This window comes from Micromonospora antibiotica, from assembly GCF_017599305.1.
In the GTDB taxonomy this organism is placed as follows: domain Bacteria; phylum Actinomycetota; class Actinomycetes; order Mycobacteriales; family Micromonosporaceae; genus Micromonospora; species Micromonospora antibiotica.
The window spans coordinates 1-56,649 of record NZ_JAGFWR010000026.1; the positions used below are offsets into that span (position 1 = coordinate 1).

Here is a 56,649-nt window from a genome sequence, read left to right on the forward strand (position 1 = left end):
GTCCGACCCGAAGCCCACAGATGCTCCAACACCTGCCGATGCCCGAACGTCAACACACCCGGCTTCGCCACCAGGACCTCCAACCCAACCCAAGATCAGTTGCACTGAAGCCTAGAAACCGCCCGATCAACTTTGACGTAAACCTCTTGATCAACTGACGCAAAGCTCTTGATCACCGGATCGAGGGGGCGGGGGGCGGAGGGCGGGAGCGGCGGGGGGGGAGGGGGTTTCAGGTGAGGTGGGTGTGCCAGGTCAGGGCGGCGGGGTCGGTGAGGGAGGCGACCTGGTCGATGATGACGCGTAGGCGGGCCGGGTCGTCTCCGGCCTGCCGCCAGAGGGGGGCGAAGACCGGGTCGAGGGCGTCCGGGGCGCGGTCGACGAGCACGGTGACCAGTTCGGTGAGGACGTCCCGCTGACGGTCGTAACGGGTGCGGGCGTCCGGACGGCACATCACGTACCGCCAGGCGATGCCCTTGAGCAGGGCACACTGCGCCCTGATCCGGCGCGGCACGACCAGGTCGGCGGCGTAGCGGTGGTGCGGGCCGGGGCCGAAGCGGTCCCGGGTCGCCCCGACCACGGTCGCCACGAACCGGCCGGTGAGCACGCTGGTGGTGGCCTTGAGGGCGACCTGCGCCCGGTGGCTGCCGTCGTACCCGGCCAACGGGGTGAGCACCGGGTCGGCGAGCAACTCGACAAGCACCCCGCCGAGGTCGTCCGGGGACTCCCCGGAGTAGACGGCGGCCACGTCGACGCAGAGCGCGGCGCGTTCGTCCGGGTCGTTCAGGAGGGGACGCAACGAGACGTACCCGCCGTGGATGCCGTCCTCGACGTCGTGCACCGAGTACGCCACGTCGTCGGCCCAGTCCATCACCTGCGCCTCCAGGCAGCGGCGGGCCCCGCCGGACGGGTCGGGATCAGCGGAGGTGGCGGTGGGGGCGGGGCTGCCGGCGCGTAGCCAGTCGAAGACCGGGCGATCGTCGCCGTACACGCCGAACTTGCGCAGCCCGGGGCGGCGGGGCCACGGGTACTTGCTGACCGCGTCGAGCGCGGCCCGGGTGAGGTTGAGCCCCGCAGGGCTGCCGTCCGGGGCGAGCACCTTCGCCTCCAGCCGGGTGAGCACCCGCAGCGTCTGCGCGTTGCCCTCGAAGCCGCCACAGGACGCGGCGAGCCCGTCCAGGGTGTCCTCGCCGTTGTGCCCGAAGGGCGGGTGCCCGAGGTCGTGGGCCAGCCCGGCGGTGTCCACCAGGTCGGGGTCGCAGCCGAGCCGGGCACCCATCTCCCGGGCGATCTGGGCCACCTCCAGCGAGTGGGTCAGCCGGGTACGCAGGAAGTCGTCGGTCCCGGCGACGTGCACCTGGGTCTTCGCGGCGAGCCGACGGAACGCCGCCGAGTGCAGCACCCGGGCCCGGTCCCGCTCGTACGGGGACCGGCCGTGGCCGGTGTCCTTGGGCGTCTCCTCGACCCACCGTTGCGCGTCGGCCGGGTGCCCGTCGACTGTGGGCATCTCAGCCCCGCCGGGGCTCGTCGTCGCCGGACAGGGCCAGCCCGAACACGCCGGACACGACCGGCCCGGACACGCCGGACAGGGCCGGCCCGAACGCAACCGGCCCGAACGCGCCGGGCGCGACCGGCCCGAACACGCAGGTCCCGGGTCGGCCGGCGTCGACGGTGGCGCTCACCCAGCCGCTGCTCATCCGGTCACCCCTTCACGGTCGTACCCCATGGTCGCGGGAGCCCAGGTTACGCCGCACCGCGCCGGGGGCGCGCGCACCGGGAACCCCGCGACCCGGCCGGGCACCGACGCCGCGCGACGCCCACCGGCGGCGGGCCGGTGGGCGTCGCGGGCGGTCAGCGGCTGTCGGAGCCGGTCGTCTCGATGGCGGCCCGGCCGGCCTCCAGCCGGGCGACCGGCACCCGGAACGGCGAGCAGGAGACGTAGTCCAGCCCCACCTCGTGGAAGAAGTGCACCGAGTCGGGGTCGCCGCCGTGTTCGCCGCAGACGCCGAGTTTCAGCCCGGGGCGGGCGGCCCGGCCCTCCTCGGCGGCGATCCGGATGAGCCGGCCGACCCCGTCGCGGTCGATCGACTCGAACGGGGAGATGCCGAAGATGCCCAGTTCCAGGTAGCGCCAGAAGAATGCGCCTTCGACGTCGTCGCGGGAGAAACCCCAGCCCATCTGGGTGAGGTCGTTGGTGCCGAAGGAGAAGAACTGCGCCGCCTCGGCGATCTGGCCGGCGGTCAACGCCGCCCGGGGCACCTCGATCATGGTGCCGATCAGCACCTCGACCCCGCTGTCCCCGACCACCTCGGCGATGATCTTCTCGGCTTCGGCGCGTACCGTCTCGAGCTCCTGGACCGCGCCGACCAGCGGGACCATGATCTCCGGGCAGGCCGCGCCGCCGTCGCGGGTGACCGCGACGGCCGCCTCGGCGATCGCGCGGACCTGCATCGCGAACAGGCCGGGGATGACCAGCCCGAGGCGCACGCCGCGCAGGCCGAGCATCGGGTTCTCCTCGTGCATCCGCCGGACGGCGGCGAGCAGCGCCTCCTCCTTGGCGACGTCCTCGCCGCGTTCCTGGGCGACGGCGACGTTGACCGCGAGCTGTTCCAGCGGGGGCAGGAACTCGTGCAGCGGCGGGTCGATCAGCCGGACGGTGACGGGGAGCCCGGCCATCTCGCGGAAGATCTCCACGAAGTCCTGGCGCTGCAGGGGCAGCAGAGCGGCGAGGGCGTCGGTGCGGTCGGTGTCGGTGGCGGCGAGGATCAGGCGTTCGACCAGTTCCCGCCGGTCGCCGAGGAACATGTGCTCGGTGCGGCACAGGCCGATGCCCTCGGCGCCGAAGCGCCGGGCGCGGGCCGCGTCCGCCCCGGTGTCGGCGTTCGTCCGCACCGCCAGCCGCCGCCGTGCGTCGGCGTGCGTCATGATCCGGTGTACGGCCCGGACCAGCGCGTTGTCGACGTGCGCCGGGTCGAGGCTGCCCTCGAAGTACTGGACCACCTCGGACGGCACGACCGGCACCTCGCCCAGGTAGACCTTGCCGGTGGTGCCGTCGATGGAGACGACGTCGCCCTCGGAAACGGTGCGCCCGCCGACGGTGAACCGCTTCGCCGGCACGTTGACCTCGATCTCGTCGGCCCCGGAGACGCAGGTCTTGCCCATCCCCCGGGCCACCACGGCGGCGTGGCTGGTCTTGCCGCCGCGCGAGGTGAGGATGCCCTGGGCGGCGATCATGCCGTTGAGGTCGTCGGGGTTGGTCTCCCGGCGGACCAGGATCACCGCCTTGCCCTCGGCGGCCAGCTCGACGGCGCGGGCGGAGGTGAAGACCACCGCGCCGGATGCGGCACCCGGGGAGGCCCCGATGCCCCGGGCGACCGGCGGGACGTCGTGGTCGAGCTGGAAGCGGGGGAACATGAGCTGGGCGAGCTGCGCGCCGTTGACCCGGTGCAGCGCCTCGTCGAGGTCGATCAGGCCCTCGTCGACGAGTTGCCCGGCGATGACGAACGCGGCGGCGGCGGTGCGCTTGCCCACCCGGGTCTGGAGCATCCAGAGCTTGCCCCGCTCGATGGTGAACTCGATGTCGCAGAGATCCTGGTAGTGCCCTTCCAGCCGGGCCATGATGTCGAGCAGCTGGTCGTAGGAGGTCTTGTCGAGCCGTTCCAGCTCCTGCAACGGCACGGTGTTGCGGATGCCCGCGACGACGTCCTCACCCTGGGCGTTGGCCAGGTAGTCGCCGTAGATGCCCTGCGCGCCGCTGCCCGGGTCGCGGGTGAAGGCGACCCCGGTGCCGGAGTCGGGGCCGAGGTTGCCGAAGACCATCGCCACCACGTTGACGGCGGTGCCCAGGTCGGCCGGGATGCGTTCCTGGCGACGGTAGAGGATCGCCCGCTCGGCGTTCCATGACTCGAAGACCGCCCGGATGGCCAGGTCGAGCTGCTCGCGCGGCTCCTGCGGGAACTCCCGCCCGGTGTGCTCGGCAAAGATCTTCTTGTACGTCTCGACCAGCCCGCGCAGGTCGTCGGCGTCCAGGTCGAGGTCGTCGTGGGTGCCCTTGGCCCGCTTGGCCTCGTCGAGGGCGTGTTCGAACTCCTCGCCCGGCACCTCGCAGACCGTCTTGCCGAACATCTGGATCAGCCGGCGGTAGGAGTCCCAGGCGAACCGGTCGTTGCCGCCGGAGGCGGTCGGGTCCGCGCTGCCGCCGGAGGCGGTCGGGCCTGCGCTGCCGCCGGCCTGGCGGGCGAGTCCTACGACGCTGCGGTCGTTGAGGCCGACGTTGAGGACGGTCTCCATCATGCCGGGCATCGAGAACCGGGCACCGGAGCGTACCGAGACCAGCAGTGGGTCGTCCGGGTCACCGAGACGACGCCCCATCTCCCGTTCCAGGGCTTGCAGATGGGCCTCGATCTGGCCGGCCAGCCCGTCCGGCTCCCGCCCGGTCGCCAGGTACGCCTGGCACGCCCCGGTGGTGATGGTGAAACCGGGCGGCACCGGCAGGCCGAGATTGGTCATCTCGGCGAGATTGGCGCCCTTTCCACCGAGCAGGTCCTTGAGATCCTTGTTGCCCTCGGCGAAGTCGTAGACGTACTTGTCCGTCTCGTGCGCTGTCACCAGAAGCCTCCCACGCGCGCCGGAATTGACACTTAACGAAGGTTCAGTTCTGACCTACCCCGGGGCCGACCTCCGGCAATCCGGCCTGGTCAGCGATCGGTGGGCGAAGGTTAAGCGAACATCGGGCAGCCTGGGACCGTTCGGTGACAATAGGCACAGCCATCACGACTATCCGCGTTCGCGCCGGTTTCTGGGAACGCTTCCATGCGCACGATCACGCAATTCCGCTTCCTCCTCGTACTCTTGACGTCACCGGTTCCGCAAACCTGACCTTTGCCATATCCCTCGCGAATACACCCCGGAGCTGCCCCGTGTCGCTCACCCCGCCCCCCGGCCTCGTCCCCGCCCCAGCCCCCGAGCAGCCAGCCCCCGCCGACCTCCCGTCCGCGCCCGACCAGGCCCCCACCATGCCGGCCGCGCCGACGACGGACGGGCCCGCGACGGACGGGCCCACGACGGGTGGGCCCACGACGGGTGGGCCCACGACGGGCTTCGTGGTCACCGGGGTCGAGCCGGCGGCGGCCGAACTGGCGGGCAGCGCCGCCGGGGCCGCCGAACGGCTGCTCACCCGGCCGCCGGTCGGGTTGGGCGACGTGGTGCCGGCGCCCGCGTCAGTGAGGCCGCAGCCGGCCGCGAACTTCGCCCTCCCGGCCGATGCGGCGGTACGGGTGAGCGCCGACCCGGCCGCCCGGGACGTCGCCGAACATCTCGCGGAGTTGCTGCGTCCCGCCACCGGCCTGCCGCTGCCGGTCGCCGACCTGCCCACGATCCCGGGCACGCTGATGCTCACCCTGGCCGCCACCGCGCCGCGCTCGGCGGCGGCGGCGGTGCGGGAGTGGGCAGCGGAGGAGTACCGACTCGACGTCGACGTCGACGGGGTACGCATCACCGCCGGCACCGCGGCCGGCCTCTTCCACGGTGTGCAGACGCTGCGGCAACTGCTGCCGGCGGCCGTCGAGAGCCGGACCACGGTGGCCGAGCGGTGGGTGGTGCCCGGCGGCACGATCGTCGACCGCCCCCACTTCCCCTACCGGGGCGCGATGCTCGACGTGGCGCGGCACTTCTTCACCGTCGACGACGTGTGTCGGGTGATCGACCACCTGGCCCGGTACAAGCTCAACCACCTGCACCTGCACCTCACCGACGACCAGGGCTGGCGGATCGCCGTCGACTCCTGGCCCCGGCTGGCCACCGTCGGCGGGCGCACCGAGGTGGGCGGCGGCCCCGGTGGCTGGTACACCGCCGCCGACTACCGACGCATCGTCGGATACGCCGCCCGGCGGCACGTCACCGTCGTCCCCGAGGTGGACCTGCCCGGCCATACCAACGCGGCGCTGGTCGCCTACCCGGAGCTGGCGCCGGGCAAGGTCGCGCCACCGCCGTACACCGGCACCGAGGTCGGCTTCAGCTACGTCGACCCCACCGACGAGCGGACGTACGACTTCGTCGCCGACGTGCTCGGCGAGGTGGCCGCGCTGACCCCCGGGCCGTGGCTGCACATCGGCGGCGACGAGGCGTACAAGGTGAAGGGGGCGGCGTACACCGGTTTCGTGGAGCGGGTGCAGCAGATCGTCGCCGGGCTCGGCCGGACCGTGGTCGGCTGGCACCAGATCGCCCCCGCCGACCAGGTCGACGGCCGGGTCCTCCAGTGGTGGGGCACCGACGGCGACGACCCGACCGTCGCCGAGGCGGTACGCCGGGGCGCCCGGCTGATCCTCTCCCCCGGCAACCACGCCTACCTGGACATGAAGTACGCCCCGGACACACCGCTCGGCCACGACTGGGCGGGCCTGATCGACGTGCACCGGGCGTACCACTGGGACCCGGCGACCCACCTGACCGGCGTCCCGGCGGAGGCGGTGCTCGGCGTGGAGGCCCCGCTCTGGACCGAGTCGGTGACGTCGTTGGCCGAGATCGAGTTCCTGCTCCTCCCCCGGCTGCCCGCCCTTGCCGAGGTGGCCTGGTCCGCGCCGTCGACCCGGAGCTGGGCGGGATTCCGGGAGCGGCTGGCCGGCCACGGCCCGCGCTGGCAGGCCGCCGGCATCACGTTCCACCCGTCCCCGGAGATCCCCTGGCCCCACCTCCGACAACGTCCGCATCGCCGGCAGCCCGCCACCAGCCCGCCAACCTCGACCACTTTCCGTCACATCCGGCCACGGGCAGACAGCAATCACGTAGAGTAACCGATTTTCGATCCCATTCCGCGGCCCAGCCGGCCCCGTAATCCTCAGAACCCGCCTGAACTGCCCATTCCCCCCAACTCCCGGCAACCCCCACCAACCCCCATCCACATCCTTTGCTCTGCTGCCACATTCGCACCAGACACAAAGCGTGACCGTCGCGCCGAGGGCAGCAGAGCAAAGGATGCGGGTGGGTCTGGGGTGGGGGGCGCCAAAAGTGACGCTTAGTGACCGAATTGAGAGGTCGGCGACGGGGTCGTCGGATTCGGGGCGCCGCTGGCGGACCAGCCCACCCGCCCGGTGACGGAGGCCACCCGTAGGTCGGAATCGTGGGCCGGCCGGGGTCGTTACATCTGGCATCCGCGATCGCACCCCGGCCGGCCCGCTCGGCCGGAGGCGCGGGAGCGCCACCGGAACGGACGCCCCCCGGAGCACGACGCCCCGGAACACGGCGCCCGAGCACGGCGGCCGGAACGCGAGCCACCCGGAACGCGAGCCACCCGGAACACGAGCCACCCGGAACGCGAGCCATCCGGGGCGCGCCGCCCCGGAACAGCGAGCCACCCGGAACGCACGGGCCTCGGCGCTGGCAGCGGGCGCGGAATGCCTGCGCCACCGGCTCGGTTACACGTCCCCGGCCGGCACCCCGCGAACCGCCGGCCCGAGCTACCTCTTCACCTGCCCCACGGCGCGACCGCGCCCATCCCGCACCCCCTGCGGACGTATGCGGGCGTGGACCCCCGAGATGCAGAGGAGCACGACATCATGCGTACCGACATCCTGCGTAAGACCGTGCTGACCGCTGCCGGCCTGGCCGTCACCGCCGGTGGCATCGCCGGCCCCGCGCTGGCCGCCCAGGCCGCCGAGACGACCCGACCCGCCGCCGTCGTGCAGACCGACCGCAAGCCGGCCGGCGAGCGCGAGTTGAAGGTCGACTACGCCGCGCAGCCCAACTTCTACTACTGCGGCCCCGCCGCCACCCGGAACGCCCTGAGTGTCCAGGGCAAGAACATCGACGTCGACGCCATGGCCAAGGAGATGGGCACCACCGAGGACGGCACCGACAGCATCAACGACATCACCCCGGTGCTGAACAAGGAGATCGGCCGCAACGCGTACCGCAGCACCGAGATCCCGGTCGACAAGGTCGACGGCAAGCGCATCGCGCAGCTGCGGGCCGACATCGTCCGGGCGGTGGACGACGGCCGAGCCGTGGTCGCCAACATCGCCGGCACCGCCACCGACACCGACGGCAACACCCACGCCTTCGAGGGTGGGCACTACATCAGCGTCGTCGGCTACCGCGACGGTGGGCGGGTCGTGACGATCGCCGACTCCGCCAACCCGGACACCGCCTCCTACCGGATCGACGTCGACGAGCTGGCCCACTGGATCGCCAGCCGCGGCTACGCCTCCTGACCCGCCCCACACCGGTCATGCGAAGGGCCGGCCCCCCTCCCGGGGGTCGGCCCTTCGCCGTCGGCACCGCCGACCGGCGGACCACCCCGGACAACCCGAACAGCACACCACCCCGGGCGGCGGAACACCACGGACCACCCCCAGGCAGCGGACGGCCCGGGCGGCGGACGCCCCGGCGACCCCGGGCGGCGGACGGCGACCGGGTCGGTCGGTCTCAGCCGCCCGAGTCGTCCAACTCGGCCCCCTCGGGGACGGTGTCGTCGTCCCGGCTGGCCAGCCAGCCCTCGGGCAGGAAGACCTTGCCGGGAGAGTTCGTCCGGCCGCGCGGCTGACCGAGGGCGGCCACCGGGAACGGTTCGACCGCGTCCAGCTTGCCGAGCAGGTCGTCCAGCTGGGCCAGGCTCTCGATCATGGCGAGTTCCCGGCGCAGCTCGCTGCCCACCGGGAAACCCTTCAGGTACCAGGCGACGTGCTTGCGGAAGTCGGTGCAGCCGTCCCGCTCGCCCCGCGCCGGGGTACGCGAGCCGGCGGTGAACTGTTCCACCAGCAGTTCGGCGTGCCGACGCATGGTCACCGCCACCTCGCCGAGGGTCGGCAGCCGACGCTCCGGTCGGCCCTCGAATGCGGCCTCCAGGTCGGCGAAGAGCCACGGCCGCCCCAGGCAACCCCGGCCGACCACCACCCCGTCCACCCCGGTGTGGGCCACCATCCGCAACGCGTCGTCGGCCTCCCAGATGTCACCGTTGCCGAGCACCGGCACGTCGAGCGCCTGCTTGAGGGTGGCGATGGCGTCCCAGTCGGCAGTGCCGGAATACCGCTGCGCAGCCGTACGCCCGTGCAGGGCGACCGCCGCCACCCCGGCGTCCTGGGCGGCCAGCCCCGCCTCGACGTACGTCAGGTGGTCGTCGTCGATGCCCTTGCGCATCTTGACGGTGACCGGCACCCCGGCGGGTGACGCGGCGTCCACCGCCGCCCTGACCAGCCGGGCGAAGAGCCGCCGCCGCCAGGGCAGGGCCGAGCCGCCGCCCCGGCGGGTCACCTTGGGCACCGGGCAGCCGAAGTTCAGGTCGATGTGGTCGGCGAGGTCACGCTCCACCACGATCCGTACCGCAGCCGCGGTCACCTCCGGGTCGGTGCCGTAGAGCTGGAGGCTACGCGGTTGCTCCTCGGCACCGAACGCGATCATGCGCAGGGTCTTCGGGTTCCGCTGCACCAGCGCGATCGTGGTGATCATCTCGCAGACGTAGATGCCACCGCCCTGCTCCCGGCAGAGCTGCCGGAAACCGACGTTGGTGATGCCGGCCATGGGCGCGAGCACCACCGGCGGCCACACCCGGTGGGGGCCGATGGTGAGCGGGCGCAGGACCGCAGCGGGACTGGTCACGTACCCCAGAATCCCATGCCGTCGGCGGCCCGCCCACCGCCGGTCCCCGGCCGCCGCCACGGCGGTGGGCAAACTCGCACCACGACGGCGACCGGTGTACGACTTCAGTACGTGCCGGGTTCGGCGAGGATCAACCCGCAGACGTCCACGATGACCGAGGTGGCCGCGTTGACGTAGACGCCGAACGACAGCGGGGTGCCGTCGTGGCTGCCCAACTGCACCTCCACCAGGTTCGACAGCACCTGGTTGGGCCCCCACCAGTTCAACGAGGACGTCCCCGGCCGAGCCGTCGACGAGCTGTACGCGGTGAGGAAGCCGCCGGAGACGGTCCCGGCCACGGTGACGTTGACGTACGCGGCGGTGGCCTTGCCGGCCAGCGCCGGCGGCACGTTCTCCACCGTCACGTGGATGATCTTGCCGGCGCCGAGCTTGCCGGCGAGCACGTTCCCCGCGCCGGCCACCACGTTGCCGCCGTAGGTGCCCATCGCACGGGTGTCCAGGATGCGCGTCGGCGCGACCGCCAGCGTCCGGTTCGCCCAGCGGGAGGTGTTGACGTACCGCTTCGTCGCGTCCCTGCCCCCGATGACCAGGTCACCCGACTCGTTGATCGCCAGCGAACCGGTAGGCAGCTCCGCCGGGATCGCCGCGTCCGCAGTGGGCGCGAGGATCAACGGCGGACGCCCGTCGGCGTGGGTGAGGGTCAGCGTCGGGGCGGCCGACGAGCCCCCGGTCAGCAGCGTCCCGGTCGTACCGGCGTCGTTGGTCAACCCGGCGCGGACCGGGTCGCCGGCAGCCGCCTCGGCCGGCGTGGCGACGACGGCCGCGACCGGGACACCCGCACCGACGGCGAGGCCGCCCTTCACCAGCCGCCGACGGGTGGTCGAGGAGCTCTGGTCGCTGGTCATGCTGCTGTCCTCCTCGTGGTCACGCACCGGTCCGCACCTCGCGGTCACCGCGCTCGGCGGCTTCCCTGATCACCCGGGCCCGGACTCCGCCGGCACCGACGCGACCGCCCTGGGCGGCCTTCGCGTTGACCACCGCCGACTCCGGGTGGAACACCAGCAGGCCGGTGACATCGAGGATCACCGCCGCCGCGCCAGCGGCCACCCAGACGGCCACCACGTCGGGGTAGTAGTCCCCACCGGCGGTCTCGTAGCCGCCGAGCTGGGAGATGACACCGTTGGAGAGCAGCTGGCCGGCGTCCCACCAGTTGATCGTGGAGGCGGTGGGCAGCTCACCCCGACCCCAGACGGTGGCGAACCCGCCGCGCGCGGTGTTGGCCACGGTGACGTTGCCCATCAGGCCGTCGCCGTAGTCGACGATGTCGCGCAGGTGCACGACCAGCAGGGTGTCGGCAAGTACCCGGCCCTGCGGATCGACCCGGCCGGCCCCCTCCAGGAGCCGGGCGCGACCGGTCGCGCTACGACTGTCGAGCACCCGGGTCGGCGGGATCGGCACCAGCATGGTGGCGTTCGCCGTGGTCAGCGTCTCGTGCTGCACCACCGCGCTGTCGACCACCCGCTGCACGCCCAGGCCGTCGGCGGTGGAGACCAGCCCGCCGCCCCACCCGAAGCTGGACGACCGGCGGGTCAGCCGGAGGGTCGCACCGGTGCTGTTCTCCAGGGCGAGCGTTGCGGCCCCGCCGTCGGCGGCGCTGGTCACGACGGTGTGCAGGCCGCCGGTGGTGGTCCCGCCGAGGACAACCGGGTCTCCGGTCGCGGCGGCGGCGGGCGCGGCGTTGGCTGTGGTGCCGGCGGTCGCGGCGGCGGCGGGCGCCGCGGCGGCTGTGGTGCCGGCGACCGCCGCGCCGCCGGTGACGGCGGCCCGCCGCAGCAGGGCCCGCCGGGAGGCGGCCGGGTCAGGTTCGGTCGACGTCATTCTTCGTTCCCCCGTCGGCTGGTCGGATGGCGGCGTTCGGGGCGCGGTGCGCGCCTCCGGCCACCTAGGCACGGTTGACGAGCACCTGGCTCGGGTGACCGACCAGCAGGCTGGTCAGGTCGAGGATCACGTGGGTCGGCGAACTGGTGGCCTGGAGCGTCAACACGCTGCGGTACGCCCCAACGGCACCGAGCTCGGTGAAGAGGAAGTTCGACAGGACCTGGCCGCTGGTCCACCAGTTCACCGTGGACGTGACCGGCCTGGGGCCGCTGCCCCACACGGTCAGCACGCCGCCACCTGTCATCCCGGTCACGGTCACGTTGCCCTTGAGCGCATAACCGTCCCGGACGTAGCCGTCCAGACTGAGTACGACCGGCTTGCCGGGGACCAGCCGGCCGGTGGCGTCCAGGTCGCCGGCGCCGGAGACGATGGCCCGGCGCAGGTTCGGATCCCGGGTGTCGAGCACCCGGGTCGGCGCGACCGCCACCGAGGTGGTCGCCCACTCCGAGGTCCAGGCCCAGCCGGCGGTTGCCTGGTCGGCGTCGTCCGCCCCGGCCTTGACGAACAGGTCGCCCTGGTCGTCGACGGCCAGCGTGCCGAGCGCGGCGTCCAGCACCTGCGGATAGATGCTCTCGCCGGGCACCAGCCGCAGCGGCGCACCCCCGGTGTTCCTCAGTAGCAGCGTGCCGTAGCCGCTGGTGGCGTTCACCGTGGTGGTGGCCGGGCCGGCGTCGTTGGTCGTACCCATGGTGAGGTTGCCGCCCGGGGCGGCCTGCGCGGTGCCGGGCAGGCCGACCGTGGCGGCGACACCCGCGCCGGCCGTGCCGGCGACGACCGTGGCGGCCCGGCGCAGCAGGCGACGACGATCCGGGTCGTGGTCAGGTTGCGACGCACGCATCATTTCCCACCCCCGTGTAGAGATTCAGCACCGCTGATGCTGACACGGCCCACCGACCCATTCAAGGACTGAACGGACACAGCTACCGACCGGTGCCCGGCCCGGGACCCGACCCCGCCCGGCAACGCGACCCACCCGGCCCCGCCCGGCAACGCGACCCACCCGGCCCCGCCCGGCAACGTGCCGGCCCCGCCCCGGACAGCGGGGCGGGGCCGGTACGACGGCGGTCGGGGTCAGCAGCCGGGCAGCCGCTCGATCAGGTAGCGCTCGACCTGGTCGAGGGCGACCCGCTCCTGGGCCATGGTGTCCCGGTTCCGCACGGTCACCGCGTCGTCGTCGAGGGTGTCGAAGTCGACGGTGACGCAGAACGGGGTGCCGATCTCGTCCTGCCGGCGGTAGCGGCGGCCGATCGCCTGCGAGTCGTCGAACTCGACCACCCAGCGCTTGCGGAGCTGGGCGGCGAGCCCCTTGGCCTTCGGCGAGAGCGCCTCGTTGCGCGACAGCGGCAGCACCGCCACCTTGACCGGGGCCAGCCGGGGGTCGAAGCGCATCACGGTGCGCTTGTCGACGCCGCCCTTGGTGTTCGGGGCCTCGTCCTCGTCGTACGCCTCCAGCAGGAACGCCAGCACCGCGCGGGTGAGGCCGGCGGCCGGCTCGATGACGTACGGCACCCAGCGCTCGTTGCGGGTCTGGTCGAAGTACGACAGGTCCACGCCGGAGTGCTTGCTGTGCGTGGCCAGGTCGAAGTCGGTGCGGTTGGCCACCCCCTCCAGCTCGGCGAACTCGGTGCCGCCGAACCGGAACCGGTACTCGATGTCGACGGTGCGCTTCGAGTAGTGGGAGAGTTTCTCCTTGGGGTGCTCGTAGAAGCGCAGGTTCTCCTCGGACAGGCCCAGGTCGAGGTACCAGTTCCAGCGCTCCTGCAACCAGTACTCGTGCCACTGCTCGTCGGAGCCGGGCTCGACGAAGAACTCCATCTCCATCTGCTCGAACTCGCGGGTGCGGAAGATGAAGTTGCCCGGGGTGATCTCGTTGCGGAACGACTTGCCGGTCTGCGCGATGCCGAACGGCGGCTTCTTGCGGGCGGCGGTCGCCACGTTGTTGTAGTTGACGAAGATGCCCTGGGCGGTCTCCGGGCGTAGGTAGTGCAGGCCCTCGTCGCTCTCCACCGGGCCGAGGTAGGTCTTCATCAGGCCGTTGAACATCTTGGGCTCGGTGAAGGTGCCCTTGTTGCCGCAGTTGGGGCAGTTCAGCTCCTGCAACGAGGTCAGCGGCTTGCCGTGCTTCTCGGCGTACGCCTCCTCCAGGTGGTCGGCGCGGAACCGCTTGTGGCACGACTGGCACTCGGTGAGCGGGTCGACGAACTCGGCGAGGTGGCCGCTGGCCTCCCAGACCTTGCGGGCGAGGATGACCGCCGAGTCGAGGCCGACGACGTCGTCGCGCTGCTGGACCATCGCCTTCCACCACTGCCGGCGGACGTTCTCCTTCAGCTCCACACCGAGCGGACCGTAGTCCCACGCCGAGCGGGTGCCTCCGTAGATCTCACTGGAGGGGAAGACGAAGCCTCGGCGCTTGGCGAGGCTGACGACGGCGTCGATACGGTCGGCTGGCATGTTTCCTCCTACGCCGGCTGGCGGTCGGCGTGGCCATGAGGTGGGTGGGACCGGACGGTCCGGGACAACGGTACGACCAGCAGCGCCCCGGGCCCAGCAGAATACCGGTGCCGGCTCAGCTGACCCCGCACACCTCCATGCCGCCGGTCTGCTGGTCGGCGGCGAGGGTGACCTGCTGGGTGCCCCGCCCACCACCGTTGAAGGTGACGTCGACCGGCACGGTCAGGGTCTGCGGGTCGACGTCACCGACCCGGTAACTGGCCACGGCCGGCTCCTCGGCGATCCGGCGGGTGAACTCGCCCCGGGACTCCCGCCGACGCGCGTCGTCGCAGAGCTTCTCGTAAGCCTTGCCGTACTGCTTGTCGACCAGGGCGCGGTAGTAGTCGTCGGTGACCGCCTGACCCTGCTCCTCGATCGCCTGCACGTTGCTGACCACCAGCCCGACGGCTGCCGCGCCGCCGCCTCCGCAGCAGATCAACAGGGCGAGCGCCCCGACGCCGAGGCCCAGCCAGAGCCGCTTGCGGCTGCCCTCGGTGGGCGGGGCGGCGAACGGCGGGGCCACCCCGGGACCCTGGGGTGGGGCGGGCACCCCCGGGTCACCCGGGGCGGTGGGCACCCCCGGGGCACCCGGCGGGGCGGGCACGCCCGGGTCACCCGGGGCGGCCGACGGCGGGGTGCCGTCCGGGCCGGGTGTCGCGGGGTACGGCGGTGGGGCTGCCGGGCCGGGAGCGGTCATAGGAGCAGGGTAGTGCCCCCGGGCTCAACGCTGCGGACGCGCGGCCCGATCAGGCTCGACGCTGCGGCACGCGGCCCCGACCGGGCTCAGCGGTGCGGACTCGCGGCCCGGTCGCTGTCGACCACCACCACCTCGCCGTCGGGGGCGGCGCCGGCCAGTGTCTCGTACGCCGAGGGTTCGTCGACCGACTCGGCGAGCAACGGCACGGCGGTGATCTTGACGTCGAACCCGCCCAGCGCCCGCCGGTACGTCCCGACCGACTCCCACTCGGTGAGCAGGCACCAGTGCCGGGGGTCGTCGAGGGCGCGCAGGAGTTCACCGCGCAGGTAGCCGGGGCGGGCGGCGAGCGCGGCCAGCGCGGCGTGCGCCCGGGCGGTGAAGTCGTCCGACGCCTCGACGGCGACCACGAACCGGTTGGTGACCAGCACCGGGTTCCTCCTCGTAGAGTCTGTGGGATGCAGCCTACGCAGCGCCCTCTGCTGGCCCGGTTGGCCCGGGCGAACCCGACGTCGGTGTTCCTCGCCACCCTGGCGCTGGTGCTGGTGGCGCTCTTCGCGCCCGGCCCGGTCGGTGGGCTGCTGCTGTTGGCGCTGGCCGCCGGGCTGGCCTATCTGCTGGCCACCACCTGGCCGGTGCAGGCGCCACAGACCCGGCTGTTGCGGTTGGTGATGTTGACGCTGCTGGTCACGGTGGCCCTGGTCAAGCTCTTCTGACATGCACTCATGCGTTTTTGACAATCATTCTCGTTTTCACGGACAGTTGCCGACATGACCGCCCGCACCCTGCCCCGCGCCCTGACCGCCGTCGCCACCGCCCTGCTCGTGCTGACCGGGGGCACCGCCTGCTCGACCGACGGGGCCGGGGCCGACCCGGACCGGGTGGACGTGGTCGCCGCCTTCTATCCCCTCCAGTTCGTCGCCGAGCGGGTCGGCGGGGACGCGGTCACCGTCACCAACCTGGCCAAGCCGGGCGCGGAGCCGCACGACCTGGAACTCAACTCTCGGCAGGTCGGCCAGGTCAGCCAGGCCGAACTGGTCTTCTATCTCAAGGGTTTCCAGCCGGCGGTGGACGAGGCCGTCGCGCAGAACGCCGCCGACCGGGCCTTCGACGTGACAACCGTCGCACCGCTGCGGGACGCGACAGCCGACGGACACGACCACGAGGGTGAGGACGGTCACGCCGAGGAGAGCGGCGGCAAGGACCCGCACCTCTGGCTGGACCCGACCCGGCTGGCCACCGTCGCCGACCAGCTCGCCGAGCGGCTCGGCACCGTCGACCCGGACCGGGCCGCCGACTACACGACCAGGGCCCGGACGCTGCGCGGCGAGCTGGAGAAGCTCGACACCGAGTACGCCGCCGGCCTGAAGACCTGCCAACGCCGGGAGATCGTGGTCAGCCACGCCGCCTTCGGCTACCTCGCCGAGCGCTACCAGCTGGAGCAGATCGGCCTCACCGGGCTCACCCCCGACACCGAGCCCGCCCCGCAGCGGCTGGCCGAGGTCGCCCGCGAGGCCCGCGAGCACCGCGCCACCACGATCTTCTTCGAGACGCTGGTCAGCCCGAAGGTCGCCGAGACCATCGCCGCCGAGGTCGGTGCGAAGACCGCGGTGCTCGACCCGATCGAAGGGCTCTCCGTCGACGGGGGTGGGGACTACCTTTCGGTGATGCGCACCAACCTGACCACGCTCCGTACCGCCCTGGGGTGCTCGTGACCACACCCGTGATCCAGGTCGGGCACGCCTCGGTCGGCTACGACGGCCGCCCGGTGCTGCGGGACGTCTCGCTGACCGTCACCGCCGGCGAGGTGGTGGCGGTGCTCGGCGCCAACGGCTCCGGCAAGTCCACCCTGATCCGGGCCGTGCTCGGGCTGGTCCCACTCGGCACCGGCTCGGTCGAGCTGTTCGGCGTACCGCAGCGCCGGTTCCGGCAGTGGCACCGGATCGGCTACGTCCCGCAGCGGCTCGGCGCGGGCAGCGGCGTGCCGGCCACCGTCCGCGAGGTGGTGGCCTCCGGGCGGCTGGCCCGCCGGGGAGTGCTGCGCCCACCTGGCCGGGCCGACCGGGCCGCGGTCGAGGCGGCGCTGCGCGCGGTGGGGCTCGCCGACCGGGCCCGGGACCCGGTGGCCACCCTCTCCGGCGGCCAGCAGCAGCGCACCCTGATCGCCCGCGCCCTGGCCGGTGAGCCGGAGCTGCTGGTGCTCGACGAGCCGACCGCCGGGGTCGACGCGGCCAGCCAGGAGGCGTTCGCCGGGGCGTTGCACGACTTCGTCGGCACCGGCGGCACCGTGCTGCTGGTCGCCCACGAGCTGGGGCCGCTGCGTCCGCTGATCAGCCGGGCCGTGGTGGTGCACCAGGGCGGCGTCTGCCATGACGGCGCGGTGCCGGAACCGGCCGGGCACCACGCCGAGCCCGACCACGACCACGTGCACCCGCACGGTCCCGAGGAGCCCGCCGGGCTGTGGAGCAGCTGAACGATGGACCTCTTCCAGTACGACTTCATGCAGCGGGCGCTGGTCGGCGCCCTGGTGATCGGGCTGACCGCCCCGGCCCTCGGGATCTACCTGGTGCAGCGGCGGCTGGCCCTGATCGGTGACGGCATCGGCCACGTCGCGCTCACCGGCGTCGGGGCGGGCCTGCTGCTCAACCGGTCGCCGGTGCTGGTGGCGGTGGTCGCGGCGATCCTCGGCGCGGTCACCATCGAGCTGGTCCGGGCCCGGGGCCGCACCTCCGGTGACCTGGCGCTGGCGCTGCTGTTCTACGGCGGCATCGCCGGTGGCGTGATGCTGGTCGGCCTCTCCGACGCCAGCAGCGCCAACCTCAACGCCTACCTGTTCGGCTCGCTCACCACCACCTCCTCCGCCGACCTGACCACCATCGCGGTGCTCGGCGCGAGCATCGCGGTGCTCATGCTGGCGCTGCGCCCGGCGCTGTTCGCGGTCTGCCACGACGAGGAGTACGCCCGGGTGGCCGGGCTGCCCGTGCGGGCACTGAACCTGCTGCTGGCGGTCGCCACCGCGGTCACCGTCACCATCGCCATGCGGGCCGTCGGGGTGTTGCTGATCAGCGCGCTGATGGTGGTGCCGGTGGCCACCGCGCAGCAGGTCACCCGGGGCTTCCGCAGCACCATGACGGCGGCCATGGCGCTCGGCCTGTTCGCCGCCGGGGCGGGGATCTGGGTGGCGGCCACCGCCGACACCGCCCCCGGCGCGTCGGTGGTGCTGCTGGCGATCGCGTCGTTCCTCGTGGTGGCGTTGGCCGCCGCCGGCTGGCGGGTGCTGCGCCGCCGGGCCACCCCGGCCGCCGTCACCGCCCCGGAACCGCACGAGGTGGTGCTGCGGTGACGCCGACCGACGAACCGTCACTGGTATTGGTTACCGTTACAGGGTGACCGGCACCCAGGGCTACGACGCGTTCGAGGGCGCGGGCGAGCTGCTGCGGGCGCTGTCCGCCCCGATCCGGCTGGCCATCGTCAGCGAGCTGGCCCAGGGTGAGCGGTGTGTGCACGAGCTGGTCGAGCAGCTCGGTGCCCCGCAGCCGCTGGTCTCCCAGCACCTGCGGGTGCTGCGCGGCGCGGGGGTGGTGCGGGGTTCCCGGCGCGGTCGGGAGATCGCGTACGCCCTGGTCGACGAGCACGTCGCACACATCGTGGCCGACGCGGTCAGCCATGCCGGGGAGGGGCCGTCGTCCCCCGGTGAGCCGGCGACCGGGCGCGCGGGGGGTGCCGGGCGGCCCGCGTCGTGGCACGCTGTCGGCCGTGAAGATCTACGCTGACCGTTTTCCGGTCGCCCTCCGCCAGTTCCTCACCGATCTCCTCGTCGTCGTCTGGGTCTACGCGGCGATCCGCTTCGCGATGTGGCTGTACGACCTGGTGGAGAAGCTCGCCGTACCGGGGCGGAAGCTGGAGGGGGCCGGCGGCGGCCTCGCCGACAACCTGGCCGAGGCCGGCGGCAAGGTGGGCCGGGTGCCGCTGGTCGGCGACGAGTTGACCGGCCCGTTCACCAAGGCCGCCGACGCCGCCCGGGCGGTGGCCGAGGCCGGCCGCGACCAGCAGGACCTGGTCGGTCAGCTGGCGTGGGCGTTGAGCATCGCGGTGCTGGTCTTCCCGCTCGGGCTGGTGCTGTTCGGCTGGCTGCCGCTGCGGCTGCGCTGGATGCGTCGGGCCGCGTCGGCGAAGGCCCTCGCCGCCGGGCCGGCCGGCCGGGACCTGCTGGCCCTGCGCGCGTTGACCAGTCAGCCGCTGCGCCGGCTGACCCGGATCGACCCGGACGTGGCGCAGGCGTGGCGGCGGGGCGACGACGCCACCGTCGACGCGCTCGCCGCCCTGGAGCTGCGCCGACTCGGCCTGCGCGGCGGCCGCTAGGCACCGTCACCTGTTGTGTCCCCTCGGCCCGCAGGCTTAGATGATGGTGAATGTCTTAGGTCTGCAAGCCGTCGTCGTGCGTCGGCACGGACGGCCCGGAGAGGGAGCGTCCCCATGCCCGTGTCCCGCAGTCGGTCGATCCTCGCGGCGGGAGCCGCCGGGGTGGTGGCGGTGCTGGCCGCCACCCTCATCGGCCTGTCCCCGGCCAGCGCCGCCACCGGTGACGGCTCCCCCACCGACGCGAACATCGCCTTCGTCGGCCGCTGGGACCGCAGCAACAGCAGCGCGTACGTGCCGAACTGGGCGGGCGCCTACCTCAAGACCGGGTTCACCGGCACCACGGTCAAGCTGCGGCAGCGCCGCACCATCGACCTCTACTACAGCATCGACGGGGCCGACTTCCGCTACCTGACCAACGTCAGCGGCACGGTCAACCTCACCCCGACCCCGCTGCGCGCCGGCAACCACACGCTGGTGGTGTCGTACCGGGTGGTCGCCGGCTCGTACACCGGGGACGCGGTGTTCCAGGGGCTGACCCTCGACTCGGGGGCGCGGACCCTGCCGGCGGCGGTGCGGCCCCAGCTGATCGAGTTCGTCGGCGACTCCATCACCCTCGGCACCACCTCGTCGCGCACGGCGCTGACCGCGTACGGGTGGCTGACCGGGGAGCAGCTCGGCACCGAGCACACCCAACTCGGCTACGGCGGAGGCTGCCTCGTCGCCACCGCCGACGGCTGCGTCAGCGTCGCCAGCCAGTTCCTCCGCACCGGATACTCGGCCACCAGCCCCGCCTGGGACTTCGGCCGCTACCAGGCGGACGCCGTGGTGATCAACCTGGGCACCAACGACCGCAGCCACGGGGTGAGCGGCGCGGACTTCCAGAACCAGTACGCCACGTTCATCCGTACCGTGCGGGGGAAGTACCCGCGCGCGGCGATCTTCGCGCTGCGCACCTTCAGCGGCCGGTACGCCGCCGAGACCGCCGCCGCCGTCAGCACGGTCACCGGGGGCGGCGACCGCAACGTGTTCTACGTGGACACCACCGGCTGGCTGCCGGCCGACGGGCTGAGCGACTCGGTGCACCCCAACGACGCCGGGCACCGGGCGATCACGGCCCGGCTCGCCCCGGTCATCGCGGCGAAGCTGACCACCACCCCGACGCCGACCCCCACCACCGCACCGCCCACCACGCCCCCGCCGACCACCGGACCGCCGACCACGCCGCCGCCGACCACCGCACCGCCCACCACGCCGCCGGTGACCACGCCGCCGGCCGGCGCGACCGGGTGCGCCGTCGGGTATTCGGTGACCGGGCAGTGGCAGGGCGGGTTCCAGGGCGAGGTGACGATCCGCAACACCGGCACGGCCCCGGTCGACGGCTGGACGCTGCAGTGGAGCTTCGCCGACGGCCAGCGGATCAGCCAGGCGTGGAACGCGAGCTACACGCAGAGCGGCGGCACCGTCCGTGCGACCAACGCCGGCTGGAACGGTGCGATCGCGGCCGGCGCGACGACGAGCTTCGGTTTCCTCGCCGACGCCACCGGCGCGAACAGCCGACCCACCGGGTTCGCCCTCAACGGCACCGCCTGCGCGCTGTCCTGACCGTGGTCGGGCGGCCCCGGTCCGGGGCCGCCCGACCGCACGCCAGCTATTCAGCTCACCACTGCTGAACCGACCCCACCAGGCTCACCGTCAGCGCAGGTAGGCCGCGAGGCCCAACTGCTGGTTGCGCAGGGCGGTGGCCACCACGCCGGCGATCTGCCGGGCCCCGGCCGTCTCGAAGTGGGTGTGGTCGGCGCAGAAGAACGCGCCCACCGCGCCCGAGTTGTAGTCCCCGTTGTTCGGGCACAGCTTCAGCGTGTTGTAGAGCGTGTAGCTCAGCTTGTGCAGGTCGATGACGGGGACGTTGTTGGCCCGCCCCGCGTCGAACGTCTCGGTGAGGAAGCCCCGGTTGCCCACGGCGGTGCTGCCCGAGCAGGTGATCGCGGCGGCCGGGGTGAGGAAGACCGGGTACGCGCCGCGCTGCTGGGCCGCGCGGGCCATCACGCCGAGCAGTTCCTTGTAGCGGGCCGAGCCGACGTGCCGGTTGCAGGTGGCGCTGCCGTCGTTGATGCCGAACTGGATGAACAGGTAGTCGCCGGCCTTCATCCCGCCGTTGGCGTTGAGCATGGCCTGCCAGCGGGTCGAGTAGGTCTGCGGGCTGATCACGCACTCGCCGGCCGAGTTCATCGTGGTGGTGACGTTGGGGTCGTACAGCCAGGTCTGGATGCTGCGCCCGCCGACCGCGCTGTTGACCACGGTGGCGTTGCCGTTGAGATACTGGCCGAACTGGTTGCCCCAGCCCACCGGGCAGGCCCCGCTGGACGACGGGTTGGCGACCGTGGAGTCCCCGGCCAGCCACACGGTGACCCGCGGCTGCGTCGAGGGCGTCGGGGTGGGGGTGGGCGTCCGGGTGGGGGGCGGCGTGGGCGTGAGGGTGGGCGTGGGCGTCGCGGTCGGCGGGGTGGACGGCGGTGGGCAGGGCGTCGCGGTCGGCGTCGCGCCGGTGCACGACACCCCGTTGAGCGCGAACCCGGTGGGGACCGGGTTCGCGGTGGTCCACGCACCGTTGAAGCCGAAGCTGACGCCGGCACCGGTGCCGATGGCGGCGTTGTAACCGGCGTCCTTCGCGCTGACCGCCGTCCCGCTCTGGGTGACGGTGGCGTTCCACGCCTGGGTGACCTGTTGCCCGCTGGCGAAGGCCCAGGTGAGCGTCCAACCGGAGACCGGGTCGCCGAGGTTGGTGATGGTCACGTCCGCGCCGAAGCCACCCTGCCACTCGCTGGTGACCTTGTAGTCGACCCGGCAGCCGGTCGCCGCCGCGGTGGCGTTCCCGGCCGCGACCGCCACCCCGCCCGCGAGGACCGCCAGCGTGATCGCGCCCAGTCCGGCGACACGTCGTCGCGCTGCTCTCATGATCTGCTCCTAGTCGCCGGTGCCGGGCCGGCGTCGCCCGCCCCCATCTGGACGGCCGCCCGAGCCCCGCGACGATGGCCGGACCCCGGGACGAGAGGAGGCAAAAATCGATGTTACTCGATATTAACCTGCTCTCCCACCTCCGCCCGGTCGAACCGGCACGCCAGAGGACGCCGCACCGGGCCGCAGGCGGTCGCGCTCGGTCGCCAGGCACCGCAACCCCCTCGTCTAGGGTGGTGCGGTGCTCTACTTCCTGATCGTCATCGCCGTGCTGCTGCTGGCGTACGCCGCCGTACTGGTCAGCTTCGTCCGGCGCGGACGTAAGATCCCGCCGCAGGCGTACCTGGTGCTGGCGCTGCTCAACGGGCTCATCCTGGCCGCCGTGCTGGCCTGGGCCATCGCCCGCTGACAATCCGGCCGACACGCGGGCCGGGGCCCACCCTGACCGCCGTCGGCCCGGGTGGGCCCCGGCCCACTGCGTCCCTCACCACCCGAGGGCGGGATCAGTCACCGTTGATCACCACCGGGTCGTCATCGTCGTCGTCGATGTCGTCCTCACCCCAGCTGCGCCGGACGAACGGCAGGATCACCCAGAACGTCAGGAACCACAGGCCGGTGACCACGGTGAGCACCACGGCGATGCCGGTGTCGAGCACGAAGTCGGCGATCAGCAGCACCGCACTCACCATGGCGACCAGCATGAAGGCCAGGCCGCCGGTGGCCATCCGGTGGGCGAACCGGACCAGCTCCGGCTTACGACCCTGGCGGAACAACGCCCGGTGGAAGGCGACCGGCGAGATGATCATCGCGGTGGCCGCGGCGGCCGACAGCAGCGCGAGAATGTAGACGTCCCGCTGGAACTCGCTCGTCCGGGTGAAACCGTTGCTGAACGGCAGGGTCAACAGGAAGGCGAAGAGGATCTGCACGCCGGTCTGGGCGACCCGCAACTCCTGGAGCAGATCGGCGAAGTTGCGCTGCCAGCGCTGCTTCTCGGATTCCTTCGACACGCGCTACCTCCGGATGAGACGGTACGACCGACGGGAGCACCTCCCGTCGGCAGCAACGCCTTTGCCCGATCCGCAATCGCCCGAAACCGATTCACGATCCCCGATCGGCCCGGTCCCCCGCCGGCAGGGCCGCTCAGGCCGCCGGGCGCACCCGGGCCAGGATCGCCTCGGCCAGCGGCCCCGGCGCTTCGTCGGGAATCCAGTGCGTCACCCCGGCCAGCACCACGAACCGGTAGTCCCCCGTGACGTGCCGGGCACACGCCTGCGCGGCGGTACGCCCGACGGCCACGTCCCGGTCGCTCCACACGTAGCTGGTCGGCACCGGCACCGGACCGACCGCCTTCAGGTCCCGCCCCGACATCGCCCGGTACCAGTTCAGCGCCCCGGTCAGCGCGCCCGGCCCGCGCATCGGCTGGGCGTAGCGGGCCACCCGGGCAGAGTCACCGACGCCGGCCAGCAGCCGGCGCAGGACCACCGCCCGCCCGGCCAGCAGCACCCGCTCCGCCAGGCCCACCCGGCGGAACAACGTCATGTACGCCGAACGCGCCCGCTGCCGACGGTCGGTGGACAGCGCGTACCCGAAGGCCGCCGGATGGGGCACCGAGACCGCGGTGAGGGTACGCACCCGCTCCGGGTGCCGGGCGGCCAGCGCCCAGGCGACGATCGCCCCCCAGTCGTGCCCCACCACGTGCGCGGTGTCGACGCCCAGCGCGTCCAGCACCGCCACCGCGTCGGCGACCAGTTCCGGCAGCCGGTAGCCGGCCACCTCCGTGGGACGGGCCCCGGGCGAGTAACCCCGCTGGTCGGGGGCGTACGTGCGCAGCCCGGCGGCGTGCAGGGCGGGCACCACCGCGTCCCACTCCCCGCCGTGCTGGGGGAAGCCGTGCAGCAGCAGCACGACCTCGCCGCCCTCGGGCCCACCGGCCCGTACGTCGAACGTCAGTCCCCGCGCCGCCACCCGCATGACCGGCAGCCTACCCAGCGCCCCGGTGTGCGCCCGGGACGTCGAATGCCGGGAACCATGACCTGCTGGGCCGTTGCCGCAGGTCGGTGCTAGCGTCTGCCGAGACAACTTCACATCCGACAGGGGAGCGCACAGCGCTGAGAGTGCGGGCACCGCCCGCAGACCCTCGAACCTGATCTGGGTAATGCCAGCGCAGGGAGTTCGGTCGACCTCCAGCCGCGCCGCCGTCCGGCAGCCGCCGGGCGCGGCGTGCGTCTTCTCCTGGTTCGATCGCTGGACTGGGAGCACCGACATGCCGCACACCACCACCAACAGCAACCGGTGGCGCACGATCGACATCGTGGTCGCCGCCGTGATCGCCGTGGCCTTCGGCGTCATCTTCTGGGCCTGGGGCCTGGTCTGGAAGGCCGCCGACCCGGCATTCGCCGCCGCACCCGCCAGCCAGGCGGTGATGTACGGCGTGTGGCTGGTCCCGGCGGTCCTCGGCGGCCTGGTGATCCGTAAGCCGGGGGCGGCCCTGTTCTGCGAGGCCGTCGCCGCCACCGTCTCCGCACTGCTCGGCGCGGAGTGGGGCGGGATCACCATCGTGCAGGGGCTGATCCAGGGCCTCGGCGCGGAGCTGGCCTTCGCCGCGTTCCGCTACCGGTCGTTCCGGCTGCCGGTGGCGGTGCTGGCCGGGGCGTTGACCGGGCTGAGCGCCGCCCTGTTCGACTTCTTCGTCTGGAACGCCGAGTACGCCCTGACCAGCTACCGCCTGCCGTACGCGGCGTTGACCGTGCTCAGCGCCGCCGTCGTCGCCGGGGTCGGCGGTTGGTACCTGACCCGCGCGCTGGCCGAGACCGGAGTGCTGGACCGGTTCCCCGCCGGCCGTGACCGCACCCTGGTCTGATCCTCTCCTGACGATCGTGGAGGTGCCGGCGACGTGGCGAGTGTGAGGCTGGTCGGCTTCGGCTGGCGGCACGCCGGTCGGCGGGCCTGGGCGGTACGCGGGGTGGACCTGCGCATCGACCACGGGGAGCGGGTGCTGCTGCTGGGGCCGTCCGGGGCCGGCAAGAGCACCCTGCTGGCCGCGCTGGCCGGGCTGCTGCCGGCGGACTCCGGCGAGCAGGAGGGCACCGTCGAGATCGACGGCCTCGACCCGGCCAAGGCCCGCGAACGGGTCGGCACCGTCTTCCAGGACCCGCAGTCCCAGCTGGTGATGGCCCGCTGCGGTGACGACGTCGCGTTCGGCCTGGAGAACCGGGGGGTGCCCGGCGACGAGATCTGGCCCCGGGTGGACGAGGCGCTGCGCCGGGTCGGTTTCCCCTACCCCCGGGACCGGCCCACCGCGGCGCTGTCCGGCGGCGAGCAGCAGCGGCTCGCCCTGGCCGGGGTGCTGGCGCTGCGGCCCGGCCTGCTGCTGCTCGACGAGCCGACGGCCAACCTCGACCCGGCCGGGGCGGAGCTGGTGCGCGGCGCGGTGGCCGGCGCGTTGGACCCGGACACCACCCTGGTCCTGGTCGAACACCGGGTCGCCGACGCCCTGCCCCTGGTCGACCGGGTCGTGGTGCTGACCCCCGGTGGCGGGGTCCGGGCCGACGGGCCACCGGCGACGGTCTTCGCCGCGCACGGTGCCGCGCTCGCCGCCGAGGGTGTCTGGGTGCCCGGCCACCCCACCGGGTCCCGGCCGGCCACCGGGCCGCCCGCTGCGGGGTTGCTCACCGCCGACCGGCTCGGCCTGCCACCCCGGCTGGCCCCCACCGACCTGACGGTACGCGCCGGCGAGGCGCTCGCCGTCCTCGGTCCCAACGGGGCCGGCAAGTCCACCCTGGCGCTGCTGCTCGGTGGGCTGCTCCGCCCCGGCGTCGGTCGACTGACCGGCACCGCCGCCCTGGCCGACGGGGACGCCCGTACGCCCCCGCACCGGTGGCGGGCCCCCGCGCTGGCCGGTCGGATCGGTTCGGTCTTCCAGGACCCGGAGCACCAGTTCGTCACCCGCACCGTCCGCGACGAACTGGCCCTCGGGCCGCGTCGGACCGGCCGCCCGGAGGCCGCCGTGCGGGCCACCGTGGACGGGTTGCTGGACCGGTTGCGGCTGACCCGGCTCGCCGGGGCCAACCCGTACACCCTCTCCGGTGGGGAGGCCCGGCGGCTCAGCGTGGCGACCGCCCTGGCCACCGCGCCCCGGCTGCTGATCTGCGACGAACCCACCTTCGGCCAGGACCGCCGCACCTGGGGTGAGCTGGTCGACCTCTTCGCCGACCTGCGTGACGCCGGGCACGGCGTGGTCACCGTCACCCACGACCGGGACTTCGTCGCCGCGCTCGCCGACCGGACGGTCACCCTGCACCCCGCCCGGGAGCAGCCGTGACCGCCCCGCTCCCCCGCACCGCACCGGCGGCGGCCGTGGGCCACCCGGCCGCACCCGACAGGGTCGGCCGAATTCCGCTCGGGGCGACGGTGGGCCGCCCCACTGCGTCCACCCCGCGCGGAGCGACCGTGGGTGGGCCGGTGCCGCAGGCCGGGCGGCGGAGGCGGTCGTGATCGGCCTGGAACCCGTCGCGACGCCCGGTGCGCCGTTGGCCCGGCGTAACCCGGTGGCGAAGCTGGCAGCCGGGCTGATCTTCTCGTTCGTGCTGGTGGCCAGCCTCGACCCGGTCGCACCGGCGGTCGCCATCGCCGTCGAGCTGGCGCTGCTGCCGCTGTTCGGCATCCGCTACCGGGTGCTGGCCCGACGGGCGTGGCCGTTGCTGGCCGGTGCCGTCGGCATCCTGGTCACCCTGCTGCTGTTCGCCGCCGACCGGTCCGGCCCGGTGCTGTGGACGGCGGGGCCGCTGCTGGTCACCTCCGGGGTGCTGGTAACCGCGCTCGGGCTGGTGCTGCGGATGCTCGCGGTCGCCCTGCCCGGAGTGATCGTCTTCGCCACCACCGACCCGACCGACCTGGCCGACGCGCTGGTGCAGAACGCGAAGGCCCCGGCCCGGTTCGCCATCGGCGCGCTGGCCGCGTTCCGGCTGGTGCCGCTGCTCGGCCAGGAGTGGCAGATGCTCACCATGGCCCGCCGCGCCCGGGGCGTGGACGCCGGCCGCAACCCGCTGGCCCGGCTGCGGCTGTTCGTCGCCACGGCGTTCGCCCTGCTGGTGGGCGCGATCCGGCGCGGCACCCGACTGGCGGTGGCGATGGACGCCCGGGGGTTCGACGCCGGCACCCCGCGCACGGTGGCCCGCCGGCAGGTGTTCCGTCCCGCCGACTGGCTGCTGGTCGCCGGTGCCGCCGCCCTGGCCGGCGGCGCGCTCGCGGTCAGCGTCGCCCTCGGCACCTTCCGCCCACTGATCGGCTGACCCGCGCCCCACCGGGCCGTCGCCCCACCACCCCGTCGGCACGCCGACCACCAGGCACACCGGCACACGCCGGCACCACTGTGCTGAAACAGCGGTATCCGGAGGTCCGGATACCGCTGTTTCAGCCATCTGGTGTGGGACGTCTGCGCCCGGGCGGCTCAGCTGCGCCGGAAGGCGTACCGGCGGCCCTGGCCCTGGGCGGCGGTGGAGCCGGCCCGGACCGACCGGCCCGACCGCGACGGCGGCCGGGGTGGAGTCGACCGGACGAGAGCGTCCGGGTGGGACGGCGTCACGGCGACCGGGACCGGGTGCGCGGGCGTCACGGTGAGTGCCGCGAGCGCCGCCGGATCCACCTCCACCGGCGACGGTACGACAGGTCGGGACTTCTTGGGACTGCGCTTGGCGGGCATTCGCTGCCTCCTGGGACGTGCGGAGGACCACACCGTCGCCTCAGCGGCGGGCGGTCGACGGACGGGATCGGCTCCGGACGACCGGCCACGAGTCATCCCCGGTCAGCAGGGGACGGGGGACGCGGACGCCCGAGCACGCGGACCCGCGGCCACGGCGGCGGGTCGGCTCTCAGAAAGGGCGTCAGATGCGCATGTCGTCACGGTAGCCGACCCCCATGCCCGGCGCACCCGCTTTTCCCGACGACCATCCCGGCCCGACGACCGTCCCGGCCCGACGGCGGAAGTCCCGACGACCCCGCCGCCCGACGACCATCCGGGCCCGACGACCCCGCCGCCCGACGACCATCCGGGCCCGACGACCCCGCCGCCCGAGGGCGGAAGTCCCGACGGCCGGCCCGGCCCGGCGGCGGGACGGTCGCTGCCGCACGCACGCGACCACCCTGTGACACTGGGTGGACGGCGGCTGCCGGCCGTCGCGGGCGCGCGATACGGTCGCAGCACACAGGTGACGTGAGAGGGCGGGTACGGATGACGCAACAGGCGACGGCGCAGATCGGCGTGACCGGGCTGGCGGTGATGGGTCGCAACCTGGCCCGCAACCTGGCCCGGAACGGGTTCACCGTGGCGGTGCACAACCGCTCCCCGGAGCGCACCCGCAGCCTGGTCGCCGAGCACGGTGACGAGGGCACCTTCGTGCCGTCGGAGTCCCTGGCGGACTTCGTCGGCTCGCTGGAGCGGCCCCGCGCGGTGATCGTCATGGTCAAGGCGGGCGCCCCCACCGACGCGGTCATCGACGAGCTGGTGCCGCTGCTGGAGGAGGGCGACATCGTCGTCGACGCCGGCAACGCCCACTTCGCCGACACCCGCCGCCGGGAGGAGACGCTGCGCGAGCACGGGCTGCACTTCGTCGGCACCGGTGTCTCCGGTGGCGAGGAGGGCGCGTTGCTCGGGCCGAGCATCATGCCGGGCGGCTCGGCGGAGTCCTACCAGAAGCTCGGGCCGATGTTCGAGAAGATCGCCGCGCAGGTGGACGGCGTCCCCTGCTGCCAGCACGTCGGCCCCGACGGCGCCGGCCACTTCGTCAAGATGGTCCACAACGGCATCGAGTACGCCGACATGCAGCTCATCGCCGAGGCGTACGACCTGCTGCGGGCCGGGCTGGGGGCGACCCCGGCGGAGATCGCGGAGATCTTCCGGGAGTGGAACACCGGCGAGCTGGAGTCGTTCCTCATCGAGATCACCGCCGACGTGCTGGCGCACACCGACGCCGCCACCGGCAAGGCGTTCGTCGACGTGGTGCTCGACCAGGCGGAGCAGAAGGGCACCGGCCGGTGGACGGTGCAGATCGCCCTCGACCTGGGCATCCCGATCACCGGCATCGCCGAGGCGACGTTCGCCCGGTCGCTGTCCGGGCACGCCGGTCAGCGCGAGGCGGCCCGCCGCACCTTCGGCGACGCGGGCGAGAAGTGGCAGGTCGAGGACCGGGACGCGTTCGTCGAGGACGTCCGCCGGGCGCTGCTGGCCAGCAAGATCGTCGCGTACGCGCAGGGCTTCGACCAGATCCGGGCCGGCAGCCGCGAGTACCACTGGGACATCGACCTGGGTGGCACCGCCACCATCTGGCGGGGCGGCTGCATCATCCGGGCCCGCTTCCTGGACCGCATCCGCGAGGCGTACGACTCGCAGCCGGAGCTGCCGACGCTGCTGGTCGCGCCGTACTTCGCCGACGCGGTGAGCGACGGCGTGCCGAGCTGGCGTCGGGTGGTGGCGGACTCGGCGCGGGCCGGTGTGCCCACCCCGGCCTTCTCCTCGTCGCTCGCCTACTTCGACGCGCTGCGCGCGGAGCGGCTGCCGGCGGCCCTGATCCAGGGCCTGCGGGACAACTTCGGGGCGCACACCTACCACCGGGTCGACCGGGAGGGCGCGTTCCACACCCTTTGGGCGACCGCCGACCGCTCCGAAGTGGCCGGCTGACCAGCCCGCCGACGTCGGTGCGGTGTCCACACCGCACCGGCACCGGGGCGGCCCGTCCGCCCGGGGCCGCGAGGACATGACGAATGCCCCGCCGTTGCGGCACGTGCCGCAACGGCGGGGCATTCCCACGCCTGGGCCCGGCCGTCGGTCCACGGCGATCCGGGCCGACAGGTGACCGGCAGGGGCGCGGCATCCGTCGGCCCGTTGCCGGGGGTGGTCAGCGGTGTGCGGCCGGCCGGGCGGGGGTCACCAGAACCGCCGACGGCGGGCCTTCTGCGGGCGCAACACGTCGGCGCCCCGGGTCAGCATCCGGCTCACCCCGCTGGGGCCGCGACGGGCCTCCAGGGTGTGGCTCAGCCGGCGGGCGCCCGCCGCGGCCAGCGGCACGGCGACCGCCATGACCGCCCACTGTGCGATCCGCTTCTGAATCATGAGTGCTCACCTCCGCGATTGGCTGCTCACCAGGGGATACCCCGACGGTGAGATCACCAACCGTGGTCCGGTCAGCGCGGCGGGGCGACCGGGTTGGGCAGCGCGCCGCCGAACCGGCGGTCCCGCTGGGCGTACAGCTCGCAGGCGTACCACAGGTGGCGGCGGTCGAAGTCCGGCCAGAGGGTGTCCAGGAACACCAGCTCCGCGTACGCCGACTGCCAGAGCATGAAGTTGGAGATCCGTTCCTCGCCGGAGGGGCGCAGGAAGAGATCGACCTCGGGGACCTCCGGGTGGTAGAGGTACTTCGCCACGGTCTTCTCGGTGACCTTGTCCGGGTCGAGCCGGCCGGCGGCCACCTCCCGGGCGATCGCGGCGGCGGCGTCGGCGATCTCGGCCTGGCCGCCGTAGTTGACGCAGAACTGGAGGGTCAGCGTCGAGTTGCCCCGGGACATCTCCTCGGCGGTCTGCAACTCGGAGATGACGCTCTTCCACAGCCGGCCCGCCCGCCCCGACCAGACCACCCGCACCCCCAGGTCGACCAGTTGGTCGCGGCGGCGGCGGATGACGTCCCGGTTGAAGCCCATCAGGAAGCGGACCTCGTCCGGCGAGCGCCGCCAGTTCTCGGTGGAGAAGGCGTACGCCGACAGGTAGGGCACGCCCAGCTCGATCGCCCCCTCCACGGTGTCGAAGAGGCTGTATTCGCCCTGCTCGTGGCCCTTGGTACGGGGTAGTCCGCGCTCCTTGGCCCAACGGCCGTTGCCGTCCATCACCACGGCGACGTGCTTCGGCAGCGCCTCGGCGGGCAGCGCCGGTGGCCGGGCGCCCGACGGGTGCGGGGTCGGCGGCACCGGCGTCCGCCGGTCGGCCCTCAACGATCGGATCACTCGGTCATCTCCTTGTCCCCACCCTCCACGCCGACCCGGGGCGGCGGCACCCGGCCACCCGGGGCACCCCCGTCGTCCCCCGTCGGCCCGCCGCCCACCGGGCCGGTGTCCGGCGCACCGGGCGTCGGGCCACCCCGGTCGACCAGCGGCAGCGAGCGTAGCGCGCGTTCCAGGTGCCACTGCAGGTGCGCCGCGACCAGGCCGCTGCACTCCCGGCGTACCCCGGTGGCGGTGGCGTCGGCGACCTGCCAGTCGCCGCTGGTGAGGGCGGACATCAGGTCGATGGTGGCGGGCGCGGGGTGGGCCGCGCCGGGTGGCCGGCAGTCCGGGCAGACCGCACCCCCAGCGGGTACGGAGAACGCCCGGTGCCGCCCCGGGGTGCCGCAGACCGCGCAGGCGGTCAACGCGGGCGCCCACCCGGCGAGGCTCATCCCGCGCAGCAGGTAGGCATCGAGCACCAGCGTGGTGGCGTGCTCACCCCGGGACAACGCCTTGAGCGCGCCGAGGGTGAGCTGGAACAGCCGCAGCGACGGTTCCCGCTCGACGGGGGTGAGGCGTTCGGCGGTCTCCGCGATCGCGCTGGCCGCCGTGTACCGGGGGTAGTCCCCGAGGAAACGTTTGCCGTACAGGTCGATGCCCTCGACCTGGCTGACGCTGTGCAGCGAACTGCCGGTGTTGCCCTTCGGGTCGCCGGCGAGTTGCAGGTCGACGTGGCCGAACGGTTCCAGCCGGGCGCCGAACTTGCTGGTGGTGCGGCGTACCCCCCGGGCCACCGCGCGCAACCGGCCGTGCCGGCGGGTCAGCAGCGTGATGATCCGGTCGGACTCGCCCAGCTTCTGCACGCGCAGCACCACCGCGTCGTCGCGGTAGAGCTGTCGGCGGTACCCGGCCATCCGGTCATTCTCCCTCGGGGTGGGAAATCAGGGTCGGCTCGGGGTGGGCCCGCGCTTCGCCCCCGATGTGCCGCAGGTGGAGACGGTCGTAGGTTGCTGGGCATGGCTCTTCCCCGCAGCGCGGTCGCCCTGGGCGCGACCGCCGCCCTCATCCTCGTCACCGGGTGCGACACGCTGTCCTTCCGGCGGCTGGACTTCGACACCACCGAGGCGGCGAAGATCGCCCGGATCACCGTACGGCCCGGCTCCGGGGACGTGGTGGTCCGGGCGACCGGCCCCGCCACCGGCGTACGCGTCAAGCGGGTGCTCCGTTACCAGGGTGACCAGCCGGACACCACGTACGAGATCACCGGTGACGAGTTGGTGCTGGACACCGGGTGCGGTCCCCGCTGCTCGGTGTCGTACGAGGTGACCGCCCCGCCCGGGGTACGGGTGCAGGGGGAGACCGGTTCGGGTGACGTGGACCTGACCAGGATCGGCTCGGTCGACTTCACCCTCGGCTCGGGCAACATCCGGATCATCGAGGCGGGCGGCCCGGTGCGGGCCGAGACCGGGTCGGGCAACATCGAGGTGCTCAACGTCACCGGACCGGTCGACCTGCGGGCCGGCTCCGGCGACGTCACCGGGACCCGGCTCGGTGGCGACGTCTCCGCCGAGACCAGTTCCGGCAACATCACGCTCACCCTGAGCAGGCCGGCTTCGGCGCGGGCCCACGCCGGCAGCGGGGACGTCGAGCTGACGGTGCCGGCCGGCCGGTACCGGGTGAAGTCGAACGTCGACTCGGGGGACACCGAGATCGGGGTCACCAACGACCCGGGCGCACCGCTGGTGCTGGATCTGGAGGCCGGCAGCGGAAACGTGACGGTCGTGCAGCGCTGAGCGGGTGGCGTACCTCAGCGGGCCCTGATCTCGGCGGTGTCGGCGTCGGGTGTCCGGGGCGCCGGGACGCCGGGCGACGCCGTCGCCGGGCGGGGGTGCGGGCGGCCGGGGACCAGCTCGGGGCGGCGGTGGGCCGCCACGTCCTCCACCCAGCCGACCAGCAGGGTCACCACCGCGACCAGGAGGAAGACCAGCACCACCCGGATCGCCAGCCCCCACGGGTCCCGGGGTGACCAGCCGACCAGGCCCACCAGCGGGGTGAGCGCCACCACGAAGGGCATGTGCCACAGGTAGGCGGTCAACGCGCGCCGGTTCGCCACCGTCACCAGCCGGCTGAAGATCCGGTTCCGGTCCACCCAGGCGGCGGTGGCCGGGGCCCGACCGATGACCACCAGGATGAACGCCGCCGACCACAGGGCGTTGCCGAGCGGGATGTCGTTGAGGTCGTAGCCGCGCGGCCCCGGGTGGGTGAGGATCCACGCCGCGCCGGCCCCGGCCAGCAGCACCGCCACCGGCACCAGCACCCGGTCGGCCAGCCGGCGCAACATGCCGTCGTGGTGGGCGAAGCCGAGCAGCCAGGCCCCGAAATAGAGGCCGAAGTCGCGCAGCACCGCCGAGGTGGTCGGCAGGAGACCCACCTCGATCGCGACCAGCAGCAGGTAGGGGGCGGCCAGGGTGGGCAGTGGGGCCCGGCGGAACAGCCACAGCGCCACCGGGGAGGCGAGCAGGAACCACAGGTAGTCCCGCAGGTACCAGATCGGGCTGAGCGCGAGCCCGCCCCAGTAGTTGGCGGGCGGGTCGGTGATCGGGAACAACCAGATCACCACCCGGGGGGTGAACTCCAGCCCGGTGAGCAGCATGGCCGGCACGAAGATCACCGCCACCACCCACAGCGAGGGCAGCAGACGGCGCAACCGACGCCGTAGCGCGGACACGCCGTACCGGTCCATCGACGCCGCCATCAGCGACCCGGCCAGGGCGAACATGATCGACATCGCCGGGAAGATCAGCGTCAGCGTGGCCAGCCCGGTGACGTGGTAGACCACGACCCGGACGATGGCCAGGAAACGGAGCAGGTCCAGATATCGGTTACGCATCAGGCTGCATCTATGTCGGGGACGGATGAACGTCCCCTACCCTGCGCACCCGACCTGTGAAACCGCTGCTAATCGGGGCCTGACGTGAAACTTCCCATATCGGTGTCCGAAGTTCACCCCGGCGTACGGGTCAGAAACCCAGCTTGCGCAGCTGCTTCGGGTCCCGCTGCCACTCCTTGGCCACCCGCACGTGCAGGTCGAGATAGACCCGGGTGCCGAGCAGCTCCTCGATCTGCTTGCGGGCGGTGGTGCCGACCTCCTTGAGCCGGCTGGCCCGGTGACCCAGCACGATCGCCTTCTGGCTGGGCCGCTCGACGTAGACGTCGGCGTAGATCTTCATGAGCTGACCCTCGGGGATCATCTCCTCCACCACCACGGCGATGGAGTGCGGCAGCTCGTCGCGGACCCCCTCCAGGGCCGCCTCCCGGATCAGCTCGGCGACCAGCACCTGCTCCGGCTCGTCGGTGAGCATGTCGTCCGGATACAGCTGCGGCGACGGCGGCAGGTAACCGGTCATCACGTCGACCAGGGTGTCCACCTGGTGCCCGGAGACCGCGCTGACCGGCACCACGGCGGCGAAGTCGGCCAGCTCGCTGACCGCGAGCAACTGCTCGGCCAACCGCCGCTTGTCCACCAGGTCGGTCTTGGTCACCACCGCGAGCACGGTGGCCTTCAACTCGCTCAACTCACCGCTGATGAACCGGTCGCCCCGACCCACCGGCTCGTCCGCCGGAATGCAGAGGCCGATCACGTCGACCTCCGTCCAGGTGGTGCGCACCAGGTCGTTGAGGCGCTCACCGAGCAGCGTCCGGGGCCGGTGCAGGCCGGGGGTGTCGACCAGGACCAGCTGCGACTCCGGCCGGTGCAGCACCGCCCGGATCACGTGCCGGGTGGTCTGCGGCTTGTTGGAGGTGATCGCGATCTTGGTGCCGACGATGGCGTTGGTCAGCGTCGACTTGCCGGCGTTCGGCCGCCCGACGAAACACCCGAAACCCGCCCGGTACGGCCGCTGCTCCACGCCGGTCACTCGACCACCGTGCCGAGGACCGTGCCGTCCGGGGCGGCCACATGGATCGGCGCGTCCGCAGCCAGATCCCGCACCGCCGCGTGCCCCGCCCCGTCCAGGGTCGACGCCTCGGTCACCACCGCCGCCGCCTCCAACCGGCTCGCCCCCGCCGCCGCCGCCGAGGCGACCGCCAACTGGAGCGCCGTGACGGTCAACGAGGGCAGCGAAACGCTCGCCGCAGCGTACGTCCGGCCGTCCTGGTCGCGGACCGCCGCGCCCTCCACGGCAGCCACCCGGGCCCGGGCGCCACGGGCCAGCACGACCAGCTTGCCGTCCTCGGCGCTCAACTCGGCCGGATCGGACGGGGTGGGCCGGGCAGCCGGCACGGCGGGTGTCTCAGGCATCGGCGGGTTGCCTCTCCTCGGTGCTGTTCTGGTTGTCACGGGAATCGGGGCCCCCGGTCGACGGCACCCGGCTGACCAGCACGCTGTCGATCCGGTTACGTCGGCCGGTGGTGCCCTCGGCGACCAGCTTCAGGCCGGCCACCTCGGCGTCGGCACCCGGGATCGGCACCCGCCCCAGGGCCTGCGCCAACAGGCCACCGACCGTCTCCACCTCGTCGGTGGGCAGGTCGGTGTCGAACAACTCGCCCAGGTTCTCCACCGGCAGCCGGGCGGTGACCCGGACCGCACCGTCGGCCAGGTGCTCCACCGGCGGGCGCTCGACATCGTACTCGTCGGTGATCTCACCGACGATCTCCTCCAGGATGTCCTCGATGGTGACCAGGCCACCGGTGCCGCCGTACTCGTCGACGACGATGACCAGGTGGTTGCGGGCGGCCTGCATCTCCGACAGCAGGTCGTCGACCGGCTTGGACTCCGGCACGAACGTCGCCGGTCGCATCAGCTCGGCCACCGGGGTCTGGTGCGCCCGCAGGTCACCACCCCGGGTATGCCGGATGAGGTCCTTGAGATAGAGCACACCGAGCACGTCGTCGACGCTCTCCCCGATCACCGGGATGCGGGAGAACCCGGAACGCAGGAACAACGCCAACGCCTGGGAGAGGGCCTTGCCCTCCTCGATCCACACCATCTCGGTGCGCGGCACCATCACCTCCCGGGCGATGGTGTCGCCGAGCGCGAAAACCGAGTGGATCATCTGGCGTTCGCCGTGCTCCACCACCCCCCGCTGCTCGGCCAGGTCGACCAGCTCCCGCAGCTCCACCTGGGTGGCGAACGGCCCCTCCCGGAAACCGCGCCCCGGGGTGACCGCGTTGCCGATCAGGATCAGCAGCGAGGCCAGCGGGTTGAGCGCCCGACCCAGCCAACGCACCAACGGCGCCACCGCCCGACCCACCGCGTACGCGTGCTGCCGGCCCAGGGTGCGCGGGGCCACCCCGACCACCACGAAGCTGACCACCGTCATCGCCCCGGCGGTCACCAGCGCCGCCCGCCAGCCCGCGCCGAAGCTGTCCACCGCCACCAGGGCGACCAGGGTGGTGGCGGTCAACTCGGCGAGCAGCCGGAGCAGCAGCAACAGGTTGAGGTGGCGGACCACGTCACCGGCGACGGCCTGGAGGGTACGCGCGCCGCGCGCCCCGTCGCGGGCCAGCTCCGCAGCCCGCGCCGGGGAGACCGCGGCCAGCGCGGCCTCGGTCATCGCGATCAGGCCGGCGAGCACCACCAGCCCGGCCGCGAAGAAGATCAGCTGAAGATCGGGAAGGCCGGCGGTCGGGCCGGCCGCGACTATGTCCATCACCGGGACCGGGTCGACCGCCAGCTGGCCAGCAACCGGGCCTGGAGGGCGAACATCTCCCGCTCCTCCTCCGGCTCGGCGTGGTCGTAGCCGAGCAGGTGCAGCACCCCGTGCACGGTGAGCAGGTGCAGCTCGTCGGCGGCGGTGTGCCCGGCGGTGGCCGCCTGCTTCGCCGCCACCTCCGGGCAGAGCACGATGTCACCGAGCAGGGCCGGCTCACCGCTGGCCGGGGCGCTCTCCCCCGGGCCGTGGTCGACGCTGCCCTCGTCCATGGGGAAGGCGAGCACGTCGGTGGGGCCGTCACCGCCCATCCAACGATGGTTCAGCTCGGTCATGTAGCCGATGTCGACAAGCAACACGGAAAGCTCGGCGAGCGGGTTGACCCCCATCTCGTCGAGGGCGTGCCGGGCCACGGCGAGCACGGAGTCGGTGTCGACCTCGACACCGGACTCGTTGGCGATCTCGATGGACAACTGTCTTCCTCTGGTTGGTTAGCGGCGGCGGCCGGCCCGGCCGCCCTGGGCGGTCCGCCCCGGCACGGCGTGCACGCCCTGCGCCTGCTGGTTCTCCCGCTCGTCCCAGCGGGCGTACGCGTCGACGATCTCCCCGACCAGCCGGTGCCGGACCACGTCCGCGCTGGAGAGCTGGGCGAAGTGCACATCCTCGACGTTTGCCAGGATCTCCCGGACCACCCGCAGCCCGCTGGCCGTCCCGCCGGGAAGGTCCACCTGGGTGACGTCACCGGTCACCACGATCTTGGAACCGAAACCGAGCCGGGTGAGGAACATCTTCATCTGCTCGGGCGTGGTGTTCTGCGCCTCGTCCAGGATGATGAACGCGTCATTGAGGGTGTTATGGGTGACCAGGAAGTCGTCGGTCACGTACAACGAGTCCTCCGCCGCGACCTGGATGCACATCGTCTCCTGCACCCCGGCCGGCAGGATCGAGTCGATGAACCGCATCGGTCGTCCGCCGCCGTGCTCGTCGTACCGCTGGCGCTTGCGGGCCAGGCGGAACGGCGGGACACCGGCCGGTAGCCGGATCTCCACGACGTAGGCGTCGGCGCGACACGGGACCGTAAGCCCGTTGGCCAGACCGGGCTTGCGTCCCTCGGCCTCCCGTACCCGCCAGGTCGCCACTCCACCGAGCGACTGGACCAGGTGCACGACGTCGTCCCGCAACCGGGTCGAGGTCGTCGAGTACTGCACCCGACAGGTGCGCCCCGCCTGGACGACCGGCCCCCCGTCGGTGTCCAGCAGCCCTTGCAGAACGGCCAGCCGGACGCCGAGACTGTTCTGCAGGTAGACGTCGGGCACGAACTTGGTCCCCGACTTCACACCGGCAAGGCCCAGTTCGCGGAGCGCGAGCGTCACCGGGTTGCCGACAATCACCCCGCCCCGGTGACCGTTGACGTGCCGGAGCACGTAGTCGTAGTCGCTCTTGCGCACCAGCTCGATGTCGGGCAGCGCTGCGTCGAGCGCGTCGGCCAGCTCCGGGTCGGCGGTGCTGAAGGCCGGGGTGGTCCGCAACGAGATGCTGCCGTCGCCGAGCAGCAGACCGAGGGCGTACGGGTCGAGCGGAACGTCCTGCGACTCGAGCTGCACCGGTGCCACGACCGGAAGCTCGTACCGGCGGATGTGACCCCGCCGTTCCTTGCCGATCATCTCGTGCGTCTCGAGGGTGCGCCGACCGCCGCGCCGCTTGTCCTCCGGGGTGGCGACCGTCCAGAGGTGTTCACCGCAGCAGAGGGTGGAGGCCCCGTCCTGCGTGGTGACCCGGTATACCTGCTTGGGGCCCTGCGGATAGATGCCGATCACCGGCGTGGGCGTCCCGTTCGCGCCGATGACCAGGTCACCGACCCGCAGCGACCCGAACGGTCGGAAACCCTCCGGAGTCAGCACCTTCGCGTCGTAGGGCTGCGCCCTACCCCGCATGTACGCCAGCGGCGCCACCTCGATGGTGCCGGCGGCCATCAGCTTCGGGATGGACTCCGGGTCGAGCATGTCGTGCAGCGCGTCGTAGAGCGGGCGCAGGTAGGGGTCGATCTTCTCGTTCAGGGTGCCCGGCAGGAAGCCCAGCCGCTCGCCCGCCTCGACCGCCGGCCGGGTCAGGATGATCCGGCTGACCTGCTTGGCCTGCAGCGCCTGGACGGCCTTCGCCATCGCCAGGTAGGTCTTGCCGGTGCCGGCCGGGCCGATGCCGAACACGATCGTGTTGGCGTCGATCGAGTCGACGTACGTCTTCTGACCCAGCGTCTTGGGGCGGATGGTGCGCCCGCGCCGGGAGAGGATGTTGAGGGTGAGCACCTCGGCGGGCCGCTCGGTGCCGCCCTGTTCGAGCATGCCGACGGTACGCCGGACAGCGTCAGTGGTCAGGGTCTCGCCCTTCTCGATCAGTTCGAGCAGCTCGCTGAAGAGGCGCTCGGCGAGAGCATTGTCCGCAGGCGCACCGGTGATGGTGATCTCGTTGCCACGGACGTGCACGTCACTGGTGACCGAACGTTCGACGAGTCGCAGGATCTCGTCGCCCGCGCCGAGCAGATTGACCATGATCTTGGCATCGGGAACCGTGATCCTGGTCTGCACCCGGGGCGGGCCGGGAGGTGGGGTGCCGGTCATAGGTCGGGCCGTGGGGCCCTGCGCCACCTGCTTCCATCTCGCGCCGTGCCCTGCTGGCACGGCGTGCGGACGATACGCCCATCGTATCCGCTCCGCACCGGCGGCACCGTGTCACTTTTTCCGCCCGGCCGGACCGGGCGGTCGTACCCGCTCCCCCAGCGGTCCGGTGCGCTGGCCCGGCGGGGGAGCGGCCGGCGGGAGGGCGGCCCGGCGGGAGGGCGGCCCGGCGGGAGGGCGGCCCGACCGGGGGCGGCCCGACCCGGGGGCCCGGCCAGTGCGCTAACCCGACCCGGGGGCGGCCCGGCCGAGGGCGGCCCGGGGAGGTCCCGCATCGGGCCCCGGCCCAGTCAGGCCCGGAAGTCGTACCGGTCGAAGGTCTCCTGGCGGCGGGTGAAGCGGTAGGTGGCCCAGTGCATCGTGACCACCGTCCCGTCGGCGTCGCGGGTGAGCCGCAGCAACTCCCCGACCTCCCGCCCGGCCACGGTCCGGAACACGTCAGGCGACTGCGGCGTCGGCGCGAAGACCGCCGGGGGCCGACCCACCGGATCGTCCGCACCCCGGGCCCGCAGCGTCCCCTCGTGCCAGCTGAAGACGTACTCGAATCCCTCGCCCCACCAGCGGCCCAGCACCCCGCGCAGCGGCCCCGGCGCACCTGTGCCCGGACGCCACGGCGGGATCTCCGCCGGGTCGTGCTCGACGGCGGCGGCCAGCAACCGGTGCGGCAGATCCAGCACCTGCGCCGCCGTGCCCGAGGAGGCGAGCACCGCGCAGCCCGTCGCGCCGGCCGTGCCGTCACCGCCGCGCCGGCCGTAGACCCCGGCCAGGAAGCCGGGCATCGCACCGTCGTGCCCCACGTGCACCACCCGGTCCGGGTACGGCACCAGGATCAGCCCGAGCCCGAAGCCGGCCTTCCAGACCGTCTCGTCGGTGATCGTCACCGGCCAGCGCATCTCGTCCAGGGTGGCCGGGGCGAGCACCGCCCCGGTCGGGTCCAGCGCACCCGGGTCCGCCAGGAACGCCGCCCACCGGGCCATGTCCGTCGCCGTGCTCCACAACTGGCCGGCCGGCCCGACCGCCCCGAAGTCGGTCGGCGGCTCCGGATGCGCCTCGTCGGAGTACGCGTCGACCAGGAACCCGGTCACCGCCTGCGGCCCCGGGTCGACCGAGGTGTCGGCCAACCCCAGCGGGGTGAGCACCCGCTCGGCGAGCACCTCCGCCCAGGTGCCGCCCCGCAACGCGCCGACCAGCCGGCCGAGCAACGCCATACCCAGGTTGGAGTAGTGGTAGCGACGCCCTGTCGGCAACACCCGCTCGGCCCGGACCAGATCGGCGATCAACTCGTCCACCTGCGGCGCGCGCAGCGTGTCCCAGACGTCCCCGTACGGCTCCCGTTGCAGCCCGGCGGTGTGCGACAGCAACCGGCGTACGGTCAGCTCGCCGTGCGCCGGCAGGTCCAGGTGCCGGCCCAGCGGGTCGTCCAGGTCGAGCAGCCCGTCGTCGCGGCACTGCAACACCAGCACGGCGGTGAAGGTCTTGGTGACCGAACCGATCCGGAACCGGCTCTGCGGGCCGAGCACGGTGTCGTTGCCGGTGCCGCCCACCTCGCAGGTCCAGAGCGGACGGTCGGCCCGGTGCAGCGCCACCGCCAGCGCCGGCACCCGGGCCTGCGCCTGAACCTGCCGGACCATCCGCTCCAGCCGACGCCGCGTCACCGTCGCGGCGGGACCCCCGTCGGGATCGGGCGACGCAGCGGGCTGCGGCTCAGTCCCGGACGTCACCCCAGGTCCCGGACCAGCATGGGGCCCAGGGGCGCACCGCCGAGCAGGTGGGCATGCACGTGGAAGACCTCCTGCCCGCCGTACGGGCCGGTGTTGAACATCAGCCGGAAGCCGTCGCCGGTCAGCCCCTCGTCCTCGGCCACCGCGGCAGCCGTGGCCAGCACCTCACCGGCCAGCGCCGGGTCACCCTGGCCGAGCGTCGCCACGTCGGCGTAATGCTCCTTGGGGATGACCAGCACGTGCACCGGCGCCTTCGGCCCGATGTCGCGGAATGCCAGGGTGCTGGCGGTCTCCTTGACGATGGTGGCCGGAATCTCCCCGGCGACGATGCGGCAGAACAGACAGTCAGCTCCCATCCCCCCACTCTAAAGACCACCCCCACCACCCCCACCACCCCCACTCCCCAGCCCCATCCAGCCCCACGGGCCCCTCCCGGCTCCCCGCGTTCCCCCACCACCCCGCCCAGTCCAGCCCCACCGGCCCCTCCCGGCCCCCACCTTCCCCCACCCCCGGTCCCCGCCTCGCCCCGGTGATCAAGAGGTTTACGCCAATTTCAAGCCCTCAGACGACGTAAACCTCTTGATCACCGGCCTCACCGACCCGTCCTCGGCGTTGGGGGCTGGTGATCAAGAGGTTTGGGGCGGAATTTGGCTCGCGGATGACGTAAACCTCTTGATCACCGGGGCGAGGCGGGGGCGGCGGAGGGAGGCGGGGGCCAGGGGGCGGGGGCCAGGGGGGAGGTGAGGGCGGGGGCGAGGTGGGGCGGAGGTGGGGCGAGGGAGGGAGGGGAAGAGGGGGTTACCAGCGGGGGAGGCGGGTGGAGAGGACGGAGAGGGCGGCCACGCCGGCGGTGGAGGTACGCAGGACCGAGGGGCCCAACCGGACCGGGCGGGCACCGGCCTCGGTGAAGGCGGTCAACTCGGTCGGGGCGATGCCGCCCTCGGGGCCGACCACGAGGATGATCTCGCCGGTGGTCGGCAGCTCGACCGTGGTCAGCCGCTCCTCGGCCTCCTCGTGCAGGACGAACGCCGCGCCGGCCCCGGCGATCCGGCGGGCCACCGTGGCGGTGGACTCGTCCGGTGCTCCCGCCACCACCGGCAACCAGGCACGACGGGCCTGTTTGGCCGCCTCCCGGGCGGTCGCAGCCCACTTCTCCCTGGCCCGTACGCCCCGGTCACCGCGCCACTGCACCACCGAGCGGGACGCCGCCCAGGGCACGATCTCGTCCACCCCGACCTCGGTCATCGCCTGCACGGCGAGTTCACCCCGGTCGCCCTTGGCGATGCCCTGCACCACGACCAGCCGGGGGACGTCCGCGTCCACGTACCCCCGGGAGGTGACGGTGAGGTCCAGGGTGCCCCGGCCGACGGCGGTGACCACGGCGGTGGCGGTGCCACCCCGACCGTCGGCGAGCAGCAGCTCCTCGCCGACGCGCAGCCGTTGCACGGTGGCGGCGTGGTGCCCCTCGGGGCCGTCCAGGGTGAGCTGGTCGGCAGGGGGCAGCGACTCGACCAGGAACAGCGGCGCGGACACGCCGATCAGGCTAACCGGCCCGGCCCCCACCGCCCCGGACCGGGCCGCCCGACAGACCGCCGCCCCGGACCGGGCCGCCCCGCACACCACCGCCCCGGAGCAAACCGCCGGACACACCACCGCCCCGGATCAGAACCGCCCCGGGTCAGAACCGTGGGTCAGAAACCGCCCCGAGTCAGAACCGTGGGTCAGAACCGCTCCGGGGTAGGACCGCCACACCCGAGCTGACCAGGGCACCGCTGACGGGGGTCCGAACCAGCCCGGGGCCGGCCCGGGTCAGGCGTGGCCGTTGAAGGCGTCGCGCATCCGGGAGAAGAAGCCGCCCTGCTTGCTCAGCTCGGCGACCTCCTCGCCCCGGGTCTTGGCGAAGTCCCGCAGCATCTTCTCCTGGTCGGCGTCGAGCTTGGTGGGGGTACGCACGTCGAGGTGGACGTAGAGGTCACCCCGGCCGGTGCCCCGCAGGTGCGGTACGCCCCGGGCGCGCAGCCGCAGCGTGCTGCCCGGCTGGGTGCCGGCCTTGACGTCGACCGTCTCCTCGCTGTCAAGCGTCTTGATGGTCAGTCGGGTGCCCAGCGCGGCGGCCGTCATCGGGACGGTGACCCGGCAGTGCAGGTCGTCGCCCTTGCGGGAGTAGACGTCGTGCGGGCGCTCGTGGATCTCGACGTAGAGGTCACCGGCGGTGCCGCCGCCCGGGCCGACCTCACCCTGCTGGGCGAGCCGGATCCGCATGCCGTCCTCGACCCCGGCGGGGATCTTGACGGTCAGCGAGCGGCGGGTCCGCACCCGGCCGTCGCCGGCACAGGTCGGGCAGGGGTGCGGGATGGTGGTGCCGTAGCCCTGGCAGACGGTGCACGGGCGGGCCGACACCACCTGGCCGAGGAAGGTCCGCTGCACCGACTGCACCTCGCCCCGGCCCCCGCACGCCTCGCACGTCGCCAGGTGGGTGCCGGCTGCGGTGCCCGCCCCGGAGCAGGTGGTGCAGAGCACTGCGGTGTCGACGGTGATCGGGGCCTCGACGCCGAAGGCGGTCTCGTGCAGGTCCAGTTCCAGCCGCAGGATCGCGTCGGCTCCGGGGCGGGTACGCGGGCGCGGACCGCGCGCCCCACCGGCCGCACCACCGAAGAAGGCGTCCATGATGTCCTGGAAGCCGACGAACGGGCCGGCCCCGCCGGGGCCGCCCGGGCCACCGGCGCCCCCGCCGCCCGGGGCGAGCGGGTCGCCGCCCAGGTCGACGATCTGCCGCTTCCGGTCGTCCGAGAGGACCTCGTACGCGGCGTTGATGTCCTTGAACTTCTCCTGTGCCTCCGGGTCCGGATTGACGTCCGGGTGGAACTGCCGCGCCAGCTTGCGGTAGGCGCGCTTGATCTCGTCATCGGAGGCTTCCCGGCCGACGCCGAGAATGCCGTAGTAGTCCCTGGCCACTGCGTTCCGTGTCCTCATGTTCGTCTCGCGTTGCGCCGGTCGGCGGCCGGAGCCGGCCGTCGGCCCTGACTGGTCAGTTCTGGGCCAGCAGCTCGCCCACGTAGCGTGCCACGGCCCGCACCGTGGCGATGGTGCCGGGGTAGTCCATCCGGGTCGGGCCGAGTACGCCCAGCCCACCGACGATGGTGCTGCCGGGGCCGTACCCGGTGCTGACCACCGAGGCGGCCCGCAGGTTGTCGACCTCGTTCTCGTCGCCGATCAGCACCCGGGTGGTGCTCGGTTCGGCCTCGCCGATCAGCTTGAGCAGGACGACCTCCTCTTCGAGCGCCTCCAGGATGGGTCGCAGCGAACCCTGGAAGTCGAGCAGGCCGCCCCGGGTGAGGTTGGCGGTGCCGGCGAGCGCCAACCGCTCCTCGGTACGCTCGACGAGGGTCTCCAGCAGCACGGTGGACAGGGTGGTCATGGCCCCGCGCAGGTGCGGCGCGGACTCCTCGACCAGCGCCTGGACCAGCGGTGGGGTGTCGGACAACCGACTGCCGACCAGTTTCTCGTTGACCAGCCGGCGCAGGTCGGTGACGTCGTCGGCGGGGACCGGCGTGGGCAGTTCGACCAGCCGCTGCTCGACCCGCCCGGTGTCGGCGATCATGACCAGCATCAGCCGGGTGGTGGAGATCGGCACCAGCTCCAGGTGCCGCACCGACGACCGGGCCAGCGACGGGTACTGCACGACGGCGACCTGCCGGGTGAGCTGCGCCAGCAGCCGTACGGTGCGGTGCACCACGTCGTCGAGGTCGACCGCGCCGACCAGGAACCGCTCGATGGCCCGACGCTCGGCGGGGCTGAGCGGTTTGACCCGGGAGAGCCGGTCGACGAAGAGGCGGTAGCCCCGGTCGGTGGGCACCCGGCCGGCGCTGGTGTGCGGCTGCCGGATGTAGCCTTCCTCCTCCAGCACCGCCATGTCGTTACGGACGGTCGCCGGGGAGACCCCGAGCTGGTGCCGCTCGACGAGCGTCTTGCTGCCGACGGGCTCCTGCGTGGCGACGTAGTCCTCGACGATCGCCCGCAGCACGGCGAGTTTGCGGTCGTCGAGACCCATCTCCCACCTCCTGTCGCACGGCGACCGGACTTCTGACGCGTCCGGCGAGCGCTCTGGCACTCGACTGTAGCGAGTGCCAGTCTACGACGGCAGTACCGCCGCTGCGTTGATCAACGACGGACCGTCGGTGCGACCGCCCCGGTGGGTTGCCGGCGTGGCCGCTGACCGAATGTCGAGGCCAACCTCACCAGTGTCGCTCTGGTGCACCCTTGCCGGCAGCCCCTACCGTGACGGGCATGACTGAACCACCTCGCCCGCCCGGCGCGGGGGACGGCTACCCGCCGGACCCGAACGCTGGCCAGGGCTCGCCATATGAGCCGCCCACCGCACCACTGTCCGGGGCACCGGGTGCAGGCGGGTATCCCCCGCCCGGCGGGTATCCGCCGCCCACCGGTGACCAGCCGCCGTCGGGGGGCTACGACCCGTCGGGGGGCTACGGCCCGCCCGGTGGCTACCCGCCGGCCGGTGGCGGATATCCGACCGCCGGCGCGTACGGCGCCCCGACCGGTGGATACGCCAACAGCGAGGACAAGACCTGGGCGCTGGTCGCGCACTTCGGCGGGGCCGCCGGCGCGCTGATCAGCCTCGGCCCGCTCGGCTTCGTCGCCCCGCTGATCGCCTACCTGGTACGCGGTCAGCAGTCGCCGGCCGTCCGGGCGCAGGCGTTGGCCGCGCTGAACTTCCAGATCCTCTGGTCGATCATCGCGTTCGTGCTGCTCTTCGTGAGCTGGTGCCTGCTCTTCCTGCCCAGCATCGCGGTCGTGGTGATCCAGATCCTGTTTGGGATCATCGCCGGCATGAAGGCCAACGAGGGTCAGGCCTACCGCTACCCGATGTCCACCAGTTTCATCAAGTGAACCCCGGCCGGCCGCTCCCCCGGCCGGTCGGGCACCACCGCCGGCCCCGGCCCGCCCCGCTGCGGTGCGCGGCGGGCCGGCGGGACCACGCTCACGGCAGCAGGTCGCGGACCACCGCGTCGGCCAGCAGCCGGCCCCGCAGGGTGAGCACCGCCCGCCCCTGCGGGTAGGCCACCGGATCCAGCAGCCCGTCGGCGAGCGCGCGGGCGGCGGCGGCCCGGCCCGCGTCGTCCAGCACGTCCAGCGGCAGCCCGGAGGCGAGCCGGAGCCGCAGCATCACGTCCTCCATGTGCGCCTCGGCCGGGGTGAGGATCTCCCGGGCCAGGCCGGGCGAGTGCCCGGCGGCGAGCCGTTGCGCGTACGCGCTGGGGTGTTTGACGTTCCACCAGCGCACCCCACCGACGTGGCTGTGCGCCCCCGGGCCGAGGCCCCACCAGTCGGCCCCGGTCCAGTAGAGCAGGTTGTGCCGGCACCGGGCCGCCTCGCTGCGGGCCCAGTTGGAGACCTCATACCAGGAGAACCCGGCCGCGTCGAGGGCGGCCTCCGCCGCCAGGTAACGGTCGGCCGCCACGTCGTCGGAGGGGTACGGCAGCTCGCCGCGCCGCATCCGGGCCGCCAACCGGGTGCCGTCCTCCACGATCAGGGCGTACGCGCTGACGTGGTCGACCCCGGCGGCGACGACCTGGTCCAGTGAGGCGGCGAAGTCCTCGGCGCGCTCCCCCGGCGTGCCGTAGATCAGGTCCAGGTTGACGTGGTCGAACCCGGCGTCGCGGGCCTCCCGGGCGGCCTCGGCGGCCCGGCCGGGGCGGTGGGTACGGTCGAGGACCGCCAGCACCCCGGCGGCGGCGGACTGCATGCCCAGCGAGATTCGGGTGTAGCCGGCGGCCCGCAGGGTCTTCAGCGACTGCGGGGTGACCGACTCGGGGTTGGCCTCGGTGGTCACCTCGGCGTCGGCGGCCAGGCCCCAGGTGCGGTCGATGCCGTCCAGCAGGCGGGCCAGGTCGTCGGCGGGTAGCAGGGTGGGGGTGCCGCCGCCGACGAAGACCGTGTCGACCCTCGGTGGCGGGGCGTCGCCGAGCACCCTGGCGGCGAGCGCCAGCTCGGCGAGCACGGTGTCGGCGTACGACGCCCGGCTGACGCCTGCGCCCAGCTCGGCGGCGGTGTAGGTGTTGAAGTCGCAGTAGCCGCAGCGGCTGGCGCAGAACGGTACGTGCAGGTAGACGCCGAAACCGCGCGCGCCGACCTCCCGCAGGGCGGTGGTGGGCAGCGCGCCGTCGACGGGAACGGTCTCACCATCTGGAAGGACGCCGGGCATGGCCACTAGTGTGCCCGGCATGACCTCTCCCGACCGACTCGTGCGGGTCGCCACGGCCCGTGGGGTGACCACGCTCACCCTGGACAGCCCGCACAACCGCAACGCGCTGTCCACGGCGCTGATGACCGAGCTGCTGGCCGGGATCGCCGCGGCGGTCGCCGACGACGCGGTCCGGGTGGTCGTGCTGGACCACACCGGCCCGGTCTTCTGCTCCGGGGCGGACCTGAAGGAGACGGCGGCGGCGTACGCCAGCGGGTCGGTGCCGGCCGGGATGCTCGGTGACGTGCTGGTGGCGGTGCGGGAGTGCCCGAAGCCGGTGCTGGCGAAGGTGGCCGGGCCGGCGCGGGCCGGCGGTCTGGGCCTGATCGCGGCGGCGGACCTGGCGGTCTGCGCGCAGGAGGCGACGTTCGCCTTCACCGAGGTGCGGATCGGGGTGATCCCGGCGGTGATCTCGGCGACCGTGCTGCCCCGGCTGCATCCCCGGGCCGCTGCCGAGCTGTACCTGACCGGCGACACCTTCGAGGGTGGGCGGGCCGCCGAGGTGGGCCTGGTGACCGCCGCCGTACCGGCCGCCGAGCTGGACGCGGCGGTGGCCGGGTACTGCGCGTCGCTGGTCCGGGGGGCGCCGGGGGCGTTGGCCGGGACGAAGGAGTTGCTGCGCCGACCGCCGGCCACGGACCTGCGGGCGGAGATCGCCGACCTGTCCGCCCGCTCCACCGGTTACTTCCTGTCGGCCGAGGGCCGCGAGGGCGTGGCGGCGTTCCGCGAGCGGCGGGACGCCGCCTGGGTACCGACGGATTGAGCTGGTTTCTTCCGGTTCCGTGCGGGAACGTGAACCGGTCGACCGACCCGGGGTCCCCGGATGACGACGTAGGCTGGCTCCGACCCTGAAACAGGAGGTGCGGGTGCGGACACGGACATTCGTGGCAGCCGGTGTCGTGGTGGCGTTGTTCGCCATCGTCGGGGGCTGGGGAGTCCGTCAGTTCGACGGGGAGCTTCGGCTCCCCATCGCGGGCCGCAGTTGCACCGTTCAGGCCGACGGCACCGTGAAGCTCGACGCCGACCAGATGGCCAACGCGGCCACCATCGCCGCGATCGGCATGCAACGGCAGATGCCCGAACAGGCCGTGGTGGTCGCCCTGGCCACCGCCTACCAGGAGTCGGGGCTGCGCAACCTCACCCATGGTGACCGGGACTCGCTCGGCCTCTTCCAGCAGCGCCCCAGCCAGGGTTGGGGCACCCCGGAGCAGATCCGCGACCAGCGGTACGCGGCGACCCGGTTCTACAAGGCGTTGAAGAAGGTGCGCGGCTGGGAGCGGATGGAGGTCACCGACGCCGCCCAGGCGGTGCAGCGGTCGGCGTACCCGACGGCGTACCAGAAGTGGGCCGACGAGTCCCAGGTGCTGGCGCGGGCCCTGCTCGGCGAGGCTACCGGCGCGGTGGCCTGCACGGTGGGGCGTACCCCGGTGATGCGCGGGCAGGCGGCGGCGGCTGAGCTGACCCGTGGCCTGACCCTCGACTGGGGCCTGCCCGACGCCGGGGCGGTGGCCGAGCTGACCGACGTGACGGTGCCCGCCACGGACGTCCGCGACGGCTGGCGGTACGCGCACTGGTTGGTCTCGCACGCCCCCGACCACGGGGTGAAACGGGTCCGCTTCGACGGTCTGGAGTGGAGCGCCGACAACGGCCGGTGGGCGAAGGTCTCCGACGGCCGGCCGACCGAGGCGAGGGTGCTGGCCGAGGTCTTCGCCGACCGCGCCTGACGGGTCGACGGGCCGGTGCGGTCAGCCGGCGACGTTCAGCCGGCGACGCACCTTCTCCCGGGTCGATTCGGGCAGGTCGGGGACGTCGAGCAGCCGGGGCAGCAGTTCCGGTTCCAGGCTGGTGGCCCGGAACACCTCGCCGATGGTGACGCCGTGCGCCGGCCGGTCCACCACCTCGACCGGGTCGCCCGCGCCGACCTCGCCGTCGCGCAGCACCCGCAGGTACGCCCCGGGCATGGCCCGGACGGTGAACCGCTTGATCAGGTCGGGCACCCCCCAGAAGCCGGCGAAGGTCATGCACGGGGTACGCGGCTTGGTGACCTGGAGCAGCGCCGACCCGACGGCCCAGCGTTCGCCGATCACCGCGCCGGTGACGTCCACCGCCCAGGTGGTGAGGTTCTCGCCGAACCCGCCGGGGCTGATGTCGCGGCCCAGTTCGGCCGACCACCAGCCGGCGTCCTCCTGCGCGTAGGCGTAGACCGCCTGGTCGGGGCCGCCGTGTTGGGCCCGCTCACCGATGAAGTCACCGGCCACCCCGTCGGCGCGCAGCAGCACCGGGCCGTCGACCGGCCGCTTGTCGATGCCGCTGCGTCCGCTCGCGTCGCCCGCCCACTGCGCCTGCGTCACCACGCCGAGGTTCACCGCCACCACCCTGCCCGTCATGACCCCAGGGTACGGCCGGGCGCGGGTGGTCACCGTCCCGGCTCAGCCCTTGACCGCACCGGCGACCAGACCGGAGACCATCCGGCGCTGCACCAGCAGGAAGAAGACGATCACGGGCAGGGTGAACAGGGTGGACGCGGCCATCACCGACCCCCAGGCGGTGTCGTCGCGGCCGAAGAAGAACGTCATCGCCACCGGCAGGGTGTAACGGCTCTGGTCGTTGACGAAGGTCAGCGCGAAGATCAGCTCGTTCCAGGCGGTGATGAAGGAGAAGATGCTGGTCGCCACCAGGCCCGGCGCGACCAGTGGGAAGAGGACCTTCCGGAAGATCTGCGACCGGCTCGCCCCGTCGATGGCGGCGGCCTCCTCCAGCTCCTTGGGCACCGCCGCGACGAAGCCGCGCAGCATCCACACCGCGAACGGCAGGGAGAAGCCCAGGTAGGTCAGGATCAGGCTGGGCAGGGTGTTGTAGAGGCCGAGCCGCTGGATCATCAGGAACAGCGGGATGACCAGCGCCTCCAGCGGGATCATCTGCACCACCAGCAGCAAGATCAGGAAGGTGGTCCGCAGCCGGAACCGGAACCGGGCCACCGCCGTCGCGGCCAGCAGCGCCACCAGGCCACTCAGCACGACCGTGCTGACGGCCACCAGCACGCTGTTGAACAGGAAGTCGCCGAAGGTCACGCCGGGGATCAGGTTGCCGGTGAGGATCTCCCGGTAGTGCTCCAGGGTGGGGTGTGCCGGCACCGGCCGGGGGGTGGCCGAGAAGATCTCCCGGTTGGGCTTCAGCGAGGTGGCGACCATCCAGTAGACCGGGAAGACGGCGAAGAGCGCCACCAGCAGGCCCGCACCGTTGAGGGCGACCTTCTTCACGACTCGTCCTCCTGTCTGAGCACCATCCGGACGTACAGGCCGGTCACCAGCAGCAGGATCAGCGTGAGGATGACCGCGATGGCCGAGCCCACGCCATACCTGGGCGGTGGGGAGAACGCCTCGGCGTACGAGTAGATGGCGAGCATGAACGTCGGCCGGTCCTGGGTGCCGCCGGCCAGGACGAACTGCTGGGTGAAGACCTTGAAGTCCCAGATGGTGGAGAGCACCACCAGGATGCCGAAGACCGGCCGCAGCAGCGGGAAGGTGATCTTCCAGAACACCGTCCACGGGCCGGCCCCGTCGACCCGGGCCGCCTCGTGCAGCTCGCTCGGCACGCTCTTGAGCCCGGCGAGCACGCTCACCGCGATGAACGGGAACGAGTGCCAGACCACCACCAGGGTCAGGATCGCGAAGAACAGCAGCGGCGAGTTGAACCAGCCGTAACCCGACCAGTCGGTGCGGCCGAAGAGCGCCTGCGACAGCCCGTCGGGCAGGGCGTTGAACGCCCAGGTGACCAGACCGGAGGTGTCATCGAAGATCCATTTCCAGACGATCGTGCCGGTCAGCGCCGGGGTGGCCCAGGCCAGCATCACGCAACCGGCCACGAAGGTGGCCATCTTCCGGCCGAGCCGGTGCAGCAGCAGCCCGACCAGGGTGCCCAGCACCATCGTCAGCAGCACGTTCGCTGCGGCGAAGAGCACCGTGTTGCGCAGCACCGTACGGAAGAACGGGTCGCCGAGGATCTGGGGGTAGTTCGCCAGCCCGACGAACGGCCACTCCCGGTCCCCGCGCAGCTGCCGGACGTTGTCGAGCCGGAAGAACGACATCGTCACCACCTGACCCAACGGCCAGAGCAGCAGCACCCCGATCACGACCAGGCAGGGCAGCAGGAGCAGGTACGGCAGGCGGTCCACCCGGGACCGTCGCCGCGCGGGGGTCTTCCGCGCGGCGTCCGTCCGGGTGCGCTCGGTCAGCGTGCTCACTTGGCGTTGAGGATGCTTTCCATCTCGGCGGCGGCGTCACCGGTGGCCTGCTCGACCGATTTCTGCCCCTTGATGATCGAGCTGTTCATCGCCTGGGTGACCGTCTTCGTCCGGCTGACCTCCACCCACTTGGGGGTCAACGGCGTCACCCGGGTGCGCTGCATGGTGCTGGCGAACGCCGCCATCAGCTTGTCGTCGGCGTAGTTCCCGCCCTGCACGAGGTCGGCGTAGACCGGGAAGAACCCCAGGCTGCCGGCGAAGGTCTGGGCGTTCTTCTTGTTCAGCAGCACGGTCAGGTAGTCCCAGGCCAGGTCCTGCCGCTTGCTGTCGCGCCACAGGGCGATGTCCGAGCCGCCGGCGAAGGCCGGGGCCGGCCTGCCGTCCGGGCCGGGGATCGGGAAGGTGCCCCAGACCTTCTCGATGTCGGGGTTGTCCTTCTTGATCGCGCCGGCCTGCCAGCTGCCGGCGAAGGCCATCGCCGCCTTGCCGGTGGCGAACTGGGTACGGGCGTCGATCTCGTTCCATCCGGCGGCGGCGGGCGGGGCGACCTTGTGCACGGTCACCAGGTCGGTCCAGAACTTCACCGCCTGCCGCACCTGCGGGCTGGTGTAACCGGACTTCCAGGTGCCGCCCTGGTCGGTGGCGATCTCGCCGCCGGCACCCCAGAGGAAGGAGTAGAAGGGCAGCTCGGAGTTGCCGGGCAGGGCGATGCCGTAGGTGCCGGGTTTCTTGGCCTGCACCGCCTTGGCGACCGCGACCAGGTCGTCCCAGTTCTTCGGCGGCTGCACGCCGGCCTCGGCGAACCAGTCGGTGCGGTAGTAGATCGCGCGCACCCCGGCGTACCAGGGGACGCCGTACTGCTTGCCGTCGAGTTGCGCGTTGCGCACCAGGTCGGGCAGGACGTCCTTGCCGTCGGCCCAGCTGCCGAACCTGCCGGAGACGTCGGCGAGGGCCTCCTGGGCCGCCCAGCCCTGGGTCTCGGTGTTGCCGAGTTCGGTGACGTCCGGGCCCTCGCCGCCGGCGAGCGCGGCCTGAAACTTCTTCGGCGCCTCCAGCCAGGGTATGTACTGGACCACCACGTCGGTGTCGGGGTGCCGCTGCCGGAACTCGGTCTCGACGCCGTCGAGGAACGTCGTCTGGGCGTCGCTCCCCTCGCCCATCATCCAGACCGTCAGCTTGCTGTCGTCGGCGGCTTCGTCGTCGCCGGAACCGCCGCAACCGGCGAGCACCATCGCGGCCGAGGCCACGATGGCGGTGACCGGGGCCAGCCGTTTCCACCTGTTCACGCCACTTCTCCCTCGCACTGTCCGGCACTTACCTTCTCAGCCGCACCCTAGTAGGAAAATTTCCTTTACGACAGGGGTGGGTGCCGCCCCGCGCGAGCGGACCGTCGACGGCACGGCGGCGGACGGCGGGGCGTTCGGCGAGGCGACCGTATCGCAGGCGGGGGCCGCTCTGGCAGGCCCCGCGACGACCCGTCGGGATCGATGGCCACCATCCGGACGAGCGGATGCCCGCCCCCGAACCGGGGGCGGGCATCCGCTGAGTTGGTCCGTGCCGGCCGGTCACCGACCGGCGGGCGGGATCACCGGTGGCTGACGCCCCGACGACGACCCACACCGGCCACCAGGGCCACGGCGATGGCGGCGAGGACGACCTGCACCAGCAGCTCGGTCCAGTCGATGCCGGCGGTCTGAGTGGCGATGCCCATCGCCCGGGCCAACACGGTGCCCAGCAGCGCAGCGCCCACACCGATCAGCATGTGCAGCCAGATCGGCATGTTCTGGCGGCCCGGCACGACCAGGCGACCCAGAGCGCCGATGATGAGACCGACGACGAGCGCGGTGATGATGCCCCAGACGGTGAACTCCACGGCCGTCCTCCTTCAGTAGATATGTCGTTGGTGAGTGTTTGTTGCTGTGGTGATCGATAGGTTCCCGAAGCGGAGAATTTCCAAACCGACTCAGGTAACGATCTGGTCTAGACCGCCCGCCACCGGCGACGACCCCCGCCGCCCGACCCCGTACGCCAGCGGGCGCCCGACCCCCGTGGGGGTCGGGCGCCCGCTCAGCGGTGCCGCTTGACTTACCGGTGGGTGACGCTGCGGCGGCGACCCACACCGGCCACCAGGGCCACGGCGATGGCGGCGAGGACGACCTGCACCAGCAGCTCGGTCCAGTCGATGCCGGCGGTCTCGGTGGCGATGCCCATCGCCCGGGCCAACACGGTGCCCAGCAGCGCGGCGCCCACACCGATCAGCATGTGCAGCCAGATCGGCATGTTCTGGCGGCCCGGCACGACCAGACGGCCCAGAGCGCCGATGATGAGACCAACAACGAGCGCGGTGATGATGCCCCAGACGGTGAACTCCACGGTCGCCCTCCTCCTGAAGATTGAGTCACACGGTATGTGTGGTTCCTGTCGTGACAGCTAGATTCCCGACCCGCCGGAAAACCAAACCGACTCACCACCACACATGTCGCCGCACGTCGATCGAACACCGCTGCGTCGGTTCGCCGGCCGTCGATGTCCGTGCAGCTCAGGGCACTCGCGCCAGCCCATCCGGCAGCGACGCCGGGGCGGAAGATTCGTCCGTACGACACCGGGGCGCGCATGCCGACGGCCGGCGGCCCGGTCGGAACACCGGGTCCGCCGGCCGTCGTGGGACACCTGGGCCGGCCGTGCCGCGCCGACGCGGCCGAGCCGACGGGCCGGGCGGGCGCGGCCGAGCCGACGGGCCGGGCGGGCGCGGCCGAGCCGACGGGCCGGGCGGGCGCGGCCGAGCCGACGGGCCGGGTGTACGCGCCCGCTGCGGGCGGCTACTTCTTGCCGGCCGGCTTGGCGTCGCCGGAGTCCGAGGAGAGCGCGGCGATGAATGCCTCCTGGGGCACCTCCACCCGGCCCACCATCTTCATCCGCTTCTTGCCCTCCTTCTGCTTCTCCAGCAGCTTGCGCTTACGGCTGATGTCACCGCCGTAGCACTTGGCCAGCACGTCCTTGCGGATGGCACGGATGGTCTCCCGGGCGATCACCCGACTGCCGATGGCCGCCTGGATCGGCACCTCGAACTGCTGGCGCGGGATCAGGGTGCGCAGCTTCGCCGCGATCGTGGTCCCGTAGTTGTACGCCTTGTCCTTGTGCACGATCGCGCTGAACGCGTCCACCGGCTCACCGTGCAACAGGATGTCCACCTTGACCAGGTCGGACGCCTGCTCGTCGGTGGGCTCGTAGTCCAGCGAGGCGTAGCCCTTGGTGCGGCTCTTCAACTGGTCGAAGAAGTCGTAGATGATCTCGGCGAGCGGGAGGGTGTAGCGCAGCTCCACCCGGTCGGCCGAGAGGTACTCCATGCCGAGCAGGCTGCCGCGCCGCCCCTGGCACAGCTCCATCACCGCGCCGACGTAGTCGTTCGGAGTGAGCACACTGGCGCGCACCACCGGCTCGTACACCTCGGCGATCTTGCCGGTGGGGTACTCGCTCGGGTTGGTCACCACGATCTCCTGGCCGTCCTCGGTGATGGCCCGGTAGACCACGTTCGGGGCGGTGGAGATCAGGTCGAGGTTGTACTCCCGTTCCAGCCGCTCCCGGATGATCTCCAGGTGCAGCAGGCCGAGGAAGCCGCAGCGGAAGCCGAAGCCGAGCGCCCCGGACGTCTCCGGCTCGTAGTCGAGCGCGGCGTCGTTGAGCTTGAGCTTGTCCAGCGCCTCACGCAGGTTGGGGTAGTCCGAACCGTCGATCGGGTAGAGGCCGGAGTAGACCATCGGCCTGGGGTCCTTGTAGCCGCCGAGCGCCTCGGTGGCCGGCCGGGCGTTGATGGTGACGGTGTCACCGACCCGGGACTGCCGGACGTCCTTCACGCCGGTGATCAGGTAGCCCACCTCGCCGACGCCGAGCGCGTCGGCCTTGACCATCTCGGGTGAGATGACGCCGATCTCCAGCAGCTCGTGCACGGCGGCGGTGGACATCATCTTGATCCGGTCCCGGGCGCTGATCCGACCGTCGATGACCCGGACGTAGGTGACCACACCCCGGTAGACGTCGTACACCGAGTCGAAGATCATCGCGCGGGCGGGCGCGTCGGCGTCGCCGACCGGCGGGACGAACTGCCTGACGATCTCGTCGAGCAGGTACGGCACCCCGTCACCGGTCTTGCCGGAGACCCTGATGCAGTCGGCCGGGTCGCCGCCGATCAGGTGGGCCAGCTCCTCGGCGTACTTCTCCGGCTGGGCGGCCGGGAGGTCGATCTTGTTGAGCACCGGAATGATCTTGAGATCGTTCTCCAGTGCCAGATAGAGGTTGGCCAGCGTCTGCGCCTCGATGCCCTGGGCGGCGTCGACCAGCAGCAGCGCCCCCTCACAGGCGGCCAGCGACCGGGACACCTCGTAGGTGAAGTCCACGTGGCCCGGAGTGTCGATCATGTTGAGGACGGCCTGCTCACCCGTCCGCTCGCCCTCGCGGATGGTCCACGGCATGCGGACGGCCTGGCTCTTGATGGTGATGCCGCGCTCGCGCTCGATGTCCATCCGGTCGAGGTACTGCGCGCGCATCTGCCGGGGGTCGACCACGCCGGTCAGCTGCAACATCCGGTCGGCCAGGGTCGACTTCCCGTGGTCGATGTGGGCGATGATGCAGAAGTTCCGGATGCGCGCCGGGTCGGTGGCACCAGGAGCGTTCGCGCCGGGATCGAGCGTCGGTGGCACAGCGGTCCGTTCTGGTCGGCTGACGGGAGCGGGCCGACGCACGCCGGCCCCCTCTATGCTCCCACGTCGCCGCGAACCCGGTCCGATCACTCCTGGGGTACCCGGACCGGACCCGACGCGGCAGGGCCCGGCGGGGTGCGCTCCTCGGCCACCTCGACGGAGAGGGCGGGCCCGGCGGGGTTCACTCCTCGGGCGGCTCGACGAAGAGGGCGGGCCCGGCGGGGTTCACTCCTCGGGCGGCTCGACGAAGAGGGCGGCGAGCTTCGGCAGCCGACGGCGGGCCTCCTGCTCGTCGTCGAAGTCCCAGAAGTCGTTCAGATCGGGCACCGGCACCCGGTCCCGCTCCGCCGGCAGGTCGGTGGCGGTCGCCTTACGGTAGGCGTCCCACGGCACCGCCAGCATG

At 72.7% G+C, this 56,649-nt stretch carries 53 protein-coding genes, 4 pseudogenes and 1 riboswitch (1 of these 58 only partly in view); of the genes and pseudogenes, 18 read left to right on the forward strand and 39 right to left on the reverse strand.

Annotated elements, in window-relative coordinates; genetic code table 11:
* Positions 1-229: 229 nt before the first annotated feature.
* From JQN83_RS27550 to ppdK, 3 genes are all read right to left on the reverse strand, one after another.
* Positions 230-1,504, reverse strand: a complete 1,275-nt coding sequence (locus JQN83_RS27550) for a deoxyguanosinetriphosphate triphosphohydrolase (RefSeq protein ID WP_208570077.1) — start codon at positions 1,502-1,504, stop codon at positions 230-232.
* A gap of 1 nt (position 1,505) precedes the next feature.
* Positions 1,506-1,694 carry a hypothetical protein gene (locus tag JQN83_RS27555; RefSeq protein ID WP_208570078.1) on the reverse strand — a complete coding sequence of 63 codons (189 nt, stop codon included), beginning with the start codon at positions 1,692-1,694 and terminating at the stop codon, positions 1,506-1,508.
* A 154-nt stretch (positions 1,695-1,848) separates the two neighbouring features.
* The gene (ppdK, locus tag JQN83_RS27560) at positions 1,849-4,605 is read right to left on the reverse strand and encodes a pyruvate, phosphate dikinase (RefSeq protein ID WP_208570079.1); all 2,757 of its coding nucleotides are present in this window, start codon (positions 4,603-4,605) and stop codon (positions 1,849-1,851) included.
* Between the two features lie 407 nt (positions 4,606-5,012).
* On the opposite strand from ppdK, the gene JQN83_RS27565 reads away from it, so the two are divergent.
* Positions 5,013-6,788 (forward strand): beta-N-acetylhexosaminidase, encoded by a 1,776-nt coding sequence (locus JQN83_RS27565; RefSeq protein ID WP_208570143.1) that lies wholly within the window; start codon positions 5,013-5,015, stop codon positions 6,786-6,788.
* A 762-nt stretch (positions 6,789-7,550) separates the two neighbouring features.
* Positions 7,551-8,204, forward strand: a complete 654-nt coding sequence (locus JQN83_RS27570; RefSeq protein ID WP_208570080.1) for a C39 family peptidase — start codon at positions 7,551-7,553, stop codon at positions 8,202-8,204.
* A gap of 214 nt (positions 8,205-8,418) precedes the next feature.
* Here JQN83_RS27570 and dusB read toward each other — a convergent pair whose 3' ends face one another.
* The 7 genes from dusB to JQN83_RS27605 form a co-directional block, all read right to left on the reverse strand.
* Positions 8,419-9,588 carry a tRNA dihydrouridine synthase DusB gene (dusB, locus tag JQN83_RS27575; protein ID WP_208570081.1) on the reverse strand — a complete coding sequence of 390 codons (1,170 nt, stop codon included), beginning with the start codon at positions 9,586-9,588 and terminating at the stop codon, positions 8,419-8,421.
* Positions 9,589-9,692: 104 nt separating this feature from the next.
* Positions 9,693-10,520, reverse strand: a complete 828-nt coding sequence (locus JQN83_RS27580; RefSeq protein ID WP_208570082.1) for a hypothetical protein — start codon at positions 10,518-10,520, stop codon at positions 9,693-9,695.
* Positions 10,513-11,466 carry a hypothetical protein gene (locus tag JQN83_RS27585; RefSeq protein ID WP_208570083.1) on the reverse strand — a complete coding sequence of 318 codons (954 nt, stop codon included), beginning with the start codon at positions 11,464-11,466 and terminating at the stop codon, positions 10,513-10,515. Before JQN83_RS27585 ends, JQN83_RS27580 begins: the two co-directional genes overlap by 8 nt.
* A 64-nt stretch (positions 11,467-11,530) precedes the next feature.
* On the reverse strand, positions 11,531-12,364 hold the full coding sequence (locus JQN83_RS27590; protein WP_208570084.1) for a hypothetical protein: 834 nt from the start codon (positions 12,362-12,364) through the stop codon (positions 11,531-11,533).
* Positions 12,365-12,597: 233 nt separating this feature from the next.
* Complete coding sequence (locus JQN83_RS27595) at positions 12,598-13,977, reverse strand: glycine--tRNA ligase (protein ID WP_204926316.1); 1,380 nt, start codon at positions 13,975-13,977, stop codon at positions 12,598-12,600.
* Between the two features lie 115 nt (positions 13,978-14,092).
* Positions 14,093-14,566, reverse strand: a complete 474-nt coding sequence (locus JQN83_RS27600; protein WP_208570144.1) for a hypothetical protein — start codon at positions 14,564-14,566, stop codon at positions 14,093-14,095.
* A 233-nt stretch (positions 14,567-14,799) separates the two neighbouring features.
* The gene (locus tag JQN83_RS27605; protein WP_208570085.1) at positions 14,800-15,141 is read right to left on the reverse strand and encodes an antibiotic biosynthesis monooxygenase family protein; all 342 of its coding nucleotides are present in this window, start codon (positions 15,139-15,141) and stop codon (positions 14,800-14,802) included.
* 27 nt (positions 15,142-15,168) lie between these two features.
* On the opposite strand from JQN83_RS27605, the gene JQN83_RS27610 reads away from it, so the two are divergent.
* The 7 genes and pseudogenes from JQN83_RS27610 to JQN83_RS27640 all read left to right on the forward strand — a co-directional run bounded on the left by JQN83_RS27610 (position 15,169) and on the right by JQN83_RS27640 (position 20,674).
* Positions 15,169-15,426 (forward strand): DUF6703 family protein, encoded by a 258-nt coding sequence (locus JQN83_RS27610; protein ID WP_208570086.1) that lies wholly within the window; start codon positions 15,169-15,171, stop codon positions 15,424-15,426.
* 54 nt (positions 15,427-15,480) lie between these two features.
* Positions 15,481-16,425 (forward strand): metal ABC transporter substrate-binding protein, encoded by a 945-nt coding sequence (locus JQN83_RS27615; protein ID WP_208570087.1) that lies wholly within the window; start codon positions 15,481-15,483, stop codon positions 16,423-16,425.
* The gene (locus tag JQN83_RS27620) at positions 16,422-17,183 is read left to right on the forward strand and encodes a metal ABC transporter ATP-binding protein (protein WP_208570088.1); all 762 of its coding nucleotides are present in this window, start codon (positions 16,422-16,424) and stop codon (positions 17,181-17,183) included. Before JQN83_RS27615 ends, JQN83_RS27620 begins: the two co-directional genes overlap by 4 nt.
* Before the next feature lie 3 nt (positions 17,184-17,186).
* Positions 17,187-18,053, forward strand: coding sequence for a metal ABC transporter permease (locus JQN83_RS27625; protein WP_208570089.1), 867 nt, complete (start codon positions 17,187-17,189; stop codon positions 18,051-18,053).
* Positions 18,054-18,096: 43 nt separating this feature from the next.
* Positions 18,097-18,399 (forward strand): annotated as a pseudogene (locus JQN83_RS27630) (ArsR/SmtB family transcription factor); the annotation flags it as partial.
* A 67-nt stretch (positions 18,400-18,466) separates the two neighbouring features.
* Complete coding sequence (locus JQN83_RS27635; RefSeq protein ID WP_208570090.1) at positions 18,467-19,072, forward strand: hypothetical protein; 606 nt, start codon at positions 18,467-18,469, stop codon at positions 19,070-19,072.
* Between the two features lie 114 nt (positions 19,073-19,186).
* The gene (locus JQN83_RS27640; protein ID WP_208570091.1) at positions 19,187-20,674 is read left to right on the forward strand and encodes a cellulose binding domain-containing protein; all 1,488 of its coding nucleotides are present in this window, start codon (positions 19,187-19,189) and stop codon (positions 20,672-20,674) included.
* Positions 20,675-20,764: 90 nt separating this feature from the next.
* Here the strand turns inward: JQN83_RS27640 and JQN83_RS34260 are convergent, their stop codons facing one another.
* Positions 20,765-22,027, reverse strand: a complete 1,263-nt coding sequence (locus JQN83_RS34260; RefSeq protein WP_208570092.1) for a cellulose binding domain-containing protein — start codon at positions 22,025-22,027, stop codon at positions 20,765-20,767.
* A gap of 241 nt (positions 22,028-22,268) precedes the next feature.
* Here JQN83_RS34260 and JQN83_RS27650 point away from each other — a divergent pair, with 241 nt between their 5' ends.
* The gene (locus tag JQN83_RS27650) at positions 22,269-22,436 is read left to right on the forward strand and encodes a hypothetical protein (RefSeq protein ID WP_204926308.1); all 168 of its coding nucleotides are present in this window, start codon (positions 22,269-22,271) and stop codon (positions 22,434-22,436) included.
* A 94-nt stretch (positions 22,437-22,530) separates the two neighbouring features.
* On the opposite strand, the gene JQN83_RS27655 is transcribed toward JQN83_RS27650, so the two are convergent.
* Both JQN83_RS27655 and JQN83_RS27660 read right to left on the reverse strand, forming a co-directional pair.
* Positions 22,531-23,034, reverse strand: a complete 504-nt coding sequence (locus JQN83_RS27655; protein WP_208570093.1) for a DUF6328 family protein — start codon at positions 23,032-23,034, stop codon at positions 22,531-22,533.
* Between the two features lie 133 nt (positions 23,035-23,167).
* Positions 23,168-23,998, reverse strand: coding sequence for an alpha/beta fold hydrolase (locus JQN83_RS27660; protein WP_208570094.1), 831 nt, complete (start codon positions 23,996-23,998; stop codon positions 23,168-23,170).
* A 111-nt stretch (positions 23,999-24,109) separates the two neighbouring features.
* Positions 24,110-24,215, forward strand: a riboswitch (TPP riboswitch).
* A gap of 75 nt (positions 24,216-24,290) precedes the next feature.
* Here JQN83_RS27660 and JQN83_RS27665 point away from each other — a divergent pair.
* The 3 genes from JQN83_RS27665 to JQN83_RS27675 all read left to right on the forward strand — a co-directional run bounded on the left by JQN83_RS27665 (position 24,291) and on the right by JQN83_RS27675 (position 27,318).
* Positions 24,291-24,887 carry an ECF transporter S component gene (locus JQN83_RS27665; RefSeq protein ID WP_208570095.1) on the forward strand — a complete coding sequence of 199 codons (597 nt, stop codon included), beginning with the start codon at positions 24,291-24,293 and terminating at the stop codon, positions 24,885-24,887.
* 33 nt (positions 24,888-24,920) lie between these two features.
* Complete coding sequence (locus JQN83_RS27670; RefSeq protein WP_208570096.1) at positions 24,921-26,348, forward strand: ABC transporter ATP-binding protein; 1,428 nt, start codon at positions 24,921-24,923, stop codon at positions 26,346-26,348.
* Between the two features lie 169 nt (positions 26,349-26,517).
* Positions 26,518-27,318 (forward strand): energy-coupling factor transporter transmembrane component T family protein, encoded by an 801-nt coding sequence (locus JQN83_RS27675; protein WP_208570097.1) that lies wholly within the window; start codon positions 26,518-26,520, stop codon positions 27,316-27,318.
* Positions 27,319-27,476: 158 nt separating this feature from the next.
* Here JQN83_RS27675 and JQN83_RS27680 read toward each other — a convergent pair whose 3' ends face one another.
* Positions 27,477-27,728 carry a hypothetical protein gene (locus JQN83_RS27680; RefSeq protein WP_208570098.1) on the reverse strand — a complete coding sequence of 84 codons (252 nt, stop codon included), beginning with the start codon at positions 27,726-27,728 and terminating at the stop codon, positions 27,477-27,479.
* 528 nt (positions 27,729-28,256) lie between these two features.
* Here JQN83_RS27680 and gnd point away from each other — a divergent pair.
* Entirely contained in the window at positions 28,257-29,702 is a 1,446-nt protein-coding gene (gnd, locus tag JQN83_RS27685) for an NADP-dependent phosphogluconate dehydrogenase (protein WP_208570099.1), read from the forward strand.
* Between the two features lie 246 nt (positions 29,703-29,948).
* Here the strand turns inward: gnd and JQN83_RS27690 are convergent, their stop codons facing one another.
* From JQN83_RS27690 to recO, 3 genes are all read right to left on the reverse strand, one after another.
* Positions 29,949-30,134: a hypothetical protein gene (locus tag JQN83_RS27690; RefSeq protein WP_208570100.1), complete on the reverse strand. Its 186-nt coding sequence runs from the start codon at positions 30,132-30,134 to the stop codon at positions 29,949-29,951.
* Between the two features lie 71 nt (positions 30,135-30,205).
* Entirely contained in the window at positions 30,206-30,982 is a 777-nt protein-coding gene (locus JQN83_RS27695) for an isoprenyl transferase (protein WP_208570145.1), read from the reverse strand.
* A gap of 32 nt (positions 30,983-31,014) precedes the next feature.
* Positions 31,015-31,911, reverse strand: a complete 897-nt coding sequence (gene recO, locus JQN83_RS27700; RefSeq protein WP_208570101.1) for a DNA repair protein RecO — start codon at positions 31,909-31,911, stop codon at positions 31,015-31,017.
* Positions 31,912-32,013: 102 nt separating this feature from the next.
* Here recO and JQN83_RS27705 point away from each other — a divergent pair, with 102 nt between their 5' ends.
* On the forward strand, positions 32,014-32,790 hold the full coding sequence (locus tag JQN83_RS27705) for a DUF4097 family beta strand repeat-containing protein (protein ID WP_208570102.1): 777 nt from the start codon (positions 32,014-32,016) through the stop codon (positions 32,788-32,790).
* A gap of 14 nt (positions 32,791-32,804) precedes the next feature.
* Here JQN83_RS27705 and JQN83_RS27710 read toward each other — a convergent pair whose 3' ends face one another.
* From JQN83_RS27710 to hrcA, 13 genes and pseudogenes are all read right to left on the reverse strand, one after another.
* Entirely contained in the window at positions 32,805-33,887 is a 1,083-nt protein-coding gene (locus JQN83_RS27710) for an acyltransferase family protein (protein WP_208570103.1), read from the reverse strand.
* Positions 33,888-34,017: 130 nt separating this feature from the next.
* Positions 34,018-34,914 (reverse strand): GTPase Era, encoded by an 897-nt coding sequence (gene era / locus JQN83_RS27715; RefSeq protein WP_208570104.1) that lies wholly within the window; start codon positions 34,912-34,914, stop codon positions 34,018-34,020.
* The gene (locus JQN83_RS27720) at positions 34,911-35,297 is read right to left on the reverse strand and encodes a cytidine deaminase-like protein (protein WP_208570105.1); all 387 of its coding nucleotides are present in this window, start codon (positions 35,295-35,297) and stop codon (positions 34,911-34,913) included. Before JQN83_RS27720 ends, era begins: the two co-directional genes overlap by 4 nt.
* Positions 35,290-36,672 carry a hemolysin family protein gene (locus JQN83_RS27725; RefSeq protein ID WP_208570146.1) on the reverse strand — a complete coding sequence of 461 codons (1,383 nt, stop codon included), beginning with the start codon at positions 36,670-36,672 and terminating at the stop codon, positions 35,290-35,292. The genes JQN83_RS27720 and JQN83_RS27725 overlap by 8 nt, the downstream gene beginning before the upstream one ends.
* Complete coding sequence (gene ybeY, locus JQN83_RS27730) at positions 36,648-37,121, reverse strand: rRNA maturation RNase YbeY (protein ID WP_208570106.1); 474 nt, start codon at positions 37,119-37,121, stop codon at positions 36,648-36,650. The genes JQN83_RS27725 and ybeY overlap by 25 nt, the downstream gene beginning before the upstream one ends.
* A gap of 18 nt (positions 37,122-37,139) precedes the next feature.
* Positions 37,140-37,499 (reverse strand): annotated as a pseudogene (locus JQN83_RS33485) (PhoH family protein); the annotation flags it as partial.
* 264 nt (positions 37,500-37,763) lie between these two features.
* Positions 37,764-38,582 (reverse strand): annotated as a pseudogene (locus tag JQN83_RS33490) (LAGLIDADG family homing endonuclease); the annotation flags it as partial.
* Positions 38,571-39,266, reverse strand: a pseudogene (locus JQN83_RS33495) (PhoH family protein); the annotation flags it as partial. The pseudogenes JQN83_RS33495 and JQN83_RS33490, both read right to left, overlap by 12 nt.
* Positions 39,267-39,613: 347 nt before the next feature.
* A complete protein-coding gene (locus tag JQN83_RS27740) occupies positions 39,614-40,954 on the reverse strand; it encodes a serine hydrolase domain-containing protein (protein WP_208570108.1) in 1,341 nt (446 codons plus the stop codon).
* An 86-nt stretch (positions 40,955-41,040) separates the two neighbouring features.
* On the reverse strand, positions 41,041-41,400 hold the full coding sequence (locus JQN83_RS27745; RefSeq protein WP_208570109.1) for a histidine triad nucleotide-binding protein: 360 nt from the start codon (positions 41,398-41,400) through the stop codon (positions 41,041-41,043).
* Positions 41,401-41,842: 442 nt separating this feature from the next.
* Positions 41,843-42,577: a 16S rRNA (uracil(1498)-N(3))-methyltransferase gene (locus tag JQN83_RS27750; RefSeq protein ID WP_208570110.1), complete on the reverse strand. Its 735-nt coding sequence runs from the start codon at positions 42,575-42,577 to the stop codon at positions 41,843-41,845.
* Positions 42,578-42,853: 276 nt separating this feature from the next.
* The gene (gene dnaJ, locus JQN83_RS27755; protein ID WP_208570147.1) at positions 42,854-43,999 is read right to left on the reverse strand and encodes a molecular chaperone DnaJ; all 1,146 of its coding nucleotides are present in this window, start codon (positions 43,997-43,999) and stop codon (positions 42,854-42,856) included.
* 73 nt (positions 44,000-44,072) lie between these two features.
* Entirely contained in the window at positions 44,073-45,095 is a 1,023-nt protein-coding gene (gene hrcA / locus JQN83_RS27760) for a heat-inducible transcriptional repressor HrcA (RefSeq protein WP_208570111.1), read from the reverse strand.
* Between the two features lie 236 nt (positions 45,096-45,331).
* Between hrcA and JQN83_RS27765 the strand changes: the two genes are divergently transcribed.
* On the forward strand, positions 45,332-45,952 hold the full coding sequence (locus JQN83_RS27765) for a DUF4870 domain-containing protein (protein WP_208570112.1): 621 nt from the start codon (positions 45,332-45,334) through the stop codon (positions 45,950-45,952).
* 91 nt (positions 45,953-46,043) lie between these two features.
* Here JQN83_RS27765 and hemW read toward each other — a convergent pair whose 3' ends face one another.
* Entirely contained in the window at positions 46,044-47,267 is a 1,224-nt protein-coding gene (gene hemW / locus JQN83_RS27770) for a radical SAM family heme chaperone HemW (protein WP_208570148.1), read from the reverse strand.
* Between the two features lie 19 nt (positions 47,268-47,286).
* Between hemW and JQN83_RS27775 the strand changes: the two genes are divergently transcribed.
* Together JQN83_RS27775 and JQN83_RS27780 are read left to right on the forward strand one after the other, a co-directional pair.
* A complete protein-coding gene (locus tag JQN83_RS27775) occupies positions 47,287-48,069 on the forward strand; it encodes an enoyl-CoA hydratase-related protein (RefSeq protein ID WP_208570113.1) in 783 nt (260 codons plus the stop codon).
* A 97-nt stretch (positions 48,070-48,166) separates the two neighbouring features.
* The gene (locus JQN83_RS27780) at positions 48,167-49,030 is read left to right on the forward strand and encodes a hypothetical protein (RefSeq protein ID WP_208570114.1); all 864 of its coding nucleotides are present in this window, start codon (positions 48,167-48,169) and stop codon (positions 49,028-49,030) included.
* 21 nt (positions 49,031-49,051) lie between these two features.
* Here the strand turns inward: JQN83_RS27780 and JQN83_RS27785 are convergent, their stop codons facing one another.
* The 8 genes from JQN83_RS27785 to JQN83_RS27820 all read right to left on the reverse strand — a co-directional run.
* On the reverse strand, positions 49,052-49,693 hold the full coding sequence (locus JQN83_RS27785; RefSeq protein WP_208570115.1) for an MOSC domain-containing protein: 642 nt from the start codon (positions 49,691-49,693) through the stop codon (positions 49,052-49,054).
* 42 nt (positions 49,694-49,735) lie between these two features.
* On the reverse strand, positions 49,736-50,566 hold the full coding sequence (locus JQN83_RS27790) for a carbohydrate ABC transporter permease (RefSeq protein WP_208570116.1): 831 nt from the start codon (positions 50,564-50,566) through the stop codon (positions 49,736-49,738).
* Complete coding sequence (locus tag JQN83_RS27795; RefSeq protein ID WP_208570117.1) at positions 50,563-51,549, reverse strand: carbohydrate ABC transporter permease; 987 nt, start codon at positions 51,547-51,549, stop codon at positions 50,563-50,565. The genes JQN83_RS27790 and JQN83_RS27795 overlap by 4 nt, the downstream gene beginning before the upstream one ends.
* A complete protein-coding gene (locus JQN83_RS27800; protein WP_208570118.1) occupies positions 51,546-52,835 on the reverse strand; it encodes a sugar ABC transporter substrate-binding protein in 1,290 nt (429 codons plus the stop codon). The genes JQN83_RS27795 and JQN83_RS27800 overlap by 4 nt, the downstream gene beginning before the upstream one ends.
* A 299-nt stretch (positions 52,836-53,134) precedes the next feature.
* On the reverse strand, positions 53,135-53,422 hold the full coding sequence (locus JQN83_RS27805; RefSeq protein ID WP_208570119.1) for a GlsB/YeaQ/YmgE family stress response membrane protein: 288 nt from the start codon (positions 53,420-53,422) through the stop codon (positions 53,135-53,137).
* A 212-nt stretch (positions 53,423-53,634) separates the two neighbouring features.
* Positions 53,635-53,922: a GlsB/YeaQ/YmgE family stress response membrane protein gene (locus JQN83_RS27810; RefSeq protein ID WP_208570120.1), complete on the reverse strand. Its 288-nt coding sequence runs from the start codon at positions 53,920-53,922 to the stop codon at positions 53,635-53,637.
* 446 nt (positions 53,923-54,368) lie between these two features.
* Positions 54,369-56,246, reverse strand: coding sequence for a translation elongation factor 4 (lepA, locus tag JQN83_RS27815; protein ID WP_208570121.1), 1,878 nt, complete (start codon positions 56,244-56,246; stop codon positions 54,369-54,371).
* A 225-nt stretch (positions 56,247-56,471) separates the two neighbouring features.
* Positions 56,472-56,649, reverse strand: the final stretch of a protein-coding gene (locus tag JQN83_RS27820) for a DUF4240 domain-containing protein (RefSeq protein WP_208570122.1). Its footprint extends 359 nt past the window's final position; 178 of the gene's 537 nt are visible here — the last part of the coding sequence; the start codon falls outside the window, past its right edge; it ends in the stop codon at positions 56,472-56,474.

What these genes read in the sequence shown, in the direction of transcription:
- JQN83_RS27550 (WP_208570077.1), bottom strand. Translation starts at nt 1,504, where the DNA reads ATGCCCACAGTCGACGGGCACCCGGCCGACGCGCAACGGTGGGTCGAG.
- JQN83_RS27555 (WP_208570078.1), bottom strand. Translation starts at nt 1,694, where the DNA reads ATGAGCAGCGGCTGGGTGAGCGCCACCGTCGACGCCGGCCGACCCGGG.
- JQN83_RS27565 (WP_208570143.1), top strand. Translation starts at nt 5,013, where the DNA reads ATGCCGGCCGCGCCGACGACGGACGGGCCCGCGACGGACGGGCCCACG.
- JQN83_RS27570 (WP_208570080.1), top strand. Translation starts at nt 7,551, where the DNA reads ATGCGTACCGACATCCTGCGTAAGACCGTGCTGACCGCTGCCGGCCTG.
- JQN83_RS27585 (WP_208570083.1), bottom strand. Translation starts at nt 11,466, where the DNA reads ATGACGTCGACCGAACCTGACCCGGCCGCCTCCCGGCGGGCCCTGCTG.
- JQN83_RS27590 (WP_208570084.1), bottom strand. Translation starts at nt 12,364, where the DNA reads ATGCGTGCGTCGCAACCTGACCACGACCCGGATCGTCGTCGCCTGCTG.
- JQN83_RS27595 (WP_204926316.1), bottom strand. Translation starts at nt 13,977, where the DNA reads ATGCCAGCCGACCGTATCGACGCCGTCGTCAGCCTCGCCAAGCGCCGA.
- JQN83_RS27610 (WP_208570086.1), top strand. Translation starts at nt 15,169, where the DNA reads ATGCAGCCTACGCAGCGCCCTCTGCTGGCCCGGTTGGCCCGGGCGAAC.
- JQN83_RS27615 (WP_208570087.1), top strand. Translation starts at nt 15,481, where the DNA reads ATGACCGCCCGCACCCTGCCCCGCGCCCTGACCGCCGTCGCCACCGCC.
- JQN83_RS27625 (WP_208570089.1), top strand. Translation starts at nt 17,187, where the DNA reads ATGGACCTCTTCCAGTACGACTTCATGCAGCGGGCGCTGGTCGGCGCC.
- JQN83_RS27640 (WP_208570091.1), top strand. Translation starts at nt 19,187, where the DNA reads ATGCCCGTGTCCCGCAGTCGGTCGATCCTCGCGGCGGGAGCCGCCGGG.
- JQN83_RS34260 (WP_208570092.1), bottom strand. Translation starts at nt 22,027, where the DNA reads ATGAGAGCAGCGCGACGACGTGTCGCCGGACTGGGCGCGATCACGCTG.
- JQN83_RS27660 (WP_208570094.1), bottom strand. Translation starts at nt 23,998, where the DNA reads ATGCGGGTGGCGGCGCGGGGACTGACGTTCGACGTACGGGCCGGTGGG.
- JQN83_RS27665 (WP_208570095.1), top strand. Translation starts at nt 24,291, where the DNA reads ATGCCGCACACCACCACCAACAGCAACCGGTGGCGCACGATCGACATC.
- JQN83_RS27680 (WP_208570098.1), bottom strand. Translation starts at nt 27,728, where the DNA reads ATGCCCGCCAAGCGCAGTCCCAAGAAGTCCCGACCTGTCGTACCGTCG.
- gnd (WP_208570099.1), top strand. Translation starts at nt 28,257, where the DNA reads ATGACGCAACAGGCGACGGCGCAGATCGGCGTGACCGGGCTGGCGGTG.
- JQN83_RS27690 (WP_208570100.1), bottom strand. Translation starts at nt 30,134, where the DNA reads ATGATTCAGAAGCGGATCGCACAGTGGGCGGTCATGGCGGTCGCCGTG.
- recO (WP_208570101.1), bottom strand. Translation starts at nt 31,911, where the DNA reads ATGGCCGGGTACCGCCGACAGCTCTACCGCGACGACGCGGTGGTGCTG.
- JQN83_RS27705 (WP_208570102.1), top strand. Translation starts at nt 32,014, where the DNA reads ATGGCTCTTCCCCGCAGCGCGGTCGCCCTGGGCGCGACCGCCGCCCTC.
- JQN83_RS27710 (WP_208570103.1), bottom strand. Translation starts at nt 33,887, where the DNA reads ATGCGTAACCGATATCTGGACCTGCTCCGTTTCCTGGCCATCGTCCGG.
- JQN83_RS27720 (WP_208570105.1), bottom strand. Translation starts at nt 35,297, where the DNA reads ATGCCTGAGACACCCGCCGTGCCGGCTGCCCGGCCCACCCCGTCCGAT.
- JQN83_RS27740 (WP_208570108.1), bottom strand. Translation starts at nt 40,954, where the DNA reads ATGGTCCGGCAGGTTCAGGCGCAGGCCCGGGTGCCGGCGCTGGCGGTG.
- JQN83_RS27745 (WP_208570109.1), bottom strand. Translation starts at nt 41,400, where the DNA reads ATGGGAGCTGACTGTCTGTTCTGCCGCATCGTCGCCGGGGAGATTCCG.
- hrcA (WP_208570111.1), bottom strand. Translation starts at nt 45,095, where the DNA reads ATGGGTCTCGACGACCGCAAACTCGCCGTGCTGCGGGCGATCGTCGAG.
- JQN83_RS27765 (WP_208570112.1), top strand. Translation starts at nt 45,332, where the DNA reads ATGACTGAACCACCTCGCCCGCCCGGCGCGGGGGACGGCTACCCGCCG.
- hemW (WP_208570148.1), bottom strand. Translation starts at nt 47,267, where the DNA reads ATGCCCGGCGTCCTTCCAGATGGTGAGACCGTTCCCGTCGACGGCGCG.
- JQN83_RS27775 (WP_208570113.1), top strand. Translation starts at nt 47,287, where the DNA reads ATGACCTCTCCCGACCGACTCGTGCGGGTCGCCACGGCCCGTGGGGTG.
- JQN83_RS27785 (WP_208570115.1), bottom strand. Translation starts at nt 49,693, where the DNA reads ATGACGGGCAGGGTGGTGGCGGTGAACCTCGGCGTGGTGACGCAGGCG.